General features: G+C 36.1%; 56 protein-coding genes, 1 other RNA gene, 2 riboswitches and 1 other annotated feature (2 of these 60 cut by a window edge). Of the genes, 14 read left to right on the plus strand and 43 right to left on the minus strand.

Annotation, left to right across the window (positions count from 1 at the left end; genetic code table 11):
- A protein-coding gene (locus tag IGI43_RS02530; protein ID WP_438756235.1) for a hypothetical protein crosses the window boundary here: on the plus strand, positions 1 to 109 show its 3' end. Its footprint begins 278 nt before the window's first position; 109 of the gene's 387 nt are visible here — the last part of the coding sequence; its start codon lies beyond the left edge, outside the window; the stop codon is at positions 107 to 109.
- A 78-nt stretch (positions 110 to 187) separates the two neighbouring features.
- Here IGI43_RS02530 and purD read toward each other — a convergent pair whose 3' ends face one another.
- Genes purD through purC form a run of 9 tightly spaced genes read right to left on the minus strand, consistent with a single transcriptional unit; the run spans position 188 to position 10,001 of the window.
- Positions 188 to 1,453, minus strand: coding sequence for a phosphoribosylamine--glycine ligase (purD, locus tag IGI43_RS02535; RefSeq protein ID WP_438756236.1), 1,266 nt, complete (start codon positions 1,451 to 1,453; stop codon positions 188 to 190).
- Positions 1,454 to 1,465: 12 nt separating this feature from the next.
- Positions 1,466 to 3,007, minus strand: a complete 1,542-nt coding sequence (purH, locus tag IGI43_RS02540; protein ID WP_438756237.1) for a bifunctional phosphoribosylaminoimidazolecarboxamide formyltransferase/IMP cyclohydrolase — start codon at positions 3,005 to 3,007, stop codon at positions 1,466 to 1,468.
- On the minus strand, positions 3,004 to 3,588 hold the full coding sequence (gene purN / locus IGI43_RS02545; RefSeq protein ID WP_438756239.1) for a phosphoribosylglycinamide formyltransferase: 585 nt from the start codon (positions 3,586 to 3,588) through the stop codon (positions 3,004 to 3,006). Before purN ends, purH begins: the two co-directional genes overlap by 4 nt.
- 2 nt (positions 3,589 to 3,590) lie before the next feature.
- Positions 3,591 to 4,631: a phosphoribosylformylglycinamidine cyclo-ligase gene (purM, locus tag IGI43_RS02550; RefSeq protein ID WP_438756240.1), complete on the minus strand. Its 1,041-nt coding sequence runs from the start codon at positions 4,629 to 4,631 to the stop codon at positions 3,591 to 3,593.
- Positions 4,632 to 4,676: 45 nt separating this feature from the next.
- Positions 4,677 to 6,125: an amidophosphoribosyltransferase gene (purF, locus tag IGI43_RS02555; RefSeq protein ID WP_438756242.1), complete on the minus strand. Its 1,449-nt coding sequence runs from the start codon at positions 6,123 to 6,125 to the stop codon at positions 4,677 to 4,679.
- The gene (gene purL, locus IGI43_RS02560; RefSeq protein WP_438756244.1) at positions 6,110 to 8,332 is read right to left on the minus strand and encodes a phosphoribosylformylglycinamidine synthase subunit PurL; all 2,223 of its coding nucleotides are present in this window, start codon (positions 8,330 to 8,332) and stop codon (positions 6,110 to 6,112) included. The genes purF and purL overlap by 16 nt, the downstream gene beginning before the upstream one ends.
- Positions 8,329 to 9,012 carry a phosphoribosylformylglycinamidine synthase subunit PurQ gene (gene purQ, locus IGI43_RS02565; protein WP_438756246.1) on the minus strand — a complete coding sequence of 228 codons (684 nt, stop codon included), beginning with the start codon at positions 9,010 to 9,012 and terminating at the stop codon, positions 8,329 to 8,331. Before purQ ends, purL begins: the two co-directional genes overlap by 4 nt.
- 1 nt (position 9,013) lies before the next feature.
- Positions 9,014 to 9,262: a phosphoribosylformylglycinamidine synthase subunit PurS gene (purS, locus tag IGI43_RS02570; protein ID WP_438756248.1), complete on the minus strand. Its 249-nt coding sequence runs from the start codon at positions 9,260 to 9,262 to the stop codon at positions 9,014 to 9,016.
- A 22-nt stretch (positions 9,263 to 9,284) separates the two neighbouring features.
- On the minus strand, positions 9,285 to 10,001 hold the full coding sequence (gene purC, locus IGI43_RS02575) for a phosphoribosylaminoimidazolesuccinocarboxamide synthase (RefSeq protein ID WP_438756250.1): 717 nt from the start codon (positions 9,999 to 10,001) through the stop codon (positions 9,285 to 9,287).
- A 292-nt stretch (positions 10,002 to 10,293) separates the two neighbouring features.
- Between purC and IGI43_RS02580 the strand changes: the two genes are divergently transcribed.
- Both IGI43_RS02580 and IGI43_RS02585 read left to right on the plus strand, forming a co-directional pair.
- A complete protein-coding gene (locus IGI43_RS02580; RefSeq protein ID WP_438756251.1) occupies positions 10,294 to 10,680 on the plus strand; it encodes a hypothetical protein in 387 nt (128 codons plus the stop codon).
- Between the two features lie 72 nt (positions 10,681 to 10,752).
- Positions 10,753 to 11,076 carry an inorganic diphosphatase gene (locus IGI43_RS02585; protein WP_438756252.1) on the plus strand — a complete coding sequence of 108 codons (324 nt, stop codon included), beginning with the start codon at positions 10,753 to 10,755 and terminating at the stop codon, positions 11,074 to 11,076.
- Between the two features lie 91 nt (positions 11,077 to 11,167).
- Here the strand turns inward: IGI43_RS02585 and purB are convergent, their stop codons facing one another.
- From purB to IGI43_RS02635, 10 genes are all read right to left on the minus strand, one after another.
- Positions 11,168 to 12,463, minus strand: a complete 1,296-nt coding sequence (gene purB / locus IGI43_RS02590) for an adenylosuccinate lyase (RefSeq protein ID WP_438756254.1) — start codon at positions 12,461 to 12,463, stop codon at positions 11,168 to 11,170.
- A gap of 18 nt (positions 12,464 to 12,481) precedes the next feature.
- Entirely contained in the window at positions 12,482 to 13,612 is a 1,131-nt protein-coding gene (gene purK / locus IGI43_RS02595; protein WP_438756255.1) for a 5-(carboxyamino)imidazole ribonucleotide synthase, read from the minus strand.
- On the minus strand, positions 13,596 to 14,084 hold the full coding sequence (gene purE, locus IGI43_RS02600; RefSeq protein WP_438756257.1) for a 5-(carboxyamino)imidazole ribonucleotide mutase: 489 nt from the start codon (positions 14,082 to 14,084) through the stop codon (positions 13,596 to 13,598). Before purE ends, purK begins: the two co-directional genes overlap by 17 nt.
- Positions 14,085 to 14,247: 163 nt before the next feature.
- Positions 14,248 to 15,567 carry a nucleobase:cation symporter-2 family protein gene (locus IGI43_RS02605; RefSeq protein WP_438756259.1) on the minus strand — a complete coding sequence of 440 codons (1,320 nt, stop codon included), beginning with the start codon at positions 15,565 to 15,567 and terminating at the stop codon, positions 14,248 to 14,250.
- A gap of 1 nt (position 15,568) precedes the next feature.
- Positions 15,569 to 16,150, minus strand: a complete 582-nt coding sequence (locus IGI43_RS02610) for a xanthine phosphoribosyltransferase (protein ID WP_438756261.1) — start codon at positions 16,148 to 16,150, stop codon at positions 15,569 to 15,571.
- Positions 16,151 to 16,233: 83 nt separating this feature from the next.
- Positions 16,234 to 16,331: riboswitch (purine riboswitch) on the minus strand.
- 116 nt (positions 16,332 to 16,447) lie between these two features.
- Entirely contained in the window at positions 16,448 to 17,509 is a 1,062-nt protein-coding gene (locus IGI43_RS02615; RefSeq protein ID WP_438756263.1) for an NlpC/P60 family protein, read from the minus strand.
- A 231-nt stretch (positions 17,510 to 17,740) separates the two neighbouring features.
- Positions 17,741 to 18,424: a hydrolase gene (locus IGI43_RS02620; RefSeq protein WP_438756265.1), complete on the minus strand. Its 684-nt coding sequence runs from the start codon at positions 18,422 to 18,424 to the stop codon at positions 17,741 to 17,743.
- Positions 18,425 to 18,452: 28 nt separating this feature from the next.
- Positions 18,453 to 19,076 carry a glycoside hydrolase family 73 protein gene (locus IGI43_RS02625; protein ID WP_438756267.1) on the minus strand — a complete coding sequence of 208 codons (624 nt, stop codon included), beginning with the start codon at positions 19,074 to 19,076 and terminating at the stop codon, positions 18,453 to 18,455.
- A gap of 91 nt (positions 19,077 to 19,167) precedes the next feature.
- Entirely contained in the window at positions 19,168 to 19,368 is a 201-nt protein-coding gene (locus IGI43_RS02630; protein WP_438756269.1) for a hypothetical protein, read from the minus strand.
- 19 nt (positions 19,369 to 19,387) lie between these two features.
- Positions 19,388 to 19,909, minus strand: coding sequence for a hypothetical protein (locus tag IGI43_RS02635; RefSeq protein ID WP_438756271.1), 522 nt, complete (start codon positions 19,907 to 19,909; stop codon positions 19,388 to 19,390).
- A gap of 159 nt (positions 19,910 to 20,068) precedes the next feature.
- On the opposite strand from IGI43_RS02635, the gene IGI43_RS02640 reads away from it, so the two are divergent.
- Positions 20,069 to 21,061, plus strand: coding sequence for a Gfo/Idh/MocA family protein (locus tag IGI43_RS02640; RefSeq protein WP_438756272.1), 993 nt, complete (start codon positions 20,069 to 20,071; stop codon positions 21,059 to 21,061).
- 43 nt (positions 21,062 to 21,104) lie between these two features.
- On the opposite strand, the gene argS is transcribed toward IGI43_RS02640, so the two are convergent.
- The 6 genes from argS to pbp4 form a co-directional block, all read right to left on the minus strand.
- On the minus strand, positions 21,105 to 22,793 hold the full coding sequence (gene argS, locus IGI43_RS02645) for an arginine--tRNA ligase (RefSeq protein WP_438756273.1): 1,689 nt from the start codon (positions 22,791 to 22,793) through the stop codon (positions 21,105 to 21,107).
- Between the two features lie 287 nt (positions 22,794 to 23,080).
- Positions 23,081 to 23,282 (minus strand) — a binding site (T-box leader).
- 66 nt (positions 23,283 to 23,348) lie between these two features.
- Positions 23,349 to 24,383 carry a tRNA (adenosine(37)-N6)-threonylcarbamoyltransferase complex transferase subunit TsaD gene (gene tsaD / locus IGI43_RS02650; protein ID WP_438756274.1) on the minus strand — a complete coding sequence of 345 codons (1,035 nt, stop codon included), beginning with the start codon at positions 24,381 to 24,383 and terminating at the stop codon, positions 23,349 to 23,351.
- Positions 24,380 to 24,844 (minus strand): ribosomal protein S18-alanine N-acetyltransferase, encoded by a 465-nt coding sequence (gene rimI, locus IGI43_RS02655; RefSeq protein ID WP_438756275.1) that lies wholly within the window; start codon positions 24,842 to 24,844, stop codon positions 24,380 to 24,382. Before rimI (IGI43_RS02655) ends, tsaD begins: the two co-directional genes overlap by 4 nt.
- A gap of 4 nt (positions 24,845 to 24,848) precedes the next feature.
- Positions 24,849 to 25,397: a ribosomal protein S18-alanine N-acetyltransferase gene (gene rimI / locus IGI43_RS02660; protein ID WP_438756277.1), complete on the minus strand. Its 549-nt coding sequence runs from the start codon at positions 25,395 to 25,397 to the stop codon at positions 24,849 to 24,851.
- The gene (gene tsaB, locus IGI43_RS02665; protein ID WP_438756278.1) at positions 25,381 to 26,100 is read right to left on the minus strand and encodes a tRNA (adenosine(37)-N6)-threonylcarbamoyltransferase complex dimerization subunit type 1 TsaB; all 720 of its coding nucleotides are present in this window, start codon (positions 26,098 to 26,100) and stop codon (positions 25,381 to 25,383) included. The genes rimI (IGI43_RS02660) and tsaB overlap by 17 nt, the downstream gene beginning before the upstream one ends.
- Positions 26,101 to 26,225: 125 nt before the next feature.
- Positions 26,226 to 28,262 (minus strand): penicillin-binding protein PBP4(5), encoded by a 2,037-nt coding sequence (pbp4, locus tag IGI43_RS02670; RefSeq protein ID WP_438756279.1) that lies wholly within the window; start codon positions 28,260 to 28,262, stop codon positions 26,226 to 26,228.
- Positions 28,263 to 28,591: 329 nt separating this feature from the next.
- Here pbp4 and IGI43_RS02675 point away from each other — a divergent pair, with 329 nt between their 5' ends.
- The 4 genes from IGI43_RS02675 (at position 28,592) to IGI43_RS02690 (ending at position 32,890) form a co-directional block, all read left to right on the plus strand.
- Entirely contained in the window at positions 28,592 to 29,824 is a 1,233-nt protein-coding gene (locus tag IGI43_RS02675) for an SPFH domain-containing protein (RefSeq protein ID WP_438756280.1), read from the plus strand.
- A gap of 120 nt (positions 29,825 to 29,944) precedes the next feature.
- A complete protein-coding gene (locus IGI43_RS02680; protein WP_438756281.1) occupies positions 29,945 to 31,117 on the plus strand; it encodes a TFIIB-type zinc ribbon-containing protein in 1,173 nt (390 codons plus the stop codon).
- Positions 31,114 to 31,914, plus strand: a complete 801-nt coding sequence (locus tag IGI43_RS02685; RefSeq protein WP_438756283.1) for a TPM domain-containing protein — start codon at positions 31,114 to 31,116, stop codon at positions 31,912 to 31,914. The genes IGI43_RS02680 and IGI43_RS02685 overlap by 4 nt, the downstream gene beginning before the upstream one ends.
- A gap of 439 nt (positions 31,915 to 32,353) precedes the next feature.
- Positions 32,354 to 32,890, plus strand: a complete 537-nt coding sequence (locus IGI43_RS02690; protein WP_438756284.1) for a DUF5067 domain-containing protein — start codon at positions 32,354 to 32,356, stop codon at positions 32,888 to 32,890.
- 218 nt (positions 32,891 to 33,108) lie between these two features.
- On the opposite strand, the gene IGI43_RS02695 is transcribed toward IGI43_RS02690, so the two are convergent.
- The 3 genes from IGI43_RS02695 to tadA all read right to left on the minus strand — a co-directional run bounded on the left by IGI43_RS02695 (position 33,109) and on the right by tadA (position 34,383).
- Entirely contained in the window at positions 33,109 to 33,498 is a 390-nt protein-coding gene (locus IGI43_RS02695) for a pyridoxamine 5'-phosphate oxidase family protein (protein WP_438756286.1), read from the minus strand.
- A 289-nt stretch (positions 33,499 to 33,787) separates the two neighbouring features.
- Positions 33,788 to 33,872: signal recognition particle sRNA small type (gene ffs, locus IGI43_RS02700), an RNA gene on the minus strand.
- Between the two features lie 40 nt (positions 33,873 to 33,912).
- On the minus strand, positions 33,913 to 34,383 hold the full coding sequence (gene tadA, locus IGI43_RS02705; protein ID WP_438758799.1) for a tRNA adenosine(34) deaminase TadA: 471 nt from the start codon (positions 34,381 to 34,383) through the stop codon (positions 33,913 to 33,915).
- Between the two features lie 111 nt (positions 34,384 to 34,494).
- Between tadA and IGI43_RS02710 the strand changes: the two genes are divergently transcribed.
- Positions 34,495 to 35,349 carry a helix-turn-helix domain-containing protein gene (locus IGI43_RS02710; RefSeq protein WP_438756287.1) on the plus strand — a complete coding sequence of 285 codons (855 nt, stop codon included), beginning with the start codon at positions 34,495 to 34,497 and terminating at the stop codon, positions 35,347 to 35,349.
- A gap of 48 nt (positions 35,350 to 35,397) precedes the next feature.
- Here IGI43_RS02710 and IGI43_RS02715 read toward each other — a convergent pair whose 3' ends face one another.
- Entirely contained in the window at positions 35,398 to 35,733 is a 336-nt protein-coding gene (locus tag IGI43_RS02715) for a hypothetical protein (RefSeq protein ID WP_438756288.1), read from the minus strand.
- Between the two features lie 83 nt (positions 35,734 to 35,816).
- Positions 35,817 to 36,521, minus strand: coding sequence for a zinc metallopeptidase (locus IGI43_RS02720; protein WP_438756290.1), 705 nt, complete (start codon positions 36,519 to 36,521; stop codon positions 35,817 to 35,819).
- Positions 36,522 to 36,702: 181 nt separating this feature from the next.
- On the opposite strand from IGI43_RS02720, the gene IGI43_RS02725 reads away from it, so the two are divergent.
- Positions 36,703 to 37,059, plus strand: a complete 357-nt coding sequence (locus IGI43_RS02725) for a YxeA family protein (RefSeq protein WP_438756291.1) — start codon at positions 36,703 to 36,705, stop codon at positions 37,057 to 37,059.
- Positions 37,060 to 37,176: 117 nt separating this feature from the next.
- On the opposite strand, the gene IGI43_RS02730 is transcribed toward IGI43_RS02725, so the two are convergent.
- The 4 genes from IGI43_RS02730 to lepA form a co-directional block, all read right to left on the minus strand.
- On the minus strand, positions 37,177 to 38,181 hold the full coding sequence (locus IGI43_RS02730; protein ID WP_438756292.1) for a nucleoid-associated protein: 1,005 nt from the start codon (positions 38,179 to 38,181) through the stop codon (positions 37,177 to 37,179).
- 171 nt (positions 38,182 to 38,352) lie between these two features.
- On the minus strand, positions 38,353 to 39,822 hold the full coding sequence (gene treP / locus IGI43_RS02735) for a PTS system trehalose-specific EIIBC component (RefSeq protein ID WP_438756293.1): 1,470 nt from the start codon (positions 39,820 to 39,822) through the stop codon (positions 38,353 to 38,355).
- Between the two features lie 950 nt (positions 39,823 to 40,772).
- Positions 40,773 to 40,973: a cold-shock protein gene (locus IGI43_RS02740; protein WP_010772775.1), complete on the minus strand. Its 201-nt coding sequence runs from the start codon at positions 40,971 to 40,973 to the stop codon at positions 40,773 to 40,775.
- A 494-nt stretch (positions 40,974 to 41,467) separates the two neighbouring features.
- On the minus strand, positions 41,468 to 43,303 hold the full coding sequence (gene lepA, locus IGI43_RS02745) for a translation elongation factor 4 (protein ID WP_438756294.1): 1,836 nt from the start codon (positions 43,301 to 43,303) through the stop codon (positions 41,468 to 41,470).
- Between the two features lie 378 nt (positions 43,304 to 43,681).
- On the opposite strand from lepA, the gene IGI43_RS02750 reads away from it, so the two are divergent.
- From IGI43_RS02750 to IGI43_RS02765, 4 genes are read left to right on the plus strand one after another with little or no spacing between them, the layout of a single operon-like run.
- Positions 43,682 to 44,902: a GNAT family N-acetyltransferase gene (locus tag IGI43_RS02750; RefSeq protein ID WP_438756295.1), complete on the plus strand. Its 1,221-nt coding sequence runs from the start codon at positions 43,682 to 43,684 to the stop codon at positions 44,900 to 44,902.
- Positions 44,903 to 44,937: 35 nt separating this feature from the next.
- Positions 44,938 to 45,180 carry a DUF7662 domain-containing protein gene (locus IGI43_RS02755; protein ID WP_438756296.1) on the plus strand — a complete coding sequence of 81 codons (243 nt, stop codon included), beginning with the start codon at positions 44,938 to 44,940 and terminating at the stop codon, positions 45,178 to 45,180.
- A gap of 25 nt (positions 45,181 to 45,205) precedes the next feature.
- Positions 45,206 to 45,685 (plus strand): nucleoside 2-deoxyribosyltransferase, encoded by a 480-nt coding sequence (locus IGI43_RS02760; RefSeq protein WP_438756297.1) that lies wholly within the window; start codon positions 45,206 to 45,208, stop codon positions 45,683 to 45,685.
- A 39-nt stretch (positions 45,686 to 45,724) separates the two neighbouring features.
- Complete coding sequence (locus IGI43_RS02765) at positions 45,725 to 46,402, plus strand: hypothetical protein (protein ID WP_438756298.1); 678 nt, start codon at positions 45,725 to 45,727, stop codon at positions 46,400 to 46,402.
- A gap of 163 nt (positions 46,403 to 46,565) precedes the next feature.
- Here the strand turns inward: IGI43_RS02765 and IGI43_RS02770 are convergent, their stop codons facing one another.
- From IGI43_RS02770 to IGI43_RS02810, 9 genes are all read right to left on the minus strand, one after another.
- Positions 46,566 to 46,970 (minus strand): organic hydroperoxide resistance protein, encoded by a 405-nt coding sequence (locus tag IGI43_RS02770; RefSeq protein ID WP_438756299.1) that lies wholly within the window; start codon positions 46,968 to 46,970, stop codon positions 46,566 to 46,568.
- A gap of 151 nt (positions 46,971 to 47,121) precedes the next feature.
- Positions 47,122 to 47,562 (minus strand): MarR family winged helix-turn-helix transcriptional regulator, encoded by a 441-nt coding sequence (locus tag IGI43_RS02775; RefSeq protein ID WP_438756300.1) that lies wholly within the window; start codon positions 47,560 to 47,562, stop codon positions 47,122 to 47,124.
- Positions 47,563 to 47,774: 212 nt separating this feature from the next.
- Entirely contained in the window at positions 47,775 to 50,378 is a 2,604-nt protein-coding gene (clpB, locus tag IGI43_RS02780; RefSeq protein WP_438756301.1) for an ATP-dependent chaperone ClpB, read from the minus strand.
- Positions 50,379 to 50,833: 455 nt separating this feature from the next.
- A complete protein-coding gene (gene mgtA / locus IGI43_RS02785) occupies positions 50,834 to 53,494 on the minus strand; it encodes a magnesium-translocating P-type ATPase (protein ID WP_438756302.1) in 2,661 nt (886 codons plus the stop codon).
- Between the two features lie 232 nt (positions 53,495 to 53,726).
- Complete coding sequence (locus IGI43_RS02790; protein WP_438756303.1) at positions 53,727 to 54,227, minus strand: GNAT family N-acetyltransferase; 501 nt, start codon at positions 54,225 to 54,227, stop codon at positions 53,727 to 53,729.
- Positions 54,228 to 54,256: 29 nt separating this feature from the next.
- The gene (locus IGI43_RS02795) at positions 54,257 to 54,922 is read right to left on the minus strand and encodes an MgtC/SapB family protein (RefSeq protein WP_438758800.1); all 666 of its coding nucleotides are present in this window, start codon (positions 54,920 to 54,922) and stop codon (positions 54,257 to 54,259) included.
- Positions 54,923 to 55,111: 189 nt separating this feature from the next.
- Positions 55,112 to 55,282: riboswitch (M-box (ykoK) riboswitch) on the minus strand.
- A gap of 143 nt (positions 55,283 to 55,425) precedes the next feature.
- A complete protein-coding gene (locus IGI43_RS02800; protein ID WP_438756304.1) occupies positions 55,426 to 55,896 on the minus strand; it encodes a hypothetical protein in 471 nt (156 codons plus the stop codon).
- A gap of 247 nt (positions 55,897 to 56,143) precedes the next feature.
- A complete protein-coding gene (gene dnaI / locus IGI43_RS02805; protein WP_438756305.1) occupies positions 56,144 to 57,073 on the minus strand; it encodes a primosomal protein DnaI in 930 nt (309 codons plus the stop codon).
- On the minus strand, positions 57,073 to 57,671 hold the 3' end of the coding sequence (locus IGI43_RS02810) for a replication initiation and membrane attachment family protein (RefSeq protein ID WP_438756306.1). The gene runs 808 nt beyond the window's last position; the window shows 599 of its 1,407 coding nt (coding positions 809-1,407); its start codon lies beyond the right edge, outside the window — the gene reads right to left on this strand; its stop codon occupies positions 57,073 to 57,075. The genes dnaI and IGI43_RS02810 overlap by 1 nt, the downstream gene beginning before the upstream one ends.

Below are 57,671 nucleotides of genomic sequence, written 5' to 3' on the forward strand. Positions count from 1 at the left end.
GTCACTTTATAAATCAGATATTGAATCCTATGGTTTATTTTTATCAGATTTTTTTATTGCGTATGAAAATGGAAGCATCCATTCCTCTATTTTACCTAAAACTGAATAATCTAAAAAATCCATCCTATAACATAGACAGTTATAGGATGGATTTTTTTAAATAGTACGATTTATAAGTCTCACTTTTTTATTTTAATCCTTTAACCCCAATATCATTACGATAAAACGTTCCTTTTGTATCTACTTTTTTCAACACTCTATAAACGGCTTCTTGTGCTTCAGCTAATGATTTGCCACTTGCTTGGACAAGGTAGATACGCCCACCATCAGAGACTAATTGTTCCCCTTGTTGCTTTACTCCTGCATAATAGATTTGCTCAGTTAAAAAATCAGAAAAATCTGGAAGCTGACTTCCTTTCTCATAAACATTTGGATAACCCTCTGCTGCAACAACTACGCCTAAACTATAACCATCTTGCTTCCAGCGAATAATTGGTTGATTACCTTTTAATAGGTCATCAATAATTTGAGCGAAATCAGTTTCTAACCGTTGAAGTACGACTTGTGTTTCTGGATCACCAAAACGAGCGTTAAATTCGATTACTTTTGGTCCATCCGCTGTTGCAATCAATCCAGTGTACAAAATACCTGTAAAAGCCCTACCTTCTGTCATCATCCCTTGAACTGTAGGTTTTACAATTGTTTCAAGAGCTTCTTTGACCAATTCATCAGAAATTTGCGGAACAGGGCTATAGGCTCCCATACCACCTGTATTTGGTCCAAGGTCATTATCATAGGCGCATTTATGATCTTGCGCAATCACCATCGGATAAACTTCTTCATTACGAACGAATGCCAGTAAAGAAAATTCTTCACCGACAAGAAATTCTTCAACCACAACTTTGGTTCCACTTACCCCAAACTTATGGTCCTCAAGCAACTCTTTCAATGCATCAATTGCCTCTTTTACGGTCTTTGCTACGACTACTCCTTTACCAGCAGCTACACCATCAGCTTTAATAACGATCGGCGCTCCCTTTTCAATAACATAAGCTCGGGCTGTAGCAAAATCAGAGAAGGTTTTGTGATCTGCTGTGGGTATTTCATATTTCTTCATGATTTTTTTTGCAAAGTCTTTAGAACCTTCAATAACTGCAGCATTTCTGAGCGGTCCAAAAGCAAACAAGCCAGCATCAGCGAAATCATCTATAATTCCATTTAACAATGGGATTTCAGGACCAATAAAAGTCCAATCGATACCATTTTCCTTGGCAAATTTAATTAAGTTAGGATGATCATCCTCTGCAATATCTACCAAACGAATGCCATCTTTTTTCATCCCTGGATTCCCTTTGGCACAAAAAACAGTTTTTACTTTAGGGCTCTGAATCAGTTTTTGCGCAATCGCATGCTCTCTTCCGCCGCTTCCAATGACTAAAATCGTTAATCCCATTAAATTCTCCTTTTAATGTCTAAAATGTCTGATATCAGTAAATACCATAGCGATTCCATATTTGTCTGCCATTTCGATCGACTCTTGGTCTTTAATGCTGCCACCAGGTTGAATAATCGCCTTGATACCCTGTTTTCCAGCATATTCTACACTATCACCCATTGGAAAGAAGGCATCACTGGCTAAAACTGCTTCATTATCACGTTTTCCGGCTTGTTCAATTGCGATTTGAACTGAGCCGATACGATTCATTTGCCCTGCACCAATACCTAATGTTTGATGGCTATTCGCTACAACAATGGCATTACTTTTTACGTGCTTGACCGTCTTCCAAGCAAATTCTAGTGCATTCAATTCATCAAGCGTTGGTTGTCTTTTAGTGACAACTTGCCAATTTTCGGTTTTTTCTTTACTATTATCTTGATTTTGAATTAATAATCCGCCTAAAATCGACACTTTTTCGTCCTCTATCGCCTGGTCTTTCTTAGAAAAGTCGAGTGTCATTAGGCGAAGATTTTTTTTACTACTTAAAATAGTGAAGGCTTCTTCTGAAAAACTAGGTGCAATGATAATTTCAAGAAATAATTGGTGCATTTTTTCGGCAATTTGCCTGTCGACTTCACGGTTTAACACAATGATTCCACCGAAAATCGAGACTGGATCTGCTTCATAAGCATATTGATATGCTTCATTGATCGTCTCACCAACGCCAACTCCACAAGGATTCATATGTTTGACTGCAACAACAGCTGGTTGATCAAATTCTCTAGAAATTCGAATCGCCGCATCTGCATCTTTGATATTATTATATGATAGTTCTTTGCCGTGAAGTTGGTCAGCACTAGCGATTGAAAAAGAAATTGGTAAGGCATTTTGATAAAAAGCTGCTTTTTGATGGCTATTTTCTCCGTAGCGTAATTCTTGTTTTAACTCATATGTCAATGTTACTATTTCAGACTCTTTTTCTCCTACTGCATTTGTCAGATATTCTGCAATCAACGCATCATATGCGGCGGTGTGTCGAAAAACTTTAGCTGCTAATTTTTTTCTTGTTGCTAGCGTTGTTGCTCCTTTTTGTGAAACCTCTATCAACACTTGTTCATAATCTTTAGGATCAACCACAACCGTAACAAATTGATGATTTTTTGCAGCACTCCTTAACATACTTGGCCCACCGATATCAATATTTTCTATTGCTTCGTCTTCTGTTACATCCTCCTTCATGATCGTTTCTTTAAAAGGATAGAGATTGACACAAACAAAATCGATTGGTTGAATGTCGTACGCTTCCATGGCCTCCATATGACTCGCTAAATCACGTCGTCCAAGCAATCCACCATGAATCTTAGGATGTAATGTCTTCACCCGACCATCCATCATCTCTGGAAAATGGGTTACTTCTTCGATAGAAATCGTCGGGATTCCTTCTTTTTCAAGGGCTTTTTTCGTTCCACCTGTCGAAATAATTTCTACCCCTTGTTCTACTAATCCTTTCGCAAAAGCGACTACACCTGTTTTATCTGAAACACTTATTAAGGCTCTTTTTTTTGTCATGATCGACCCTCTCCTTGCTGATTTTTTATAAGTTTCGCTAAGACAGTTGGAAACAGTTTATGCTCTACATTATGGATTTTTTTCTCCAATGAATCAAGTGTATCAAGCATGTCTATCACTACTTTTTCTTGCGCAATGATTGGTCCAGTATCAACACCGTCATCCACATAATGAATCGTTACACCTGTTTCAGGTACATTTGCGTAAAAAGCATCTTTGATACCATGTAGACCAGGAAAATCAGGTAACAATGAGGGATGGATATTGATCATGCGCTTGGAAAAGACTTCTAATAAAGTCGGTCCGATGATCCTCATATATCCTGCTAAAACAATCAAATCGATTTGCTCTTCTTCAAGTAAATGAAGAATTTCTGCTTCATACATTGCTTTTGATTCAAAATCGTTTGGTGAAAAGGAAATAACTGGAATCGACATTGAACGTGCACGTTTGATCACATAGGCATCCTTTTTATCACAAAATAATAACGTAAGCTGCGCCTCTATTGCTCCGATTGCTACAGCTTCAGCTATGGCTTGGAAGTTACTGCCGTTTCCTGAGGCAAATATGGCTAATTTCATTCTCACACCTCGTTAAAAACAACAGCTTGCTCATCTTTTTCAGTGATATTTCCAATAATATAGCTCGTTTCGTTGAGCTCACTTAAAATGGTTCGAACATTCTCTATTTTTTTAGGTGAAACAGCCAAAACCATCCCAATGCCCATATTGAAAATCTCATACATTTCCATTTTTGGAATTTGTCCATATTTCTCAAGCGTTGTAAAAATCGGCAATATCGGCCAAGTCCCAAGCGTTATTTCTGCTGCTAAATGCTCTGGAAGCATTCTAGGAATATTTTCTACAAAACCGCCACCTGTTATATGTGCAATACCGTTCACTAATTCCTGTTTTATTAGTGGTAATATCGTCTTTACATAAATTTTTGTCGGGGTCAAAAGTTCATCACCTAATTGTTTTTCATTTAATTCTGACATAATCCTTTTTCCAGTAAAATGATGCGTCTCAAAAAAAATCTTTCGTACGAGAGAATAGCCGTTTGAATGAAGGCCACTTGATGGTAACCCAAGAAGAATATCTCCTTCTTGGATTTTTTGCCCTGTAACTAGCTGACTTTTTTCCGCAATCCCTACAGCAAAACCTGCTAAATCGTAATCATTATCGCTATACATTCCTGGCATTTCTGCTGTCTCACCGCCAATCAGAGCAGCTCCTGCTTGAAGACAACCTTCAGCCACACCAGCTACCACTTTTTCCAATCGTTCTGGCTTATTTTTCCCCGTCGCAATATAGTCAAGAAAATAAAGCGGTTCTGCACCTTGAGCAACGATATCATTCACACACATAGCGACACAATCAATCCCGATTGTCTCGTGTTTGTTTTCTTGAATTGCAATCATTAACTTTGTTCCGACTCCATCTGTCCCCGATATCAATACAGGTTCCTTCACTTCCACCTTACTTAAATCAAAACATCCACCGAAACCACCAAGTGTATCGATCACACCAATACGTTCCGTTCGTTTAACATGTTTTTTGATTCTTTCTACTACTTCATACCCGGCTTCAACGTCAACGCCCGCTTTGGTATAAGCATTTCCCATTATGATTTCCTCCTAAAGATTCATTAACGATAGTTTCTGTTTTTTTTAATTTGTTGATACGAAACTGATTTTATCCTTTAATGACGCTTGGTATTTCTCTTCATAATCATATAATGGCGTTGGATAATCCCCATTAAAATAGGCCATGCAAAGTCCAGAATAAGGGGCATCATAGTTTAATCCAATTGCATCAATCAATCCTCGCTCACTTAAAAATCCTAATGAATCTGCTTTGATCAGTTGCTCGATTTCAGAGATTGAATGATTAGCAGCAATCAATTCTTTCCTTGTTTGAATATCAATCCCATAAAAACAAGGGAATTTTAGCGGAGGCGATGCAATACGTACGTGGACTTCTTTAGCACCCGCATCTTTAAGTAGCTGGACGATTCGACGACTCGTTGTTCCTCTTACGATCGAGTCATCCACCATGATCACACGTTTCCCCTCTACTACACCTCTTACAGCAGAGAGCTTCATTCGAACGCCTTGTTCTCTCAATTCTTGAGTAGGTTGAATAAAGGTTCTTGCGATATACTGATTTTTTACTAATCCCATTTCATAAGGAATGCCGCTTGCTTCTGCATATCCACTAGCAGCTGAAAGAGAAGAATTGGGTACACCGACGACCATATCTGCTTCAATCGGCGCTTCTTTTGCCAATTGTTTCCCCATATTTTTTCGAGCGGTATGCACATTAACCCCAGCAATATTTGAATCTGGTCTGGCAAAATAAATGTATTCCATCGAACAAATCGCGTATTGTGTATCTTTCGTATACTGTTCTACTTTAAAGCCGGTCTCATCAATAATAATGACTTCACCCGGTCCTACATCACGTACAAATACAGCCCCAACAACTTCCAGTGCGCACGTTTCACTCGCAATCACATATGCCCCATTTTTCATCTGACCGATAGATAGTGGGCGAAAAGCGTTAGGGTCAAGAGCGGCGATCATCGCTGTTTCCGTAATCAAAAGATAGGCAAAACCACCTTTGACTGTCTGTAAACTTTCTTTTAATTGCTCGACAAATGTTGTTTTTTTACTACGACGTATCAGATGCATCAAAATTTCGGTATCTGAGTTAGAATGAAATATTGCGCCATCTTGCTCTAGTTCTTTTCGTAAGCTTTTGGCATTCGTCAGATTCCCATTATGGGCCAATCCACAAGCACCATCATAAAACTTAAATAGAAACGGCTGAATATTGTCCACACTACCATTTCCAGCAGTGGCATAACGCACATGACCAATCGCAGCATTTCCACGCAAAGAAGTTAAAGATTGGTCCTCTTTAAATACTTCAGAAAGTAACCCCAATCCCCGATATCCATTTAATTTTCCTTCGTTATTTGAGACGATTCCTGCACCTTCTTGGCCTCGGTGCTGCAGACTATGAAGTCCAAAATAAGTCACACGAGCAGCATCCGGATGTCCCCAAATACCAAAAACACCACATTCTTCATTTAAACTTTTCACTTCATAAGACATGGAATCGCTTCCTCCCACAGCTTTTTGGCTGTTTGCGTCATTACCTCGATTTTTTGATCGTACGTTTGAATGCTGATCAATCCGCTATCTGTTACTTTTCCAACAAACTCAGCGTTCCCATCCATCATGTCTTCAAACATTGTTTGATTTTCTGGTTTGATTGAAACAACAAATCTTGACTGGGTTTCAGAAAAAAGCCATGAAACTGGCATAGCTAATTCAACCTCTAGACCAAACTTGTTTTTAAATACAGACTCCGATAAAGCAATACCTAAACCCCCTTCAGAACAATCATGGGCGCTTTTCACTACTCCTGCTTGGATTGCTTTTAATAGTAATTGCTGGATGTTTTTTTCAACCGTTAAATCAAAATCCATTAATTTTCCTTCGATAATGCCCAAGGTCATTTTTTGTAATTCGCTGCCATTAAAATCGGCGTTTGTTTTTCCTACTACGTAAATCAAATCATCTACTGCTTTAAATTCTTGCGTAGTAATATCTTTTAAGTCCTCTACTAGACCAACCATTCCAATCACTGGTGTTGGATAAATCGCCTGACCATTCGTTTCATTGTACAAAGAAACGTTTCCTGAAATCACAGGCGTTTCTAAAACTTCACAAGCTTTGGCAATTCCATCTGCTGACGTCCAAAGCTCCCAAAATCCTTCAGGTTTATCTGGTGATCCATAATTTAAACAATCTGTGATTGCTAATGGTTGACCGCCACTTGCAATAATATTTCTTGCGGCTTCTGCTACTGCAATTTGACCGCCGATTTCTGGGTTTAAAAACAGATAACGTCCATTACAGTCGGTCGTCATCGCTAACGCTTTTTTAGTGCCACGAATACGTAAAACGGCTGCATCACTTCCTGGTAAAACAACTGTATTGGTTCGAACTTGAGCATCGTATCTTTCATAAATCATTTTTTTAGACGCAATTGTTGGCTGTTGTAGTAATTGTAATAATGTCTCTGTTCCATCCACAATTTTAGGATCAAAATTCCCTAATGATTCAAACTTTTTGATTCTTTTTGGCTCTTGGCGTTCCTTCGTATAAACAGGCGCATCCTCAGCTAAAGCGTCAACAGGTAAGTTTGCCACTTCCACCCCATGATGATTTAAGCGATACAACCCATCATCCGTTACTTTGCCAATCGTCACTGCCTCTAATTCGTATTTTTGAAAAAGTTCAATCACCTCATCTTCATGTCCTTTTTCGACACAAATCAACATCCGCTCCTGAGACTCCGACAACATCATTTCATAAGGTGTCATTCCAGTTTCACGTTGAGGTACATCATCTAAATCTAAAATCAAACCAGATCCCGCTTTAGAAGCCATTTCTGCACTTGACGACACTAAACCTGCCGCGCCCATATCTTGAATTCCTACTAAAATATCTGAATGCTTTAAAATCAGCTCTAAACACGCTTCAAGTAATAATTTCTCCATAAAAGGATCGCCCACTTGTACGGCTGAACGCTGTTGTTCTTGTCCTTCAACAAACTCTTCAGAAGCAAATGTTGCACCATGGATCCCATCGCGTCCTGTTTTCGCACCGACATACATGATTGCATTACCTCCCCCTTTTGCTTGACCTTTTTGAATATCTTTATGATCGATCAACCCTACACACATTGCATTTACTAGCGGATTTCCTTCATAACATGGATCAAACGCCACTTCTCCGCCTACAGTGGGGATGCCTATACAATTGCCATACCCACTAATACCAGCAACGACCTCTTCTAAAAGATATTTAGTTCGCTCATTCGTTAATTCACCAAAACGCAATGAATCCAAAATTGCAATTGGTCTGGCCCCCATACTAAAAATATCTCTGATGATTCCACCAACACCGGTCGCCGCCCCTTCATATGGCTCAACAGCTGATGGATGATTATGACTTTCTGCTTTAAACACAACAGCCTGGCCATCGCCGATATCTACGATCCCGGCACCTTCACCTGGTCCCTGTAAAACTTGAGGTCCTTTTGTCGGAAATTTTTTTAATACAGATTTTGAATTTTTATAAGAACAGTGTTCACTCCACATTACAGAAAAAAGTCCTGTTTCCGTATAATTTGGCATACGTTCTAAGATATCCTCTTCAATCATTCGATATTCTTCATCCGTTAAGCCCCATTCAGAATAGATACGTTGTTGTTTAATCTCTTGTGCTGAAGGTTCGTTCATTTTCATCATGCATTTGTCCTGACCTCTCCATAGTTTTTAACGATGGATTTGAAAAAACGTAATCCATCTTCTGAGCCTAGTAAACTTTCTACAGCACGTTCTGGATGCGGCATCATACCTAGAACATTTCCTTTTTCATTGATGATTCCTGCTATATTTTCTAAACTGCCATTTGGATTTTTATCCGCATAGGTAAAGACAATTTGATGATTTTCTTTTAGCTTCTTTAGCGTTGATTCATCACAGTAATAATTGCCTTCCCCATGCGCTACAGGCAATTGGATCACTTCATCTTTCTGATATTCTGAAGTAAATGCTGTCTGATTGTTTACAACTGTTAAATCAACCGTTTTACACACAAAATGCAGGGATTCATTTTTAAGCAAAACACCAGGTAAAAGACCTGCTTCTGTCAATATTTGGAACCCATTACATGTACCAAAAACAGGCTTACCTTCATCTGCCAAACGAATCACTTCACTTATAATTTTAGAAAAACGAGCAATTGCACCGCACCTTAGATAATCACCATACGAAAATCCTCCAGGAATCAAAACACCATCAAATCCAGCTAAACTTTCTGCATCATGGCGCACGTACTCAGCTTCCTCACCCAATATCTCTTTGACTGCCCATAATAGGTCCATATCGCAATTTGAGCCTGGAAAAACAATCACTGCAAATTTCATTTCAAGCTTCCTCCTCGATTTCATATCGATACGTTTCCATATTAACGTTAGCTAATAATTTGTCACAAATCTCTTCAATCACCATTTCGATTGGCCGCTCTGATCCTTTGACCTTGATTTCAAAATATTTTCCAATCCGGACATCATCGATTTCTCCATAGCCAAGACGATGAACGGCACCTTTGACTACTTCACCTTGCGGATCTAAAACGGAATCTTTGTACGTAACATATACTTTTACATCATACATATTAATCAATTCTCCTTCATTTTTAGTAGAATGTATTCTCCAAACGATCCAAAACTTCTTGGTAGACAGGTACAATCTCACCAATATTTTTACGGTAAACATCTTTATCTAAATGAGCATTTGTTTTTTCATCCCATAAGCGGCACGTATCTGGTGTGATTTCGTCAGCTAGTAAAATAGAGCCATCTTTTCTACGCCCAAATTCTACTTTGAAATCAATCAAACGAATACCAATTTCTTTAAACAATGTAATCAATGCTTGATTTATAATGTGTCCCTCTCGTTTTATAGTCGCGATCTCTTGTTCTGTTGCGATTTTTAAAATTTTGACATGATCATCATTAATAATTGGATCATTAAGAGAATCATCCTTGTAATAAAATTCCAAAACGGGAAATTCAAGAGGCTGTCCTTCTAAAACAGCCAATCGCTTCGCAAAACTGCCTGCTGAACTATTTCTAATGACAACTTCTAAAGGAATAATTTCGAGCTTTTCTACCAATTGTTCGTTCTTTGATATTTTTTTGATAAAATGAGTTTGAATATTTTTTTGTTTAAATTGTTCAAAAATAAAGGCTGTTATCTGATTATTTAAAATTGCTTTACCTGTTGTAATATCTTTCCGAGCGCCATTCAAGGCAGTTACTTGATCTAAATATTCTACTCTCAACACATTGGGATCATCTGTTTCAAACATTTTTTTAGCTTTTCCTTCGTATAGCAAACCACTATTTGTCATTATCTCGAACGCTCCTTTTTACGTACGTTTTTTAAATATAATTAATATTTGTTCGTCTATTTACTGTTTACAGTTTAACAACATGATAAATAAGAGTCAATTAATTATTAACAATAAATACAAAAATAGTATTGAATGTTCGTTTTTTATCCATTTTTCATGTAAATATTAAGAAAACATTGTAAGCATTTACAAAAATTAAGAAAAGTGGTATGCTAATCAAAACCACATCTTTAGAAAAATTACTTTTCTTTTTTTTGATCAGTGACGATTTTTAGGAGGGAACAACAGGATGATTAGCGATTATGACAGTTTAGCCCAGGATTTTTTGGCAGGATTAATCCCTGAGGAAAGAACAAAATTGTATAATGATTTACTCGCATTAGAAGAAGTCCACAAATTGAATCAACACAGTTCTTACTACACGTTTAAAAATTTAAAACGAGCGGTTCATCGGCACTCTGAAAGACGCAAACGAACATTTCGTTATAAAAATAGTTGTAACAATGAATTAGTTATAAATCAACTACATGAGCAACACTTTTTCAAAAACAAATACTGTATACATGTTTATTTTAATTCACAAGAATGTAGTTATCTTTTTATTGATCATTTACTTTCTATGTTGGGTGCTCCAGTAGCCTCACCCATACGTACTTTCCAAGAAATTACGATTTAAATACATTAATTTTCGACTAAAACTTACAAAGTTTTAGTCTTTTTATTATTAAAGAAAGGAATGGATCTATCCATGAAAAAATTGAAAGTAAAAGTGACTGTTGATCGACCACTAGGCTATCAAGATTCTTTCGGTAACATCTATCCAGTCAATTACGGATATATTGCTGGAGTGATCGGAGGCGACGAGGAGGAACAAGACGCATATATTTTAGCCGTTCCATCAGTAAAAATAAGTACATTTATTGGTATTGTAGTAGCCGTTATCCATAGAAAAGATGACAATGAGACAAAATGGATCGTGATTCCCGAAAAATCATCGATTTCCGAGAACGAAATCAGTCATCAAACACAGTTCATCGAACAATATTTTGATCATTATATAGAAATGCTTTAATAAAAAAATAAGGCTAGAACATAACTCGTAGAGTTATGTTCTAGCCTTAAGTTATCTGAATAAACGGTAGAATCAACCTCATTTTAATAGATCAAACTAAACCTACACGTTCAAAAATAATGTCAACATTTTTCAAATGATAATTATAATCAAACGCATCATCTAATTCTTCTTTAGATAAAATCGAAGTTATTTTTTCGTCTGCGTCAAGTAATGGTCTAAACGCAGTTTGATGATCCCAAGCGTATGCCGTTTTGGGTTGTACTAAATCATAAGCCGCTTCTCTTGCCATGCCGTGATCAATCAATTTCAGCAACACACGTTGACTGTAAATCAGACCGTATGTTGCATCCATATTTCGTTTCATATTTTCAGGAAATACTGTTAAATTTTTAACTATAGTAGAAAAACGATTCAACATATAATCCAGTAAAATTGTTGTATCTGGAATAATAATTCGTTCTGCTGAAGAATGAGAAATATCACGTTCATGCCATAAAGTCACATTTTCATAAGCCGTCACCATATGCCCACGAATGACACGAGCAAGTCCTGTCATATTTTCAGAACCGATCGGGTTTCGTTTATGCGGCATTGCGGAAGAGCCTTTTTGACCTTTTGCAAAAAACTCTTCAACTTCACGTGTCTCTGATTTTTGTAACCCACGAATTTCAGTCGCGAATTTTTCAATACTCGTTGCAATCAAAGCCATCGCTGATAGATATTCTGCATGCAAATCACGAGGTAAAACTTGAGTAGAAATTTCTTGCGCTCGAATCCCTAGATGTTTACAAACATATTCTTCAACAAAAGGAGAAATATTCGCAAATGTTCCAACCGCTCCACTGATTTTTCCTGCCTCTACGCCTTTTGCGGCATGTTCAAAACGCTCAACATTTCGTTTCATCTCGGAATACCACAAAGCCAGCTTCAATCCAAATGTCGTTGGTTCAGCATGAACACCGTGCGTTCGTCCCATCATGACTGTATGTTTATGTTCCTTCGCTTTTTCACCAATTATTGTCGTAAATTTCTTTAAATCCTCCCGCAAAATATCATTGGCTTGTTTTAGTAAATAACCGTAGGCTGTATCGACCACATCCGTACTTGTCAAGCCGTAGTGTACCCACTTGCGCTCTTCTCCTAATGTTTCGGATACTGCACGTGTAAACGCCACTACATCATGTCTTGTTTCAGCTTCGATTTCTAAAATACGCTCAACGTCAAAAGAGGCATTGTCACGGATTTTTTGTACATCTTCTTTTGGGATATCTCCTAATTCAGCCCAAGCTTCATCGGCTAAAATCTCTACTTCTAACCAAGCACTGTATCGATTCTCATCTGTCCAAATAGCACCCATTTCAGGTCGTGTATAACGATCAATCATTCGTTTATTAACTCCTTTTTAATCCCAAATATTGGTTTGATAAATATCTTCTAGTGTCTCAAACACATCTTCTGTTAAAATAGTGATATGCCCCATTTTTCGATCTTTTTTCGCTTCTGCTTTACCGTAATAATGAAAATGCCAATTAGGTTTTTCTGAAATAACATCCATTGTCTCATAGATCTCATTTCCTAATATATTGATCATTACAGCTTCTGATAAAAGATCAACTTCAGGCAATGGCCAACCGCAAATACCACGAATGTGGGCATCAAATTGACTCATTGAACACGCTTCGATCGAGTAGTGGCCCGAATTATGCGGTCTTGGCGCCAATTCATTCACATAAATACCACCATCATTTGTCAAGAACATCTCCACAGCTAAAGTTCCTGCAAGATCCACTGCTTCTGCTATAACACGAGCAATACGTTGCGCTTCTTCTACTACTTCTTCAGACACTCTAGCTGGTGCAATCGTTTCATGTAAAATATTATTTCGATGGATATTTTCGACCACAGGAAAAACTGTGAACTTTCCTTGACCATTTCCACTTACTAATACTGAGATTTCTTTTTCGTAGGGAATCCAAGCTTCTAGTACGCAAGTCCCTTCTCTAAGAATATTCATTGATGGTGCTAAATCTGATGTACTATACAACACAAATTGCCCTTTACCATCGTAGCCGCCACGCGTTGTTTTTAAAACACAAGGATAACCAATTCCATCGATGGCATCTTGGATATCTGTTGGACTTACGATTGTTGCAAATGGGGCAATAACTATATTATTTGCTTCTAAAAAAGATTTTTCCAATAAACGATCTTGCGTAATTGCTAAGAGATCTGTTCCTTGAGGAATACTTACTAAATCTTCAACTTGCATCAATGCTCCGACATCGACATTTTCAAATTCATATGTTAATACTTGAGAACGTTTTGCCAGTTCTTCTAACGCTTCTATGTCATCATAATCAGCTAATAAATGCCAATCAGCGACTTGAGCAGCTGGACAATCAACTGTTGGATCTAACACACCCACACGAAAACCCATTTCTCGTGCACTAAGTGCCATCATTCTGCCTAATTGTCCGCCACCAATAATACCGATCATTTGTCCCGGTAATAAAGGTCTATTCAAGTTCATCACTACTTTCCATCACAGTTTCTTCAAGAAATCGACGCTTTGCTTCTAATTTCCCTGCTAACTCTACATCATACATGGAAAGCATCTGAACTGCAAGTAGTCCGGCGTTCTTCGCACCAGATTCTCCAATTGCAGTTGTCGCAACGGGAACTCCACCGGGCATTTGAACAATGGATAATAATGAATCCAATCCATTCAATGCTTTTGATTGAACCGGAACACCAATTACTGGCAACGTTGTTTTTGCTGCAATCATGCCTGGTAAATGAGCTGCTCCGCCTGCACCTGCGATAATGACTTTGATGCCACGATCTCGTGCTTGTTCAGAAAATTTAAACATATAATCAGGTGTACGGTGAGCGGATATCACTTTTTTTTCATAAGAAATGTTGAATTCTTCTAAACTATCACAAGCATGTTTCATTGTAGCCCAATCAGATGTACTTCCCATAACCACAGAAACCACGACAGACATAACATTCCTCTTTTCTTCCTTATTCTCTTTTTATTTTATCAATGGAAATCTTGAGTGTCAAAATAAAATCGAATATTATAGTTATTTTTAATATTAATGTTCGCATTAAACGATGATAAAAAGAAAAACCGAAAAATCATCCGGTTTTTCTATCTCTTACACTCTAAGATTTCTCTTCACTTTTAAGACCATTAAACAATAAATTCAAAATAATCGCTGTCAAACTGCTCATAACAATACCATTTCCGGTAAACATTCTCAGTGTTTCCGGCATTTGCTGAAACAGCGTCGGAAGCATATTAAATCCTAATCCAAAACCAATTGAAATCGCAATAATCAATAAATTTTTATCATTATTGTAATCAACTTTTGACAACATACGCATGCCTTGTACCGCGACCATCCCAAACATCACTAACATTCCGCCCCCTAACACAGGTTCTGGAATGATTTGAGCAACCGCGCCAACTTTCGGTAACAAGCCTAGTGCAATCAAGAAAAAAGCAGAATAATAAATCGGTTTTCTTGTTTTGATACCTGAAAGCTGGACCAATCCAACATTTTGAGAAAAACCAGTATAAGGGAATGTATTGAAAATACCACCTAAAATAACGGCTAAACCTTCTGCACGATAGCCTTTCTTCAATTCCTCTTCACCGATACGCTTACCTGTAATATCACCCAGAGCAAAATAAACACCTGTCGATTCAACCATACTAACAATCGAAATAATGATCATCAATACAATTGAAGAAACATCAAAGGTTGGCGTACCAAAGTAAAAAGGCTGAGGAAAATGAAACCACGTCGCCTCACCAACTGGCGCTAAATTTACTTGTCCTAAAATAGCTGCAAGAATAGTGCCGCCGACTAAACCAACTAACACAGCAATCGATTTGATGAATCCTCTACCCCATACTTGAATAATAATGATAAGTCCAATCGTTACAAATGCCAGAAGTAAATTTGTGCCATCACCAAAGTTAGGATCACTTGCTAGTCCCCCACCCATCTTTTCAACCGCAACTGGTATCAGCGTTAAGCCAATCACAGTAATAACCGTTCCAGTGACTAGTGGAGGAAATAATTTTTTGATTTTGGAAAATATTCCCGAGATCAATACAACAAAAATCCCTGAAGCAATGATTGAGCCATAAATCGCACCGACACCTTTATCACTACCAATCATAATCAATGGTGCAACTGCTTGAATCGCACAACCAAGAACCACAGGTAAGCCTATTCCGAAAAATTTATTCACAGTCAACTGCAGTAAAGTTGCAATTCCACACATAAAAATATCGATCGAAATCAAATACGTCATTTGTTCTGAATTAAAATTCAACCCCGTTCCGATCAGCAATGGTACAGCAACTGCTCCAGCATACATCGCCAATAAATGTTGGAGACCTAAGACTGCTGCCTTACCATTTTCAGTCTCTGGTCGATCGATCTGTTTGGTTTGCTTTCTTTCACTTTCCAAGTTATGCATCCCCCTCAAGAAACTCGACTGCTCCATTTTTCAAAGAAGCAATACGGGCTAATGATACAACACGCATCCCCATTTCTTCTAATAATTCTCGTCCATCTTGGAAAGACTTTTCAATAACAATACCGATTCCGTCAACTTCAGCACCTGCTTGTTGGCATAATTCAACTAATCCTTTTGCTGCTTGGCCATTTGCTAAAAAGTCATCAATGATCAATACTTTATCTTCGTTAGATAAAAATTTTCTTGAAATGGAGATTTGACTTGTGACTTGTTTAGTAAACGAATAAACAGAAGTTGTCAGTAATTCTTCATCCATAGTCAAACTTTTTGCTTTACGTGCAAAAATCATCGGTACATCTAATTTTTTAGCTGCAAAAAGAGCCGGCGCAATCCCTGAAGCTTCGATTGTAACAACCTTTGTGATACCAGCTTTTGCAAATACTTCAGCAAAACGATTGCCGATAGCCTCCATTAAATCAGGAGCTACTTGATGGGTAACAAAACTATCTACTTTTAAAACCCCTTCACCCAAAACATGCCCATCCTCTTTGATTCGTTGCACTAATTCTTCCATTTCATCTGACTCCTTCACCATTTTTTCTATGTGACATTTTCTATAAAAACAAAAAAACCTTTTCTGCATAAGCAAAAAAGGGTCTAAGACGCTTCTTCACTTATAGACCAACATTTACGGTGTTGGGTAGAAACGATCATCCTTATTATGATCATATATAAGCTTTTAGTTATTAGTATACAATAGTATAGAATTCTGAAAATTTCAATAAAAAAAGATTTTTTTCATTGAAATTTTACAGAGTCTCTCATTAATTCTAAAAATCAGCTCGCTCTATCAGTATTGATCGCAACGAATTTATTTTTTGATAAAAGCAGGATTTCCGCCAGTGGGTAACGCAGTATTTTTAGGCACTAATTTTATTTCGATTGCTTCTAAACGTTTTGATAGACCTTGTGTCCCAGCCGATTGACCGTTTTTAGTCCACGCTTGCCAACCATAAGTTTGAGAATGAACACGATAATGGATATCATAATTAGTTGCTACCCCACCGTTTAGTTGAATTTGGATTGCTTCTAATCTTTTTTTCATGCCCGTTGTCCCACTTAATCCATCGTTTGATTTCCAATCTTGCCAACCAATACTTTGGATATGTGTCTTATACTGGATATTCCCATTAACAGAAGGATCAAGTTTAATTTGAATACCTTCTAAGCGTTTTGATTTTCCGACAGATCCACTTGTTTGACCAGACTCAACGTAATCCCCCCAGCCGAAAGATTCCAGATGAGTTCTATAACTTAGAGCTTTCAAATTAGTATCATTGTCATTTTTTTTAATGACTCTCACAGCAAAACTTGGGTTAAAGTAAGCAGTTGAATTGATTTTTACTACTTCTTTTTCATTTGGTGCATGGATATATTGCCCATTACCGATCGCAATCGCTACATGGTATGTATTTCCTTTAGCACCCCAAAAGTACAAATCACCAGGTTCCGCTTGTGCAACACTGATTTGTTCCCCAGCTTTTTCTTGAGGTATGGTATAATCACCAATATTTTTTCCTGTTACCTGTAAATAGACATAACGTGTTAATCCTGAGCAATCAAATACATTAGGTCCTTTGCCGCCCCACGCATAGGGTTTGCCTAAATGTCTCTTCGCTTCAGTGACCACTTGGTTTTTCTGAGTAGTTGAAGATGGCATCATACTTCTAGCTGCTGGTTCTTCTTGAATATTTTCTAAAGAAAAATCAGGCATTTCTTGAATTTGCTGAATTTGTTCCGCGGTAAATCCTGATTCAAGCGCTGCTTGGTAATCTTCCTCATTCATTGTTTCTGTCGCTTCAGTTGCTAAAGATGCTCCACTTGCAGCAAATAACAATAGCGCCGCACCCATCACATAACAATATTTTTTCATATTTTCCCCACTCCTAAAATCATTTTCCTTAATCATAACATAAAACAAATTAATTTTCGGTTAGTAAAACTATTTTTTTATTTATACTATTTTCGAAATGTCGTTTTCAAGACAAATTGTAACCAGTTATAACAAGATCAAAAGAATCAACGAGCCCTAGACACTAATAAAATAGTTTAGTCTTGGCTCATTGATTCTCAGTTGTTACATTACAAATTTAATTTATTCTATTTAAGCATCATTTTCTTTTTCTAGATTTCTATATTTATTCATTTTTTGACTAAAAAGCTCACCATTACTTGGCGGTGTATACGTGATTGCATTGGCTCCAGCGTCAATCGTTTCTGTGATTGATTCATCCGTCGGTCCACCAGTCGCAATAATTGGTAATTCCGGATACTTCTCTCTGAAAAATTTAACAGTCTTAGCTGTATCCTTTCCCGCACTGATATTGATCATCGTAACACCTGCCGCTATTTTTTCATCGATTGGCGTGTGAATTGAGGTGACCGTACTAACTACAGGAATATCAACAACTTCACAAACCATTTCAACTGTTTCGACAGGGGTCGGTCCATTTAGAACAACGCCGATCGAACCTTGTGCTTCAGCAAAAAGACTCATATAAGCAGAACGCTGTCCTTGTGTCAATCCACCTCCAACACCTGAAAAAACAGGGATATCGGCTGCTTCAATGATACTTTTAGTAATTGCCGGGTGCGGCGTGAATGGATAAACTGCAATCACTGCATTTGCATCTGTATTTCTAATAATTGCGATATCTGTCGTAAAAATAATTGATTTTATTTTTTTACCAAAAATTCGAATTCCGCTAGCCTGGGCAATCACTTTTGGAACTTGAACGATATCTTGTTTTAAAGGTGTCACAATCTCTGGTACAAACTTTTCATTCATTCCATCCACTCCTTTTTCCTCCATTTGATTAATGATCATATTGATCGAGATCATAACTCTCAATTACATGAATGACTTTGTCTGCATAAGTTGGATCTGTTGCATAACCTGCATCTTGTAAAGCACGTGCAGCTTCTTTGTAATCTTTTGCCAAAAGAACATTTTCATACAAACGTGGATCCCATGTTACACCATTAACAAATAAACGTGTGTGATCGTCCATGGATTCTTCCCACGTATCATATACCCTAAAGTCCCCTTGAATAACGATCCATTCTTCATTGATATATTCACGAGTCTCAAGGTTGATCTTATTTTGTTCTCCGTATGCTTTGATCCCAAACAAATTATTGTACTTTGACGCAAGCGTGCTTTGTCCCCAATTCGATTCTAAAATCCCTTGACCAATGATGATACTGGGTAAAACGCCATAAGAATCTTGTAGCTCTTTTGCATGCGGACTTATTCTGTCAATAAATTGCTCTTTTGAGACTTCTTCTTTTTGTTGAATAGACTTTTCTTCTTTTTTTGAACTGTCTGATAATACATTGATTGAAAAGATAAACGCTAGACCAACGATCAACAAACCGGCAAAAAGTGCTGGTAAATTCGATTTTCTATTTTTTTTCTTCTTATACCTTGGACTTTTCATACATTCCCTACTTTGTTTTGTATTCATCCCTACACTAATTTTTCAGTTTAGGACAATCGCTGACTGATTATATCAGTTTTTTTCCTGACAATCAATCAACAGCTGTTGTAGTCGTGGTTGTCGATGTTTTCGTTTGTATCTCAGATGAAGTTGATGGAACAATTGTACTTGTCGTTTTTGTCTCATCGCTGCTCGTTTTTGTTTTCTCTTTTGGTGTAGTATGACCGAAAAGAACAAAAATAACAGCACCTAATACTATGATAACGGATATAATTCCTAAAATTTGTTTCACAATAATACTCCTTACTTACTTATTCACCAACGTAAGTACCCATCAAGTTTTCATTTACCCAATCAAGTAATTCAACTTTTGACCCTTTCAACTGTGCTTGTAATGTTGCTGGTAATCGAAAAGTTACAATATCGTCAAATCCCCATTCACCATACGAAACTGTTACTTTCAACTCAATAAAAGCTTGTTCTTTTTCTTCACTATTTGCTTTTGACGGTATCAACTCGGCAAGTCCTACTCCAGACTGCAACCATTTTTTAGCAATCAACGTTTTTAAACGTTTGTATTCTGAAACGGCAATATTTCTTTTTTCAGGAAATAAAATCGTTTGGCGTAGTATTTTTTGTGTCAACATCCATTCATAATCAGAAAATAAGTTTTTTACTTTTTGCATTTCTTCTCTTGTTAAATTAATTCTACCTTTTTTCCAATTTTCCCAATTTTCTTTCGTCGTTTGAAGATACTCCGTGTAAAAGTGTTCTTCTGTTTCAAATTGCTCTATAATTGCATCGATAAGAATATCTATATACATTTGGTGCATGATATTCGCCTCCTTTATTTATTTTACTGAAAATAGCAAAAAAATGCATTACTTTGAATCATTTATTTCCATATTTTTAAGAAACATTTCATTCTCTCACCTAAATAATAAGACAATTCTGTAGTTCTGTCCAAAATAAGCCACGATTTTGAGCTTCTCATGTATAATAGTAATATAAAAAGTAAATTAGGGGGATCATTCATGAACAATTACAACTGGGGCATCATTGGACTTGGGGATATCGCAACTAGTTTCGCTGAAAGTTTTCAGCAAAAAAACAGCAAAATCACAGCGGTTGCCTCTAGAACATTAGCTAAAGCTGAACTATTTGCTAAAAAATATGATATCGCCAGAGCTTACGGCTCTTTTGAAGAGTTATTAGCAGACGAAGCGATTGATATCATCTACATTGCAGTCCCAAATCGTCAACATATCGATCATATTTTAAAAGCCTTAGTCGCAGGTAAACATGTCCTTTGCGAAAAAGCGATTACGATGAATAGCGAAGAATTGGCTGAAGCAATGAAAGTAGCAGAAGAAAAAGGCTTAGTGTTAGCTGAAGCGATGACTATTTTCAACATGCCTTTATATCAAGAACTAAGAAGCCAAATTGATTCTAAACGATTTGGAAAATTAAAAATGATCCAAGCACCTTTTGGTAGTTATAAAGAACCTGATCCGACAAACCGTTTTTTTAATCCTGATTTAGCTGGTGGAGCTCTCTTAGACATCGGTACTTATGCTGTCTCTTTTGCTCGTTGGTTTCTTACATCTCAACCTAAAGTTATTTCTTCTGTTATGCAGCCATTTTCAACTGGTGTAGACGAACAATCGGCCACTATTTTACAAAATGAAGCAGAAATGGCTACTGTGTCATTAAGTTTCCAAGCAAAAATGCCTAAACAAGGTATTGTCGCTTTTGAAGATGCTTATATTGTGATCAACGAGTATCCACGGGCAGATGAAGCAAAAATCTTTTTTAATGATGGTACTGTAGAGACGATCATTTCAGGTGATAGCAGTCAGGCTTTGAATTATGAAATCGAAAATATGGTCAAAATGATCGAAGGAAAAAAATCGAAGCGTTCGCTCTTTTTAACAAAGGACGTTATCGACCTTCTGGATCAAATGCAACAACACTGGACCAACTAAAAAATACCCGCTTTTGCGGGTATTTTTTTGACTGATTTACTTATTACATTTCATTCGGTGCATGTAGACCCAACAAACGTAGATCTTCTTTAATAATAGTCGCCATCCCATAAACTAACGCTAAACGTGATTCTTTTTGCTCATCTTCAGTCAAGATTTTGACATGTGCATAATATTTATTAAATGCTTGAGCAACTTGAATCGCATGTTTGGCAATAACTGAAGGTTCATATTTCTCAGCTGCTTGCATAACAACTTCAGGGAATTTTTGCAATAGTTTAACGACTTCCCAGCTCTCTTTATCATCTAGTGCATAGACTTTGGTCTCATCGATAGTGAAATCAGCTTTTCTTAAAATGCTCATTGCACGAGCATGCGTGTATTGGACATAAGGTCCCGTTTCTCCTTCAAAGCGGACAACTTCTTCTAAAACAAAGTCAAAATTATTCAAACGATCATTTTTTAGGTCGTGAAAAATAACAGAACCGATTCCAACCTGTCTAGCCACTTCTTCACGATTAGGTAAATCAGGATTTTTCTCCATAATTTGCTTATTCGCTAATTCAACTGCTTCATTCAATACTTCTTCTAGTAAAACAATTTTTCCTTTACGCGTCGATAATTTTTTACCACCTTGTGTGATCAAACCAAATGGTACATGTTGCATGTCTTTAGACCAATCAAAGCCAAGCTCTTTTAAAACAGCCTTTAATTGCTTGAAGTGATTACTTTGCTCATTTCCGACAACATAGATTGATTTTGCAAAGTCATAAGTACGTTTGCGGTAAACAGCTGCGGCTAAATCACGTGTAATGTACAGCGTTGCACCATCTGATTTTTTAATCAACGCAGGATTTAGATCATAGGCTGACAAATCGACAATTTCAGCCCCTTGGTTTTCTTGCAACAGATGCTCTTCTTCTAACATCGTGACAATTTCAGCCATTTTATCGTTGTAGAATGCTTCTCCATTATATGAATCAAAAGAAACTTCCAGCATAGAATAAATTTTATCAAATTCTTTTAATGACTCTGTACGGAACCATTGCCACAATTCAGTGGCTACAGGGTCCCCTTCTTCTAGTTTTTTAAACCAAGCACGCGCTTGTTCATCTAGTTCAGGTTGTGTTTCAGCCTCTTCATGAAACTGTACATATAGACGCAATAATTCGGTGATCGGTGCTGTTTTAACGGATTCTTCTGATCCCCATTTTTTGTATGCCACAATCAGTTTACCAAATTGTGTCCCCCAATCGCCTAAATGGTTGATACGAACAGGTGAATAACCAATTTTTTCAAGGATAAACGCAATCGAATTTCCGATTACTGTAGAGCGAAGATGTCCCATCGAAATTGGTTTGGCAATATTAGGTGAAGACATGTCGATCGGTACATTACCTTCACCAATCGAACTGTCTCCATAATGCCCTTTTTGTTTGGCAATCTGACCAATCACTGTCTGACTGACCATTTTTTTATTCATGAAAAAGTTTAAATAGGGGCCAATTACTTCGATTTTTTCAAAATCAGTGCCTGTGATTTTTTCTGCTAATTCAGCTGCGATTTGTTGAGGTGCTTTGCGGTAAACTTTTGCCAATGAAAATGCTGGAAAAGCGACATCTCCATGGTCGACAGATTTTGGATTTTCCAATAATTGTGTAACTGTTTCTAAGGAAAGGTCCTCTTTTACTACGTCATAAATGGCTTTCGCTACGATTTCTTTGTTATTCATGGATATCCTCCTATATGATTGATTTTCTATTGTTTGATAGAGATTGATCAACAATTAATTATCACTTTTGTTCAAAAATTCTTCTTTTTGAGCAATCGACAACATCATTTTGTCTGTGTGTGATTTAGATGATTGATGGTTTCTGGTATGGCAACGTGTCTTTCTGATACCTTGGATCGTGCATCATAAAATCACTTCGTCCTTTTAGTCGCCAAGTATTGTTCAAAATCTACTTTGACTAAGTCAGTCGTAGTGATTCACAACAAAAAGTCCCTAGTGTTAAAAACACCAGAGACGAGATTTTCCCGCGGTACCACTCTAATTGTCCGTTCGTTTGCCGGACCCACTTAATCTAATAACGGTAGACTGCCGTCTGCATAAGCAGATTCTCGAAAGTGCGTTTCCTTCATTTAACTATTTTCGGCTTCCACCTTCCCGAAATCGCTTGGACAATTTTTAATGAAGTACTCTCTTTTTCAACGAATCATTATTAAACTGGGTTCATTATAGCAAATATTTTTCTCTATGCCTAGTCTTGTCTGTTGATTTTTAAGTTTAAATGTTCATAAAGGACAAACTAGGATCTGCATTTAAATGATAATCTGCGTAATGTCCTTTTTCGGCTTCTATGAATGCTGCTGCACCTATCATTGCCGCATTATCCCCACATAATCTAAGCGGTGGAACAATGAAGGTCACGTCTTGAAGTTCACTAGCTACTTCTTTACTAAAACGATCACGTAATCCTTTATTCGCCGCAACGCCGCCTGCCATCACTAATTGTTTGACTGGGTATTCTTTACAGGCTCGAATTGTTTTAGCTGCCAATACATCGATGACGCTTGCTTGAAAACTCGCAGCTAAATCTTTAACTATCAATTTTTCACCACGTTGTTCAGCATTATGAACTGTATTGATAAATGAACTTTTCAACCCACTAAAACTAAAATCATAATTGTCCTCTTTGATCATTGCCCGAGGAAAATGATACGTATCTTGCCCAAGATGAGCCAACTCGTCGATCTCTTTACCACTTGGATAAGTTAAACCTAACACTCTACCTACTTTATCATATGCTTCACCAGCAGCATCATCTCTTGTTTCACCAATTATTTCAAATGAACCCGTTTCTTTCATATACACTAATTCTGTATGACCACCACTGACTAATAAAGCCATCAACGGAAACTGCAATGGTTCCACAAACTGAGCAGCATAAATATGTCCAGCCATATGATTGACCGGAATCAATGGCAAATCATGTGCCCACGCAAATGCCTTAGCCGCAGAGATGCCAATCAACAAAGCTCCAACTAAACCAGGCCCATATGTAACAGCTACTCCACTCAAATCCTTTGGTTTTACCTCTGCTGCTGCTAAAGCGTCATCAATACATAAAGTAATTTCTTCTACATGATGACGACTAGCAACTTCTGGCACAACACCACCAAAACGTTGATGACTTTTTACCTGAGAAGCCACGATATTCGACAAAATTTCAGCACCATCTTCAATAACTGCAACGCTTGTTTCATCACAACTACTTTCAATAGCTAATAGTAATTTTCTTTCTTTATTAAAAAAAGTCATTGATTCACTTCCTTAACTTTTAAACACATAACGATTCCGTCTTCTTTTGGGCGACTATAATAGCCTTTCCGATGATCGATCGTTTTGAATCCTTTTTTTTCATATAATTTTTTTGCGCTTGTATTAGAGACTCGAACCTCTAAAAAGACCTGACAAATTTCTTGCTCAACTAATTTTTGAATCAGTTGATCTATCAGTTTGTTCCCGTATCCTTTATGCTGAAATTCTTTATGAATCACAACATGGGTAATCTCGGCTTCATCTAAAACAAAATGATAGCTAACAAAACCGATCCAGCAACCTTCTTTAATCAATACAAGGTATTCGCTCGTTTTTTGAGCTAAGTCAACGCAAAATTGTTCCGTCGACCATGGGGAGCCGTTGCTATAGGAGCCTTCACTTATCGACCAAAGATTTTCGGCAAGTTTTTGTGTTGGTAATTGTTTTTTGGAATAATACATCGCTTCACTCTTCATTTAAATACAGAATCATTTCCAAGGCGTCTTCTTTATTCTCTGTATAATAGTTCGGTTTAATTGTATTTGAGACAAAATCAAGTTGGCGATAAACGCGCTGGGCATTTTTATTACTGATTCTGACTTCCAAAGAGACCTTTTCACACTCATTGACTCTTGCAAAATCAAGGACTTCTCTAATCAAAAAGCTTCCGATTCCGCAGCCTTGGTTTTGAGTCAAAACGGCAACGTTCGTAATATGAGCATCTTTTCCAAAAATACGACAGCCTATAAAACCTATCGTTTTTCCTTCCTTTTGAATGAGTAAGTACAGGTGCGGATCTGAAGATTGGAGCTCAACTAAAAAAGCTGTTTTAGTCCAAGGTAATTCTCCAGCGTACACTTCTCTTTCGATTGAAAGCAGATCTTTGATATCATCAAGATTGATGCCGCGAACAAAATACTCTTGATTGGCTATTTCTACAGTCTTCTCGTCATAAGGACGATTTTTAAAAAAGATTCCTAAAATATTATGAAAAAGATTAAATTTTTTCAACATAGTTTTCTACCTCAGATGTATGTTCTTTTAGCCAGTTTTCTTCAGCTTCTACTCGTTTTAAATAGTTGGGTAAAAAGTGATGGCTATCAATTTCAGGTTCAGCTAATCTACCAAGCTCTGCTAAGACTGCGCCATTTGGAATTTGCCATTCAGAAATTGTACAGATTTTTGCATGAGGTACTACTGATTCGATTTGCAAACGGAATTTTTCAACATCTTCCCCGACAAAGTATAGCTGGTCAACTGTTTTTAATTGTTCTAGCCATTCTTCCATCGCAATGTGTCGATCAGCGATCCTCATTGTCAAAATACCATCGACATATTCATAAGCTCCAGTGTATACATTATTTCTTCTAGCATCAAAAACCGGAACGATCGTCCCTTTTACCATAACACAATTTGCAGCTAATGTTTTTAAGCTAGAGATGCCTACTAATTCTTTTTTCAATGTATATGCTAATGTTTTTGCCGTTGTTACACCTATTCGCAACCCTGTATATGATCCTGGTCCTTGAGCCACAACAATGCGGTCAAAATCATTTGGTGTTAATCCAACCTCTTTCACCAGTTGGGTAATTGCTGGCATCAAGGTCAAGCTGTGGTTTCTTTTGACTGTGATTGTGTATTGTCCTATTATCTTCTTCTCTTCACAAACAGCAACTGTCAATGTCTGATTCGAGGTATCAATTGCTAAAATTCGCACAAAAAAGTTCCTTTCTTTCATCTAATTGGTTAATTGTAGCATATTTTTATTCGTTCGTAAAAAAACGAGTGGTTAAAAGTAAAGAAGGACAAAAACGCCCGTCACGCTTTGTCCTAGCTTTGTTATTACTTGATATTTGCCTCTAAATAATCGATCAATGGTTTACTGATATTTGTTGCCGTATCATTTTTTCTAGAATCTTCCACCATGATCATAGCTGAAAAATGATTATTACTTCGATCCATCGCTAATAGAAAACTATTTTCTTTCCCAACCGTATCTTGTTTGTCTTTGATTTCAGCTGTTCCTGTTTTTGCTGCTAAAGAGAACTCTGGATTATACATATTGTGGACATAACCGGTCTCATCTTCTACACTGCCTAGTAAATCAGTTACGATCGTATTTGCTGCGTTTGAACTGATGACATTTTCTTTTGTTTTTGTTTCTTTGTTCAACTCTATTTTTGGATAAACCAGTTTCCCTTCATTTTGAAACACCGTATACATTGTTGCTTGCTGTATTGGTGTAACCAACAACTGTCCTTGCCCGTAACCTGTATCAGCTAACAAAATCTCTGAATTGAATTTGTCTTCATTAGAAATTTGTGCAGGATTCATTGGAATTGATAAATCTAATTTCTCACCAAAGATAAATTTGTCTAATCCTTTTCTAAATGTGTCTTCTCCCATCCGCAATGTTTGCTGCGCAAAATAAATATTGTCAGAATTCACTAGAGCGGTTCTTAGATTTACAGGGCTAGCTTCTTTCACGCGAGTGACAAAATAATCACCCCATGAAGCATCTTTTTGCCATTTTAAGCCATTGATCGCAATTTCTTCATCAGGCTTCAAGGTGCCAGCATCTAAGCCAATCGCACCAGTAATTGTTTTAAATGTCGAACCCGGAGCATAACCTGTCGCAAATCTAGCTGTAAATGGTAAATTTTCATTATTTGCATAGCCATCATAATCGGCTTGGGAAATTCCATTTGCCATCTTATTTGGATCAAACGATGGAGAACTAGCAGCCGCTAATAGATCACCTTGTTGTGGATTCATAATAACTGCACTACCCGGGCGATTATTAAAAATATCATAGGCTTGTGATTGCACATTTTTATCAATCGTCAATTGGATTTTTTCGCCGTCTTTTTTGTCCGTTTTTTGCAAGATACTTTTCTCATTGCCGTTTTCATCCGTAATAGTTATGTTACCGCCATCTTGTCCGCGCAATTGCTTGTCATAAGCTTGCTCCAATCCGACTTTTCCAATTACACCAGTACTACTCAACGTTGGATCTTTTTCGATATCTTCTGCTGTGATCTTACCGACATATCCGACCAATTGAGCAGCTGATTCCTTTAATGGGTAATAACGAACAATTGTATCTTGAGAAGCGGCTCCTTTTGGCAAGGTTGTTATTGGATCAAAAGAAATTGACAAAGGAACAAACGCATCTGGCTTGACCCAATCTTGTTTGAGCATTTGCTCGATGTCCTCGACAGAAATTTTGAATTGATCACTGAACGCTTTGATATTCTCTGTTTTTTCCTGACCTTCCCCAAGTTTGCCCGGTACGATCCCAACCTGATCAAAAGCCTGATTAACGGCTAATCCTTCACCATTGCGATCGACAATTTCTCCTCTTGTTGCAGTATCAATACCAATTGAGATTTTATCTTGACCAGCCATTTCTGGAAAAATCAGATTAGGTGCCCAATTGATTTTATAACGTTCTCCTTCTTTTTTGATCGTCGTTTTATAGGATAGGTCTTTTAAATTTCCTAAAGGTGTCGTCATCTCTAATTTATAGGTAAACGTATACTGTCCCTCTTTATCTTGTGCTACGTTGATCTCTTTACTTTTAATTCCTTCCGCTTGGATACCTGAAAAAACTGTTTGGTATTTTTCTACGACTTTATCGTTGTCATAGCCGCTTTCTTTTACAGAAATTTCATTTAATAGCTCAGGAAATTTCTCAAATTCTTGTTTTGAAAGATGGTCTAAAAACGTCTTAGCAGATTTTTCTGCTTTACTTAGTTCTTGTGCCTTTTGCCATGAGCTATAGGCAAAATAGCCTCCCACTACGGCCGCAGCTAAAACGACTCCGCTAACAGCTAAAATCACTGTTTTGTTTGATTTTTTTTTGCTTCTTTTCTCCATTTTTTCAATCCCCCAAGTCCATGATTCTATTTCTTCTTGTTTATTATACCTCATCTTGCAAAGTCTACGGAAGAAAAATGAGACTTTTTCAAATATTTAGGTCATTTAACTTGGTTCATTTTCTATTTTGCCATTAGCTTCTAATGGTATTTATATTGCGCTTACTTGTGGTATACTATTTTTACTTAGTACTTTTTACATAGCTTTATGGGCTAGTCCTTTGCTTTTAGATCTCATCAATTCTTAATTCCTACAGCTTTAAGAGGTGAAGATATCAGGAAATGAGCAGGATGAGTCCATTACGCTTTTAAATTTAGGAGGACATTCGAATGGGAATTATTAAAGCAGCAACAAGTGCTATCGGCGGCGGATTGGCTGATCAATGGATCGAAGTTATTGAGCCTGATAATATGGGCGACACAACGGTTATGACGAAAGGCGTTTTTGTTCGAAAAAATGATAAACGAGGATCAAATCGCAAAGGAACCGAAGATGTTTTGACAGATGGCTCGGTTATTCACGTCTATCCAAATATGATGATGATTCTAGTCGATGGTGGAAAAATAATCGATTATACTGCAGAAGAAGGCTATTACACAGTTAAAAATGATTTAGCCCCTTCTGCGTTTAACGGATCATTAAAAGATGCCGTCTCGGAAACGTTTGATCGTTTTAAGTTTGGTGGTGTGACACCACAAAAACAACAAGTTTTTTATATCAACTTACAAGAAGTCAAAGGAATCAAGTTTGGTACATCGTCACCAATCAATTATTTCGATAATTTTTATAATGCTGAACTATTTTTACGAGCGCATGGGAACTATTCTATTAAAATCACTGATCCTTTATTATTTTTCTCAAATGCAATCCCAAGAAATAAATCACAAGTAGACATCAATGATATCAACGAACAATACTTAGCTGAATTTTTAGCGGCACTCCAATCTGCTATCAATAAAATGTCAGCAGACGGTGAACGGATTTCTTATGTTCCATCTAAAAGCCTAGAATTAAGTAAATATATGGGGCAAGCACTAGATGACGAATGGCGCGAACTTCGTGGGATGGAGATTGTTTCTGTTGCAGTTGCTAGTATTTCTTATACCGATGATTCAACTAAATTGATCAACATGCGTAACCAAGGTGCTATGCTTAGTGATGCTGGAGTTCGTGAAGGCTATGTGCAAGGCGCGATGGCTCGTGGCATGGAAGCGGCTGGAAATAATGAAGGTGGCGCAATGAACGGGTTTATGGGTGTTGGTATGGGAATGAATACAAGTGGTAATTATTTTGCTCAAGCCTCTCAAACCAATCAACAACAAATGCAAGAAAAACAAAATCAACAAAATGCACAAGGATCTACAGATACTTGGACGTGTCCACAATGTGGAACCGAAAACAATGGCAAATTCTGCTCAAATTGCGGTACGCCTAAACCAACCAATGAGCAACCAAAATTGGAAATGAAATGTAGCGAATGTAGTGAAATCGTTGATTTGGCTAATGGCATTCCAAAGTTCTGTCCACATTGTGGCAAACCATTTCAAGGGATTCCATTATAAACCAAGGAAATTGGGCTGGGCGACCGTGTCTTGCCCTTTTTCTTTCTAATTTAAAGGAATAAAACAATCTAAGCATCACCAATGACTCTTTTAATTTATTATCCAAAGAAAGGAATAATCATGACGGATACGTTTACACACAAATGCCCAAACTGCGGGGGCCCTTTATTATTTGATCCCAAAGATCAAAAGTTTCATTGCGAATACTGTTTAAGCGTTTACACGGAAGCTGAAGTCACCGCTTATGAAGCTTCACAACGAGACGCACATTTAGAAAAAAACACTGATCAGACTTATGAATCAGATTTAACTTTTACTGCTGATTCACAGGTAGATGAAATGACCGTTGAAGAAAAATCAGCTTTTAAAGAAGCTAGTGGAACAGATACTATGGATGAAGATACCCTGGAAGGTGCCATGGAATTATTCGATTGTCCAAGTTGCGGTGCTCAAATCGTCACGGAAGCAACGACTGCGGCCACCTATTGTTATTATTGTCATAATCCTGTTGTCTTATCTGGACGTTTAAGTGGAAAGTTCCTTCCAGAAAAAGTTTTACCTTTTGCTATCGAAAAAGAAGAAGCGGTTGAAAAGTTTTTAGCTTGGGCAAAAAAGAAATGGTTTATTCCTAAAGACTTTTTCAACAAAGAACAAATTGATAAAATGACAGGCGTTTATTTTCCATACTGGGTTGTAGATGCCCAAATCGACGGTCAGATGAGTGGTTTGGGAACAACTATCCGTATTTGGCGTATCGGTGACATTGAATATACTGAAACAAAGCAATTTGATGTGCAAAGGCAAGGCAAAATTTCTTTTAAAGAATTGATCAAGAATGCTCTTTCTAAAAATGTCCAACAAAAAATGGTTGAAGCAGTCCAGCCTTTTTTATTAGATAAAGCTGTTTCATTTAAAAGTCAATATTTAGCAGGATTTCAAGCAGAAAAACGAGATATTGAATACGAAGCAATCCAACAATCTATTCAAAATGAACTAAAAGAGTATTCTGAATCCATACTAAGAGATACAGCTTCTGGCTATACCACCTTGACAAAACTGCGCACAGATATTTCTTTAGACAACGAAAAAAATCACTATATGCTTTTACCGATTTGGGTCGTTACTTATCGTAGCAATGATCAGTCAAAAAAAGTTTATTACTATGCTATGAACGGACAAACAGGAAAAGTCAGTGGTATTTTACCGATCAGTTACAAACGATTAGGACTGTTTACATTTGGCATTTTTGCTACAATCTTAGCTATTTTTCTGATCGGAGGTTGGTTTATATGAGAAAGGTTTTTCCTGCACTATTTATTCTCATTTTTTTAGTATTCGGTTTTTCTTCCACTGTTCAAGCTGCAGAAGATCCAATTGATGATCAGGCTTCTCTTTTTACAGCAGAACAGATCGTTCAGCTAAAAGGAGCAATTGCACCAATCGAAGCTAAAACCAAAGCCCGCGTTTTTATCGTGACAAATACTGATAACGAAATGGATTCAAAAAGATTCGCGGATTATTATATGCTTGATCGTATTGGAAAAAATCAAAATGGCATCACGTTTTATATTGATATGAGCCAGAGTAAATTTATTATTTCTACTTCTGGTAATATGATTGATTATTTAACCGATAAGCGAATAGACCAAACCTTAGATGCTATTGAACCAAGTATGAAAAGCGGCAACTATTTTGAGGCAGCTCAAAGTTTTCTAGATAAGACCAGTTATTACTTCGATCAAGGCGTGCCTGGTGGTCATTACCGCGTCGATACTGAAACAGGTAAAGTCACTCGTTATAAAACTTTGACCAAAACAGAAATCATGATTGCTTTTGTAGCAGCAATCGTTTTAAGTAGTATTTTCTTTGCTATCAATATTTCAAAATACCAACTAAAATTTGGGACTTACAAATACCCATTTAAAGAAAAATCTAGTCTTGATTTAACATTACGCAATGATGTTCTGGTTAATTCATTTGTTACTACTCGCCGTATTCCTAGAAATAATTCTAGCGGTGGTGGTGGCGGTGGAAGCAGCACAAATTCAACTGGTGGCGGAACATTTGGCGGCGGCGGTCGTAGTTTTTAATAGATAGTTAAAGATCCTCATTCAAATGAGACGAGTTGCGACTCATTTGAATGAGGATTTTTTTGCAACAATGTACATATCCTATATTTGCTGACAATTTTTAGCATTTAATCCTTCAAAAATCATCATTATTTTCCTTTCGATTCAAAAAAATATTTTTATTCTAGTCAGCTATTTAGTAATAATATAACACTAATGATAATAGAAAAACTCTCATTTACTCCATTAAAACTATATAAATTTTTAATAAAAAATAGAAATAACTTTATTTTTTTTTATTTCTAAAAATAATTTAATTACTCGCTAAAGTAATCTTGTTATTTAGCAAAATACAAGGTAGTATAGAGTTAAATAGCCATATAAATAAAATAAATTAAATCGACCTATATTATATTGGGAATTTTTATAAACATTATTTTTGAAAAGTGAGGATTTATTAATGAAAAAATTATTAAGTTTCGGCCTATTAATAGTGTGTAGCATAACATTGGTTGCGTGTGGCGGCAACAATAAATCGAGCAAATCTGAACCTACTTCAAATTCTCAAAAAAAATCAGAAAGAGCGTACTTTAAAAACAATACGTTAAAAATCGATGTGGCTAAACTTACTATAATTTCGACTGAAGTTTTGCCTGCAAATGAAAATTTATTGAGAGAAAAACCACAGTTGGCCATTACTTACGAAGTGACAAATGATAGTAATGAGCCAATTTCTGCCGCCACTGTTTGGATCGCCTGTATGGGACTCTCTCAAGAAGATGCACGCACAACTAATAAATTAACGATTGGTATGACGCCCCAAGATGAAAAGTTTGCTGAGTTCAAAGAACATAAATTAGATGATATCAAACCTGGTGACACAATGAAAGCACTCATCTCTTATGATTTAGATGATACTAAGACACCCGTACTTTTAAAAGTAAATCAAGGGATGGCTGGAAAAGTCCTCGGAGAAAAAACGATCAACTTAAATTGATTTGACACAACATAACGAAAGGAGATGAAGTCCCATTTTGCTGGACTGCATCCCTTATTGTGATATTTACGGTTATTTTAGACCGATTCATGTTGATAGGCTATTTCTTTGCACAGTAAATACTATTTTCATTCTTCTAAAGCGATGTCCGCTTTAATTATCCAAAACACCGTTTTTTTATGAAAGAAGCTTACACCTCTTTCGTTAAAAATTACAATCTAAATCAACTTATTAACTACCTCAAATTCATAGTGCATTGTTTCAAAAACCACAATCACCGCTTCTTTGTATTTAAGTTTCTTTTTCGCATCTTCCACACTTTCTCGTATCTCATGCAATTTCCAGTCACCTTCTATAGTAAAGGTCCCTTTCAAATTTAATGTTTCTATTCGATCAGAATACTCCATGAAACAAGAGACACTGCCTCTTGGTGTTCTTTTCATATTTTTAACTGAATTTGAGTGCTTGTCAAAATAAAAGAATAGTGTTGCGTACCCCGTTCTCTCTAATATTTTAGTCAACGTTACATTTACAGGGAAGTTATTGTCATCCATTGTCGAAACGACGCAAGAAGATACCTCACGCAATATTTTTTCTGTCTTATCCAATTTTTCTACCTCTTTATTTGTATTTTTGTATAGTCATGATCACACCAAAATGATTTTTAAAAATAGAGGAAAATTAAAAAAATCACCACCTACGCGACGATTTAAAATCAATCTATTTTGACATCTGCATAGTTCATTTTTAACATGTAAGACAGAACGATGAAACTATATAAAACGATTGACACAAACCTGATAAAACGCTCGATTCAATAGAGTTATAAAGTATGATAATTGCTATTCTTACAGATTTAAGATAAAAAAAAAGACCTTACAGTCAATTAATGAATCATTTTATTTAGACACATGGCGGCACCTACTTAGTGCTGCTTCCTTCCAGATCTGACACGCTTCGTAAGCCCACCATTGTCCTAGCCTTTCGGCAAGATTTAGTATACCGCATTTTTTGACGCTTGGCTAGTCTTTCTTTTGATTTTTTAAAAGTTTCTTTTTTTCCCTTAAATTTCTAAAGAAATTTGTGAGTAAATCACCACATTTTTGTGTCAAAATTCCAGCTTCTACATACGCCACATGGTTAAAACGTTCATCTTCTAATAAATTCATTAAAGTTCCAGCCGTTCCGCCTTTTGGATCCTTGGCCCCGTAGTATACTTCATTGACTCTAGAAAGAATCATTGCTCCACTACACATTGGACAAGGTTCTAACGTAACAAATAACTGCGCACGCTCTAAGCGCCAATTTTCAATTGCTTCGCAGGCTTGTTTGATTGCGTACATTTCTGCGTGGGCCGTAGCATCTTGGCTTTCTTCTCTAAGATTATGTCCACGTCCTATGATTTGTCCATCTAATACGACCACTGCCCCAATCGGCACTTCTTTGATTGCTTCTGCTTTCTTGGCTTCTTTGATTGCTTCTAACATAAACATTTCTTTTTCTTCCAGTGTTAGAGAACTTATTTTTTCATTCAAACGATTTCCACCTCTCGCCCTTTATACTTTTGTCTTATTCATGGTACAATAAATTAGTGAGGTGTGTCTATGACTATTGAAGAATTAGTTAAATTGTATCCTGCTGGGAAAATCCAACAAACAAAAGCTACAAGTGAAGCTCTTTCACTACCAATTGATGGTAATTATTTTATCATTGACAAGGAAGCGTTACAAGAAACAGAAATCCGTTTATTGGAAACGATCTTTCCTGAAAGAGAATATTTTGTTGATCAAAAAAAGCATCACTGGTTTAGGTATCTTTTTACACAAACAACCATGGATATTGAAGGAACTTTTCGTATTCTACAATTTGAACTCAAAAAGCCAAAAGCCTTTTTGCAATCAGAATGGGAAAATAGTATAACAGAAATCTTTCCAAATTTAGATGATTTCTTTTTTATCAGTGAAAATGATGGCGCTTTAATTGAAAAATATGAAAAAAATCACTATGGCTTAGAAGAACTTCAAAGTATCTTTTTAACGTTGGATGCCGACTTCGATTCATCCACAACCGTCTTTGTCGGTAATTTTTTCCCTGTAAACGACCATTTTCCAGCATTATTTAAAGAAGAACAGCAGATTTTTAAAGCAGAAGCAGAAAATATTCGCGGGAAAGCCACCTTCTCCTTATCTGATGTTGCTTTGCATTATTTTACTAACAAGGCGATGAAAGAAAGTATAATCGTTCAGACATTTGTAAAAAACCTTGTTTTGACAAGCGAAATTCAGGAGATCATCCTTGCTCTTTGGTCTAATCAAGGAAATATCAGTTCAGCTGCGAAAGCTTTGTACATGCATCGTAATACACTCCATTATCGTTTAGAAAGATTTTACGAACAAACAGGTCTATCTTTAAAAAAAATGGATGACCTTGTCTTTTGCTATTTATTGATTACAAAATAAAACATACTAGGACTAGAGGGTATTTACCCTCTAATCTTAGTATGTTTTTTACATCATCTCTTCAACAAAACTAACTAAACGATCTTTTATGTTTTCAGTATTGTCTTTTAAAGATTCTCCGTATGCAGAGATTTTTTTTCTACCATCTTTGACTTTACCTAAAATATTCATCATAGAATCAAGCTCATCATCTGATAAATCATCTACAATCCCTAGTAATTTTTCGTTGCCGCCAAATTTATCATTCACAAATTTTTTCGCTTTAAAGCGATTCGATACATGGTAAACTTTTTTGACGATTTTCTCAGAAGCAATCACCGCAACTGACACACCTGCTACTGCAGCAAGACTTAAACCAATACTGATTTTTGTTGATGTTTTCATTCTTTTCAGCTCCTTCTTACTATCTATTCTTATGATAACATATTCTTAAAAATTGAGGTAATAAAACAGAATATCAACTATTTTTAGTTCCGACGGTTATTCCCGCCAAATAAGATGATGAGACGAAGTAATTGTAAAAATGTAGCTAAAGCTGCGGCGACATAGGTCAGTGCTGCGGCAAATAGAACTTTTCTTGCCATCGGTACTTCTTCTTCTGTTAAAATATTACCATCTGACAAGATTTTTAATGCTCTACGTGATGCATTAAATTCCACTGGTAAAGTAACCAATTGAAAAATTAAAGCCAATGAAAAAGCGAGTATACCAATATTGATCAAAGTTTGATTCCAACTAAACAGTATACCAACTAAAATGATTGGAAATGACAACGCAGAACCGAAATTAGCCACTGGAACGATCGCCGCACGAATTTTAAGCGGACTATATCCTGTATGGTCCTGCACTGCATGTCCGCATTCATGTGCCGCTACACCAATAGCCGCAACAGAAGTTGACTGGGCAGTTGCTTCAGACAAACTTAGCATCTTATTGCCAGAATTATAGTTATCCGTCAAGTCGCCAGCAATTTGTTGAACACCTACATCATTGATTTGTTCTTTCTGCAAAATAAATTGCGCTGCTTTTGTCCCTGTTACATTATTTCGACTTTGAATTTTATCATATTTTTTAAACGTACTATTTACATAAGCTGATGCAGCCATCGATATTAATAATCCTACAATGACTAAGATGTATGTCGGATCAAATATTGCATAAAAAGGCATCATTTTTTATTCCTCCTATTCTTTTCTTTATTGTAGCATGAGTTTCTCAAAAAAGTATAACTATACCTTGATGAATTTATGAACTCTTAAATTGAAATTCTAACAATACTGTCACATTATTTTAAGACCTTTCAATGGTACCATTCCTAAAAAAAAGGCATACTACATTTAAGAGGTGATCACATTGAAAAAAAATTTACTTTTAATCGTGCCATTCGTATTTTTAACCGCAGGAGTTTGGTTTGGTTATAACTATTACTTTGGCGGTCAGGATTATTATACTCGTGTAGGAGAACCAGTTGAAATAAAGTCTGGTAAGTTTTCAAACGGTGAAAAATACACGGAATATGATTATACGCATACTGCATTTAATAAAAAAGGTGAAAAGACAGTCCAAAAGACATTCGAAATTAGAGATAAACCATTACGAATCAATGCCTACTTAAAGTTAAAAGTTAATCCGAGAAAAGGTGTTCTCAGCTGGGAAGAAGTTCCAGAAACTACTGTTCCAAAAAAAGCTTTTGCAAAATTAACGAAATAATAGTAAACGAGGCTAGGACATAACTCTACGAGTTATATTCTAGCCTTAAGAAGTCCGAATAAACGGCGGGAGCAAAAACAGCTCCTTCAGAAATAAATGCTTCTGTTCCAACCTCATTTACAATTGATTGCTTATCTTTTCGATATTTTTCAAAACAATCGATACTGTTCCATCTGGATTATTAACAAATTCGATCAAATCACCATTTCGATAAACCTCAAGTGGAACAATCAATTCAATCCCATTGCTCATTTTTAATTTTTGTTTCCCAAATTTTTTCTCTGAAATTTCTCTAGCTTCACGAACTGGCGGTGTCTTATCAACAAATTTTGATTCATTGACTTCATCTTGATACGCCATTCGTGCCGAAATATTTTCTTTAAAAACCAATTCGGCAACTTGATCATTATCAATTGTTCCAGTTTCCTCAATACTTTCATATACTGCTTCTTTTACAGATGCAATCAATTCAAATTCATCTTCATTAAACTTTTTACCGATTCGTTTTACAGCTTTTTTGATTTCTTTCATATTTTCTTCTATAGAAGGTGCTGGCTGTGATTCAATTACTTTCTCAGAAAAATACCACACTTTATCTCCTGAAAACTCATACCGCTTTTCTAACAATTCATAAGCCAAAGTATCCAGATTAACCGTCATTCCTTCATCAGGCTTTTGTGATTTTGAAGGTAAAATAGCTCGGTTGATAATCAATTTATTGTAAACTGCTTCATCTTCATAATCCACATAATGCGTGTAGCTTTCTTTGTAATTTAATTTGATCATCGCTAAATGCATCACCGTATCCAATTCATATAAGATGAAAAGAACATCCGCACTTGGCGCATCTTCACTACCTGAATAAACATCATACCAATGTTGAGCCAAATCCTGACTTTTTTGGATAAAATCATTCGGAATCCCCCGCATTTTATCTACAAAAGAGCTTTCTTCTGCTAAAATACCCGTTTTTGTCTGAGCCGTCGAAAGTTTTGTTATTTTGCTCGTTAGATAAACACGAATGTATTCCGTAGTTAAATCCAACTCCTTCGCTGAAAATACTGGAGTTCCAGTTTCGCGATCAATAATGTGTAAAATTGCACTTTTTAAATAAATGTCCATCTGTCATTCTCCCCTTTATTTAGCCTTATTTAGTCTACCTGAAACAACAAAAAAAGCCAACTACTTTATGAGAAAAGCGAAATAAATCATTTAGTTTTGAAGAAACAAAAAAGTAAAGCAATAATTTCTTGCCTTACTTCTTTGTAAAAACTATTTTTTCTTTTAAAATCCTTATTGATTTTCTTCTACAAACAATTTTCCAGTCGCTTCGTCCACCGGATCAAGTTTATTGAAAATTCCCTTCGTTCTGAAAATATACGTTAATATAAAGGGTACGATCACTGCAATCACCATTGCTCCGAAAAATGCTAGATAATACTGAGGAACGATAGACAAGATACCAGGTAACCCACCTACACCAATACTGATTGCTTTAACATCGAATAACGTTGCGAATAGCCCAGCACAAGCTGAACCGATCATTCCAGCTACGAATGGATAAACATACTTCAAATTAATCCCAAACATTGCTGGTTCTGTAACGCCAAGATAACAAGAAATCATTGCTGGAATTGACACTTGTTCTTCATCTTTATTGCCTCTGTGCATGAAGACAACAGCTAAAACGGCAGATCCTTGCGCAATATTAGACAACGCGATCATCGGCCACAGGTTGGTTGAATGGAAATCAGCAATCAACTGTAAATCAATTGCATTTGTCATATGATGCAACCCAGTTATAACTAAAGGTGCATACATAAAACCAAATACAGCTCCAAATAACCAGTTAAATGACGATGTCAAGCCAGCATTTACGATATCTGAAATCCAGCTTCCGATTGCCCAACCAATTGGGCCTAAGATCACGTGAGCCGCTATCACAGTTGGTACTAAAGCAAATAACGGTACAAAAATCATCGAAACTGCTTGTGGTATGACTTTTCTGAAAAATATTTCTAAATAAGCAAGTAAAAAACCTGCTAACATGGCTGGAATAACTTGAGCTTGATACCCAATCATATTTACTTGAGCGAAACCAAAATCCCAAAAAGGAATATCAGCTGCGGCTGTACTCGCAACGGAATAAGCATTTAATAATTGCGGTGATACTAATGTAATCCCTAAAACAATCCCTAGAATTTGTGTTGTACCCATTTTCTTCGTAATACTCCATGTGATCCCTACTGGTAAGAATTGGAAAATTGCTTCACCAATTAGCCATAAAAATGAGTTCACACCACTCCAAAATTGCGATACTTCAACAATTTTCTGTCCATCTAAAAATCCAAACGGGATTCCTTCCAATACATTTCGAAATCCTAAAATCAATCCACCAATAACTAAAGCTGGAATCAGCGGTGTGAAAATTTCTGCTAAAACAGAAATAGCGCGTTGAACTGGATTAAGATTTTGTTTTGCTGCTGCTTTTCCTTGTTCTTTGGAAACGCCTTCAAGTCCTGAAATAGCGGAAAATTCATTATAAAATTGCGGTACCTCATTACCAATAATAACTTGAAATTGTCCAGCATTTGTAAAAGTCCCTTTAACAGCTGCTATTTTTTCAATTGCTTGTGTATCAGCTTTACTTGGATCATTTAAAACAAATCGCATTCGTGTCGCACAATGTGAAACAGCTGCTATGTTCTCTTTTCCCCCTACATCTTCTAACAGTTTTTTTGCATCCTCTTGAAACTTACCCATTTTCTTTGCTCCTCTCTTTAACTTGTATATACAATTTAGCTGTATTTGTATAATACTTTATTATTTAATTTTTTACAAGCGTTTTCTTTTCAAATAAGAAGTTTTTTGATTCCAATTCATATCGAATGAATGATCTATCTAAAGAACAAAAAATACTGGAAATTATTTTGTATAATAGTACACATGGGTTGCTCTAATAAAAACGAAACATATTGTACTATCTATTTTTTCAAACTGAGGAGGAGATAGAAAAATGAACTTGCTACTAAAATAAGAATATCTTGGTCAGCAGTTCAAACTTCAACTTTAAATTTTATTGTATTACTTTTTGTTGATGGTACTCTATTGCCTTTCACCATATTTTAACGCAGTGGCAATTAAACTTTTTTGATACTTTACTTAAAGCTGCTTCTCCGATTTGTATGACTGATTGAACCACTCTTAATTCGAGCTTAAATCGGAATGTTTACATATACATACTGAATGTCAAAGAAAAACCCCTTAAGTCATTAACCTATATTAGATGAGTTCATATTTATACAATTGACTTCTCACTATTATCAAGAAGCCAAAAACAACAAATTAAATTTAAATAGCCAGTGAGAACCCTATTATTAGATAAAAAAAAGAAACACAAAGCATCTAACTTTTTATGTTTCTTTTTTTTAACACATTTTTTTATTTATCATTTTTTATTTATCAAAAAATCCCACCTTCAAAAGAAGGTGGGAAAAGGAGTTTTACTCTAAAAGAGTAAAATGAAAAAATAAAAAGGGTTGTTGTTGGTATAACTGTATATTACTAGGCTTTAAATAATTTTGCAAACAATACACTCTTAAAAAAATATATTTATTAATTAGTTTTTATTATTATTATCAAATTGGAGTGATTTTAATTTTTTAAATAAAAAAACGATCCAGTAATGACTGAATCGTTTTGAAAATCTTTAATTAGTTTTTAACGATGTTAGTTGCTTGGGGTCCACGTTGACCTTCTTCAATATCAAAAGATACGCTTTGACCTTCGTCTAAAGATTTAAATCCGTCACCTTGGATTGCTGAAAAGTGAGCGAATAAATCTGTTCCGTTATCTTGAGTAATGAATCCAAAACCTTTATCTGCATTAAACCATTTCACTGTACCTGTATTCATAAATGTGTTCCTCCTAGTGCTTTTAGCACGATTAATTTTTGCAATACCTTTGTGATAAAAAAAGAGGAATTAAGACACCCTTACGAATGAAATGACCTATTAATTTAAATTACAATTATACTACATTTCCTATTATACGATTACATTATATGAAAGTAAACAATTTTATTCAATTATGAGAGAACCCTAATTTAATTTAGTCTAATATATTTCAATTAAACTAAAATCCCACCTCGTTTGAGATGGGATAAGGATAGTTATTTGTTAAGGTATTGATTTTTCAGACCTTTTCATTCTACTACATAATGCACGTACATGCAATCATCTATTCTCTCTTTGTCTGCGTAGCGAACATAAAACAGGTGTGAAAAAGGTAGGATTCACATTTATTTTACACTCTTAATACGAATAAACTGTCAAAGCATAAGCATCCTTTTCTTATTTCCAAAGATAAATGCTATTGATGTTTCTTAACAAAAAGAGTCAACCCTCAATTATTTCTTTGGTTCGTCCTCATCCATTTTCAAAACAGCCATGAAGGCTTCTTGAGGTACTTCAACAGAACCAACTTGTTTCATTCGCTTTTTACCATCTTTTTGTTTTTCTAACAACTTACGTTTACGTGAGATGTCCCCACCATAACATTTGGCCAAAACATTTTTGCGTAATGCTTTGATTGTTGAACGTGCCGTGATTTTTTGCCCAATTGCTGCTTGAATCGGCACCTCAAATTGTTGTCTAGGAATTAGTTTCTTCAATTTCTCAACAATTACTTTTCCACGTTCAAATGCAAAATCTTTATGGACGATAAAGCTTAGTGCATCGACCTTTTCAGAGTTCAACAAAATATCCATCTTAGATAGATTGCTCTTACGGTAACCAATCATTTCATAATCTAATGAAGCATATCCTTTTGTACCTGATTTTAAGCGATCAAAGAAATCGTATACGATCTCTGACAATGGCATATCGTAAATAACGTTTACTCGGTATTCATCCAAGTAATCCATCGTGACAAATTCACCACGTTTACGTTGAGAAATTTCCATAACAGCCCCAACATATTCATTTGGTACCATGATCGTCGCTTTAACGTATGGCTCTTCAACAAAGTCAACAGTACTTTGGTCTGGAAATTCTGCTGGATTATCGACTACGATTTTCGTGCCATCCGTCTTTGTTACATGATAAATTACAGACGGAGCCGTTGTAATCAAGTCAAGATTAAATTCTCGCTCCAACCGTTCTTGAATGACATCCATATGCAGCAAGCCTAAAAATCCGCAACGATATCCGAAGCCTAATGCTTGAGAAGATTCTGCTTCAAATTGCAGAGCTGCATCATTTAATTGTAATTTTTCCAATGCTTCACGTAATTCAACATAACGTGAATTATCAATTGGATATAGCCCACAGTAAACCATTGGATTCATTTTACGATATCCTGCTAATGCTTCTTTGGCAGGATTATTGGCTAAAGTAACAGTATCCCCTACTTGCGTATCACGAACTGTTTTGATTGCTGCAGTAATATAGCCCACATCACCGACCATTAGGAAATCACGACTGATTGGTTTTGGTGAGAAAATACCGACTTCAGTTACTTCAAATGTTTTATTATTATTCATCATCATGATCTTATCACCCGGTTTAACGACACCATCCATGATTCGGACATTTAATATGACCCCACGATAACTGTCGTAAACTGAATCAAAAATCAAGGCTTTTAACGGTGCATCAAGATTACCCGTTGGCGCTGGAACTAAATCAACAATTTGTTCTAAAATATCTTCGATGCCAATTCCTGCTTTTGCACTTGCCAAAACAGCATCACTGGCATCGATCCCGATCACATCTTCGATTTCTGTCCGAACACGTTCTGGATCTGCTGCTGGTAAATCAATTTTATTGATAACCGGAATAATTTCCAAATCATTATCTAACGCTAAATAAACATTTGCTAACGTCTGTGCCTCGATTCCTTGAGCCGCATCAACAACTAAAATAGCTCCTTCACAGGCTGCTAAACTTCTTGATACTTCATATGTGAAATCCACATGTCCTGGCGTGTCGATCAAATGAAAGATATAATCTTCGCCATTTTTTGCTGTATACGTTAATTCAACTGCATTCAGCTTGATCGTAATTCCTCGTTCACGCTCTAAATCCATAGCATCCAGTAATTGATCTTGCATTTCACGATCTGAAACTGTCTCAGTTTTTTGTAGAATTCGATCAGCAAGTGTTGATTTTCCATGGTCAATATGAGCAATAATGGAAAAGTTACGAATTTTTTCTTGTCTTTGCTTCATTTCATTTATATTCATTAATAGTCCTCATTTCTTTTATGAAAAGCTGAATAAGCTTGTGATTTCGTTAAATCAAATCGTACTGGCTCATCGCTCAGATCATTTTCAATCAGCACTTTCCATTATAGCAAGATTTCTACCAGAATTAAAGAACTTTCCCATGTTTCCTTACATTGGAGTGCTAATTATCAATCTCTCATAACACAACATCCTCATTTCTATTCAACTTGCTTTTGAACCCATACTCTTCTATTTATTTGTTTACGCTTACTGGAATCTTGACTACGCATTATTTTATAATAAAAAAACATTTTTATCATTTCTTAGTAAGTAATACTCTATTTATTACTATTTTTTTGATATACTGAAGATAGAAAAATAATTGGAGATGGAAAAATGGACCAAAAAGAGTTCAAAGATAGTTTAGAATTAAAAGCCGTGGAAGAGAAATATGTTGATCAGTTCAACGAATTATTAAGTTACGTTTTTCAGTTTACGGAAGCAGATTTAGAGGAAAGCGGTTATGAAAGTAAAAAAGAATTGATCAAATCAAAACAACCGATTTTAGAACAATCTAAAGTTTTTGGCTGGTTTCATGAAGACCAGTTGATTTCTCAAATTGCGATTTATCCTTGCGAAGTCAATATTCACGGAACGCTTTTTAAAATGGGGGGCATCACAGGAGTTGGAACTTATCCTGAATATGCCAATCATGGGTTGATGCAAGATTTGATTCATCTTGCTCTTAAAAACATGCGCAAAGATCAACAATGGATTTCATATCTTTATCCCTATAGTATCCCATACTATAGAAGAAAAGGCTGGGAAATCATGTCAGACAAGTTATCTTTTAAAATCCGCGATACTCAGTTGCCTAAGCAAGTTACAGTCCCTGGTATGGTGGAACGTGTGAGTGTAGATCATGAAGATGTTTTCACGGTTTATGCAAAATTTGCTCGTCAAAATCACGGTGCTTTGATTCGTAGTGAATTTAACTGGGAAGAATATTGGCGCTTTGAAAATGAAGATGAACGAACAGCTGCTATTTATTACGGAGCAAACCAAGAACCTCTTGGCGTATTATTTTATTGGGTGGCTGAAGATGTCTTCCATATTAAAGAAATGTTTTATATTAATCAAGAAGCACGAAATGCATTATGGAATTTTATTTCAGCACATTTTTCAATGATCGATTGGGCTGAAGGTGATATTTATAAAAATGAACCTCTCGCTTTTTTATTGGATGATAGCCAAATCAAAGAGACGATTGAACCTTATTACATGGCTAGAATCGTGGATGTAAAAGAAATGTTGCTGGCTTATCCTTATACCAGCACCGCTAAACCCTTTCATTTTGTGGTGAGTGATCCTGTTGCAGAATGGAACAATGGTGTATTTAGTTTGTTGTGGGATGAAGATGATCAGGTTTCTGTAACAGATGAGCCATTAGGACAACCCGTTCATATCGATATTCAGACCTTAACGTGTTTATTAATGAATTATCGCCGACCGACTTATCTACATCGAATCGAACGGATAGAAACAGATAAAGAAACGTTGAATTCATTAGAACGAATTTTACCTGATCAAGAAGCTTACTTTAGTGATTATTTTTAAAAGCTACAAAAGTAATTATAGCAAAGGATGATTTTATGGATGATTTTCTCGTTATTCCAACTCTATTAGGTAAATCAACAGGCACTCAATTATCTTTTGCCGAAATAGAGTCAAAAATGGCCTCAAATCATACACTGCCAGAATCGGCAAAAACGTATAGCGCTTGGTGGACGAAAAAAGAACATTCTTTTTCTTTTGCTTGGTCTGCTTATGGTTATCAAGTTGAAAAAGTAGATTTGGTAAATCAAATCGTCTTTTTTTCTAAAAAATTGAAATGATAAAACAAATCCTAGAGGTGAAAAAATGAATATTTATTTTGCAGGACCAATGTTTGCTAAAGCAGATTTACGTTACAATGAATACTTAGTGAAAAAAATTCGAGAATTGGATCGTTCAATTGACGTTTATTTACCACAAGAAAATGGTGCAATCAACGATAAAACTGCATATGCTGATAGTAAAATGATTGCACTGGCGGATACTGAAAAGGTACTTGAGAGTGACTTGTTGGTAGCTGTTTTAGATGGTATTACTATTGACGCTGGTGTAGCTTCTGAAATTGGTGTAGCATATGCTAAACAGATTCCCATGATTGCACTATATACAGATACTCGTCAACAAGGAGCCGATAATCAAAAAAAATTAGCTGCATTGGGTGAAACTGCTGAGAATCAATTTCATTATTTAAACTTATATACAGTTGGTTTAGTGAAATTGAATGGATCGATAGTCAGCGATGAGGACGATTTTTTAGCATTAATCAAAAAACATCTAAACAAGTAATTTAGTTGTTCATAAAATATGAATATTGGAGGTTTTTATATGAAGTTAGAATTTGAAGATAAACAAGAAAAAAATGCCTTTTATTTTTTACTTGTTTTTGGTGTCATTACATTGATCGTCAATATTGTGAAAACTTTTATGGTCCAACCAACAGAGCAATATGTATTATTGTCATTTGAAATGATTGCAGGGATTGCCGTCATTTTTGTACCATTTATTTTCACAAAATTCACTGGATTGATTTTCCCTAAAATGGTACGCCTTTATTATTGGTTTTTCATTTGGATCGCGGTTTTTCTTGGTACTGGTTTACGCTTGATCATTGTTGTATCGTTTTGGGATAAAATTCTTCATGCTGTTAGTCCAATTTTATTAGTGGCTGTTGGATATGCAATTATTGGCTATTGTTTACGAGAGTCAGACTTTTCTAAAATTAGCCCTTGGTTATTTATCATTATGGGGTTTGCATTCGCTGGATTATGTGGCGTTTTCTGGGAGTTTTGGGAATTTCTTTGTGACTCTCTTGGTAATATGAATCTGCAGCGTTATATGACCGAAGCAGGACAACCTTATGTTGGACGAGCTGCTTTAATGGATACGATGGGTGATTTATTAACGAATACGATCGGGGCATTGATATTAACGGTTTACAGCTTTACACAAAGACGTAACCCTGATTATTTTAAAGCCTATGCGTTTAGAAAAGTAACTAAATAAACAAAGAAGGCTAGGATATAACTCGTAGAGTTATATCCTAGCCTTAAAAAATCCAACTAAACGGTGAGAGTAGAAGCAAATCCCTCTTATTTCTCGGTATCAAACGCTTCTGTCCCATCCTATTTTTAACTTTATTTCCTGCTACTTTTTAACTCTCTTTGATCTATTCCACTTCTAACTCAACTGAGATATTTCCTCTTGTTGCTTTTGAATATGGACATACTTCATGTGCAGCTTTTACTAATTCTTCTGCTGTTTCACGATCAACATCATCAATTTTCACAGATAAGACAACACCCACTTGAAAACCAGATTGTTCATCACTGAATAGTGATACAGTCGCTTTTACAGTGCTTTTTGATGTGATTTTTTTATTTGCCATCACAAGTTCTAACGCACTATTGAAACAAGAGCTATAAGCTGCCGCAAATAGTTGTTCCGGATTCGTTTTATTTTCTTGATGTGGACCAGGAGATGTCACTTGATAACTAAATGATTTATCGGGTGAAAAAACTTCTCCCTCTCTTCCGCCTGTATTGATAATGGTCGTTGAATAGATTTTTTTCATAATTAATTCCTCCCTTTCAAATTGTCATAGCTATATCGTACAATTAAATTGTACACAATATTAATTCGAATGTACACTAGTTTGCTTTAAGAAATTTTATAAGAAAAAAGACCTCAAAATGGCGATTTTTGAAGTCTCGTTTCTACATCATCTAATAATCAATTTCATTAATTTTTTGACTCAAAGTATTGATCTGTTCCATCAAAGAGAAATAGTTTTTTTCATTAAAATCAAGTTGCGTCAAACACCCTTCTACTTGATCATAAATCTTCTTCTCTAGCTGAATCGCTTTTTCAGAAAGTGAAATAATCACGATTCGTTCATCTTCTGGCAATCTATTTCGATTGATATATCCATTTTTTTCCATTCTTTTCAGCATGGGTGTCAATGTTCCTGTATCAAGTGCCAGTTTTTCTCCAATGTCGGAAATTCGCTGATCTGAGTGTTCCCATAAAACAAGTAACACCAAATATTGAGGATAGGTTAAATGAAATGGCTTTAAAGCCTTCGCATACATTCTATTAAATTGTTTTGAGGCTGTCTGTAAAGAAAAACATAATTGTTCTTCTAATCGTCTAATTTTCTTATCCACTTAATCCCTCTTTTTAATTGCTAGTATAGTGTAGTTAGATTTTACACAATATAGTTTTTAAAATCAATATTTTTTTATTAAAAAGAGTATGATTAAACGACGACATAGAAGCAGCCCGTTTAAAGATAAGCAGAAATTCACAAAAATTTTAAACGTCATTTTTGTGAATTTCTGCTTATTTTTTCGGGGATAAACGCTTCTGTTCCAGCCCCTTATTCTTCTATCGGTTCATTTTCAAACACCAATTGTTCGTTCAATAAACTGATTGTTACTTTTGTTTTCGGCATTATGCGCCCTGAAACGATTTCTTTCGCTAATGGTGTCTCCACTTCTTTTGTAATAAACCTTTTCAATGGACGAGCACCATAAGCTGGGTCATAACCACTTTCAGCAATCCATGTTTTCGCCTCATCCGAAATCACTAATTCAATTTCTTGCTGTTCCAAACGTTTTGCTAATTGAGCTGTCATTTTTCCGATGATACCTTTCACATTAGCTAAGCTTAGCGGCGTAAATAGGATCGTATCGTCAATTCTATTTAAGAACTCTGGTTTGAAATTCCCTTGTAAAATTGTCATGACTTGTTCTTCTACATTTTCTGGAATCGTTCCTTCTGGTGTTACACCTTCAAGCAATAGTTGGGAACCAATATTACTGGTCATGATCATCACAGTGTTTTTAAAATCCACGACTCGCCCTTTAGAATCAGTTAATCGGCCATCATCCAAAACTTGCAATAAAATATTAAATACATCGGGATGTGCTTTTTCAATTTCATCTAGTAAAACAATCGTATATGGATTACGTCGAACGGCTTCGGTCAATTGACCACCCTCTTCGTAACCAACGTAGCCTGGAGGCGCACCAACTAACCGAGAGACACTATGTTTTTCCATATATTCACTCATATCGATTCGTACCATATGGTCTTCTGAATCGAATAAATCCTCAGCCAACGCTTTTGCTAATTCTGTCTTACCAACACCTGTTGGTCCTAAAAATAGGAAAGAACCTAAGGGACGGTTTGGATCTTGCAGACCTGCTCGAGAACGAATGACCGCATCACTAACTGCATCAACGGCTTCTTCTTGACCAATGACCCGTTTATGAAGAGTTTCATTCAATTTCATTAGTTTTTCCCGTTCCCCTTCAACCAGTTTGGTTACAGGAATTCCTGTCAAACGGCCGACAACTTGGGCAATTTCATTTTCAGTTACGGCTTCTTGTACCATTCGTACATTGTCTTTGTCATTTTTTGCTTCAAGTTCTTTTAATTCTTCCTCTAATTGTGGAATCGTACCATGACGAAGTACGGCAGCTCTTTCTAGATCGTAATTATTTTCTGCATCTTCTAATTCGTGTTTCGCCTTATCGATTTCTCCACGCTTATTGCTGACAGCATTGACTTCTTCTTTTTCTGTTTCCCATTGCATCTTCATTGCGTTGGCTTCTTCACGAAGGTCTGCTAATTCTTCTTGTAATGCATTCAAACGTTTCTTACTAGCATCATCTGACTCTTTTTTTAGTGCGGCTTCTTCAATTTCTAATTGCATCAAACGTCGTGTCACTTGATCAAGTTCAGTCGGCATGGAATTCATTTCCACTCGAATTGTTGCACTAGCTTCATCCACTAAATCAATTGCCTTATCTGGCAAGAAACGATCTGTGATATAACGATCAGATAAAGTTGCTGCAGCGACCAATGCATTATCATGTATATTAACACTATGGTGAATTTCAAAACGTTCTTTTAACCCACGTAAGATACTGATTGTATCTTCAACTGTCGGTTCTTTAACTAAAACTTTTTGGAAACGGCGCTCTAAGGCTTTGTCTTTTTCCATATATTGACGATATTCGTCTAATGTTGTTGCACCAATCAAATGCAGTTCACCACGAGCCAACATTGGTTTTAATAAGTTTCCAGCATCCATACTACCTTCTGTTTTTCCTGCACCAACGATATTGTGTATTTCATCGATGAATAAAATAATTCGTCCTTCACTTTTCTTTACTTCTTTTAAAACTGCTTTTAATCTTTCTTCAAATTCACCGCGGAATTTTGCTCCTGCAATCAATGCACCCATATCTAGTGAAAAAATTGTTTTATCTTTTAGATTTTCCGGCACATCTTTACGAACGATACGTTGTGCTAATCCTTCAATGATGGCCGTTTTACCAACACCTGGTTCACCAATCAAAACAGGATTATTTTTTGTTTTACGTGAAAGAATTCGAATCACATCACGGATTTCTTCATCACGACCGATAATAGGATCTTGATTGCCACTTTTTACTTGCTGTACTAAATCTACCCCATATTTTTCTAATGCTTTGTATTGTTCTTCTTGATTTTTAGAAGTCACACGATCTCCCCCTCTCATGTCTTCAATATTTTTACGTAGTTCTTTTTCTGTGATACCCTGACTCGTTAAATATTTCGTTAATCGATAATTTTTTAATTTCATCAACGCTAAAATCACGATTTCAGTTGCTAGAAACTCATCTTGAAATGATTCTCTAAGTTTGTCCGCTTCACCTAATAAGTTAAACAGATTTTGACTCATGCTTTGACCATATTGGATGTTGCTGCCTTGGATGCTTGGATATTCATCAATTGCTTGATCGATTTCACGTTCAAAAGCTTCTACGTCAACTCCAGCGTCTGTATAAAAGTTACGTCCAAAATGATTTGGCTGCAAAAAAATCTTCCATAGATGTGCAATATCGATTTCTTGATGATGACGAGTAACTGCGACCTGTTGCGCCTCTGCGATTGCTTCTTGTAATGTCGTTGTCATTTTTTCGATGTTCATAGAATTACCTCCTAAATTTAAAAGCTGTGTAGATCCAATCAGTTCCGACTGGAAAATAGAAAACTGTACCGTTTTTATTCACGTTGTATTTTTATCTTTTTTCTGAGGAACTAGCCTACAGAGCTAAATATTGTGAAAGAATTACGACTTCATTTGATTTTGATTTAAAAACAGCTCGTAAATCTCACTTATATAAATAGTATCGTTAATTTATCAAAAAAACAGTACGTCTTTTGTACTATTTTTTTAAGGTCTAAAGTTTGATCATTATTGACCTTATAAATTTATTATACTCCTTTGGTCAGTAAAGGTCAATAAATAAACGCATTTTTTTGACGAAATTTCTCATCTAATTTTATGATAACGCAATGAGCTATTTAAGCAAAAGATAAGCTGTTAGATAGACAAAAAAGATTGAGCGCCACTTTTAGTGAGACTCAATCTTTTAATTGATTTTATAGTAATTCTCCAAATCGTTTTACATAGAATTTTTTTACGATCATTACCAAGAATAAATATAAAAATACTGTCAATCCTAACCAAGCAAAATAGTTTAGAGGTAGTTCAGCCAAACCTAAGCTTTGACCAAAACTTGTAAATGGTAAAACTGTACCAACTGCGATCCCTAACGATGTGATGGTCGTCAAAATAAAGGATGCTCGACTTTGTAAAAATGGAATTTTAGGCGTCCGCAACGTATGAATCACCAAAGTTTGTGACCAAAGTGATTCTATAAACCAGCCTGCGTGAAAAATCGCAATGAAAGCAGCTTGTTGTTCCGGTCCCAGATCATGATAATTTCCGCCTACCAATTGAGGACAAATAACAAAGTACATTAATAAATAGGTGGTAATATCAAAGACTGAACTAGTCGGTCCTAACCACTTCATAAACGAACCTATTTTTGAAGCATCCCATTTCTTGGGCTGTTCCAAATACTCATCATCTACATGATCCCACGGTATCGACATACATGAAATATCATAAATCAAATTCAAAAAGAGTAATTGCAGTGGTAACATTGGCAAAAACGGTAAAAAGATACTCGCAACAACAACTGAAAACATATTACCAAAATTAGAACTTGCCGTCATTTTGACATACTTCATGACATTTCCAAAAGTCGTTCTACCAGCTAATAATCCACGCTCCAACACCATTAAGTCTTTTTCTAATAAAATAACATCGGCAGATTCTTTTGCGATATCGACTGCTGTATCAACAGAAATACCAACATCGGCTTCTTTCATTGCTGGTGCATCATTGATTCCGTCTCCCATAAACCCAACAGTATGCCCAGCCTCTCTTAAAACTTGAACGATGCGCGTTTTTTGTTGAGGAGTCAGCTTCACGAAAATATTGTATTTTTCTGCAATGATCTTCAGTTCAAAATCATTCATTCGCGCGATTTCATTTCCTGTGATCAATTCTTCATTCGCTAATCCTACTTGTTTGCAAACTGATTTTGTCACTAAAGCATTATCTCCTGTCAATACTTTGACATCCACACCATGATTTTTTAATGCTTCTAACGCCGCTTTGGTTGTCTCTTTTGGTGGATCAAGAAACGCAAGATACCCAATCAAAACCATTTCATTTTCATCTGAAACAGAAAACTCATCAATTGTAGCCGGATTTGTTTTTTGAGATACAGCTAATACACGTAAACCATCTTCGTTTAATTCTTCAACGGTTTTCAAAATTTCTTTTTTAAGGTTTTCCGTTAAGAGGGTAACTGTTCCTTGATAGTCGACATACTTGGAAATTTCCAACATCTCTTCTACCGCACCTTTTGTGATCATTTGCGTTTTACCAGATTCGTCTTCAATCACAACACTCATGCGACGTCGCTTAAAATCAAAAGGAATTTCATCTACTTTTGTGTACTTAGAAGGATCAATCGACAATTCCGATTTTGCTGCATCAATAATCGCTACATCCATTAAATTTTTCAGGCCCGTTTGATAATAACTATTGAAAAAGGCATGGCGCAATACTCGGCGATCTTCTTTGCCATCGCAGTCTAAATGATACTCTAGGATAATTTTGTCTTGCGTCAATGTTCCTGTCTTATCTGTACATAAAATATCGATTGCACCAAAATTTTGAATTGCATTTAAATTTTTGATGATCGTTCCTTTTTTGGCCATGCTTGAAGCACCTTTGACAAGATTTGTCGTTACGATCATCGGAAGCATTTCAGGCGTCAAGCCAACAGCGACAGATAAACCGAAAAGAAATGCTTCAAACCAGTCACCTTTCGTCAAACCATTGATCAAAAATACTGCTGGCGCCATTACCAACATAAATCGAATCAACAACCAAGACGTTTTGCTGATGCCGACATCAAAATTTGTTTGAGGATTTTTATCAGATACATCTTGGGCTACTTTTCCAAAAAGTGTATCATCCCCCACAGAAATAACGATTCCTTCTGCACTACCACTGATTACATTACTACCCATGAACACAATATTTTCGTATTCAGTTTCTGCACTATTCGTATTCAATTTATAGTCAGCTCTTTTTTCAACTGGGTAACTTTCACCTGTCATGGCAGATTGAGAAACAAACAAATCTTTTGTTTTAGTTAAACGAATATCAGCTGGAATCATATCACCTGCAGATAATTTTATAATATCTCCACAAACCACTTCTTCGATTGGAAGTTCAAGTTGTTTTTTTCTACGAACAACAGTAGCTGTTATTTGCACCATGTTATTTAATTTTTCTGCTGCTTGATTTGATTTGACTGATTGAAATAACGTCATGGTGCCACTGATCAAAACCATTGCTATAATGATCATTACACCGACAAGGTCACGATCAGCAGGTGGGGCAATGACATAATCTGTTACAAACGAGATAATAGCTAAAGCAATCAAAACAATTGTAAATGGTGTAAAATAAGCTTTTATTATTTCAACGAATAACGGTGTTTTTTTACCGTAAGTGATGGTATTTTCGCCAAATGTCTCTCTTGATAATACTGCTTGCTGATTCGTCAATCCTACTTTTGAGGATTTAAAAAATGTCAATATATTCTCTACCGAGTTTCGTGCAAAATACTCATATGATTGGTTATTTTTTCTATTTAATACTACTTTTTTATCCATATAATTCTCCTTCTTTCCAAAACGCTGATCGAAGAAATTTCAAGTGTTTTATACGAGAATCCGTCATCTGAAATTTCATGATTTTTATCTATTTTAGGAATCGGACTGATGGAAAAAGAGAATCTGTTACAGGAGAATCTTGCTTGTTTGCCTTAGAAACAAATAGACAATAATAAACATATTTTCTTCAACAGATTTCTTTTTGCATAAGTCCTTGAACATCTGACTACTGTCATCCATTTGTTTCCATCTCCTTTAGCATTATATTTTTGATGATTTCAACCCTTAGTCGGTCATTTTGGGTATAAATTATTTTCTCAAATTTTTTCAAGACCACTTGTCCCTCCGAGTATGCATAGCCAATGCTTTGATACCCTAAATGAGTATAAAATCCCCAAGCTTGTTTACGGCCGGTTAAAAATACTGATTGAAAATTCATAAGATCCGCGATTTTTTCTGCAAATTCAAGTAATTGTTTTCCGATACCAAATCCTTGATACTGATCATCTATCGCCACTTGTTTAATTTGCGCTATTGCCTTGCTGCTTTTAAAAAGAAGTAAGGTTCCTACAACTTTTCCATCAATCAATGCAGCCATATGGATATCCTGCTCTTCATTTACAGGTAATTCTTTGATCCATTCTTTCCCCGCGCTCGTTTTGAGGAACTTATTTCTTAATAAAATTCCTTTCCAATATTCTTCACTGTTCCAATCGATAATTTTGACAGTCACTGTTTTACCATGATAATTCCTCCGTTCTTTTAATTGCTCATTTGATTAATTTCTATGACTTCTGATAGTTGGGATAATTCGGAAATAATTGTATTCACTGCGAGCGTCCCATTTCTTGCAGCTTCGATTTCTAAAAATAGCCTTACTTTTTTACCAGCCAAATCAGTACAAGAAAATTTTGTAAAGGTTAGGCAATAATTATCCAATAACTGAATAATTTCTGTTCTAAGCATCACTTCACTTGTATTACTAGTAATCACTGATAGGTAATGAATCGAATCGGCTTGTTCTTCTTGTCTTTGAACAGTTAAGTCATCCATTTTGAATGATAGGTTTCTTAATAAAATATTGACTAACATTAAAACAATAGAACAGATCACCCCTTCGATCACAAATCCCGCGCCAATCAAACTTCCGACTGCTGCGGAACACCATAAAGTTGCTGCAGTATTGATCCCAGTCACACTAAATCCTTCTCGTAAAATCACACCCCCAGCAAGAAAACCTATACCACTTACGACTTGAGCCGCAATTCGCGTCGGACTGCTGTCATCTTGAATTAAACCGGATAATGAAACGAATTGACTTGAGCCAAACGTTACTAACGTCATTGTTCTCATTCCAGCTAGTTTTTTTCGCCACTGTCTTTCTACGCCAATGATCATTCCAGCAAATATACTAGCGATAATATTGATTAAAAATTCATTGGTTTGCTCCTTCCCTAGATTCGTTTATCGGTGATTGGTTTTTCGCGGACATATTGCTTTTTAGCAAGTACCGTTCATCCTCTACTCTGCTTTTCCAACAGTCGTAGTGATTTAAAGCAAAAAACCTTCCGCCAAAAACTCAGCGGAAGGTCATAAATAAGCGCACAAAAAAAAGCCTGTATGATCTAGTCGTTGAGTTTTGGCACTATACAACGTAAAAAGCAGAGCTTTTAGCTACCTTATGAAAAGCCTTGTAATCGACAATCCCTGTTCTACCCATTGGCATCTCTCGATGTTTTTGGGCAGTAGCCTGTGTTTGTATAGGAGCCTCACCTAACAAATCTATTTAATTAACTTACAGATGAAACTATACCACCGTTTTAAAACAAATGTCAATAGCATTTTATTCATTTTTCTAACAAAAATAAAATAACCAATGTTACAAACGTGCAGCTGCACTATTTATCAACATTGATTATTTTTTAAATTTATTATTTTTTTTCGACATTCACGACTGAATTTCCAGCGACTTGAGGTGGAATCGACATCGTCATCGCAGGTAAGCCAGCTAAAGTAAATTGAATAGTATCCCCAGCTTTAAACTCACTTTCTGTGAGGCCATCAGCCAATTGTTCCTTTGGTACATTTAAAATAACGCCATCATTTTTCATCATATTAATTATTTTTTCTGGGTCTTCAACCACTTCGACGTCTTTTAAAACGAATCGAATCGATTTGTCCACCGTTTCATTTTTCGTAGCATCTTCAACTAAAACTGCGGTAAATATTGATTGCGTTTCGTCTTTGTCTTTAGTATTCAGCGTTTCATCAATCACTTGATCTTTTTGGCTGCTCATTGCTGTTTCTTCACTTCCTTTTGACGAATCTTTTTTATTTTGTGCGCAAGCTCCTAAAGAAATCAGCGTAAATACAGTTAAAACTGCTATTGCGATTTTTTTCATGTTACGTCCTCCAAAAATTGATACTTTATTATAAGCGATAGAATCTACAATCGTCCATCCTCATCATGTATACTTAATAAAAATAAAAAAAATGAAAGGCTAGGACATAGCTCTACGAGTTAGGTCCTAGCCTTAAAAAATCTGAATAAACGGTGGGAACAGAAGTAAAAACTTCGGAAATAAGAGTTAAACACTTCTGTTCCAACCTCACTAAAAACCTGGAGAGAGGATAATCAGTAATATTCCTCTATCCATTTCTTCGATCGTTTCCAGACATTGTAATTTCTTGTGCTAAATATCGAATACGTTCCATGATTCGACGCGCTTTTAAAGGTTCTTGCTCACCTCGTTGAGTCACGGATAAATGTTTTTCTAGGTCTTTTAAATCAAGATTTGATGAAAAGAAGGTCACTAATTGCTCTTGCATTCGATATTGTAAAATAACACTTAACACATCATCGCGAATCCATGAAGTCATCGATTCTGCACCAAGATCATCGATCATCAAAACGGGTGATTTCTTGACAGCATCAAGTTTTGGACCAACCATATCTTTCCCAATTGCTTGTTTCATTTCAACTGTAAATGTTGGGAAATGAACGATTGTTGTAATAAAACCACGTTCAGCTAAGCTATTAGCAATCGCACCTAATAGGAATGATTTTCCAACTCCAAAGGTTCCTTGAAGATAAAGTCCTTTGTGAAATTCTTTTGGATTCGACGTGTATTCATTTAAAAATTTCATCGTCTCTGCCATCGCCTGTGCTCGACCTTGAGATGCTGTATCAAATCTATTTAAGCTGGCTTCTCGTACATCTTTTGGCATATCCATAGCACGAACTCGTTTACGAATTTCATCTTCTTTTTGTTTAGCGATAAGCGCTTCTGTCGGTACATAGGTGACATCAATGTAATGAAAATTCAAGGTTAGTTGAGGCTCATATCCAGGCGCAATCATTGTTGGATCATTCAGTTGGTATTTGCGTTTTTCTTGTACAAATTCGTAAAGCTTTGAGTAGCTCTTTTGAATATCTTCATCTGTTAATCGCTCACGATGTTCTTCAATAAACTGTTGAACATCCGTATCCTTCAAGACAACTTCTACCAATTCGTTGTAACGTTCACTCATATCTCTGCTTTGGATGATTTTTGACATTTCTTTTCCTACGTCTTCCATTAATTTCCGCCTCCTTTACTCAAGAAATCTTGAATTTCTTTGTCTAATCGCGCTTGCTCTTCTTTAGATAATTTCTGCTCTTCTACTGGATTATCCACCCAATCCGGTAACGTTTCTTGGCGGATTGGTCGATTATTTTGTCCGTATCGTTGTCTCGTTTGTTTTTGCTCTTTACCCTTTTTAGCTAGTTCCCGGACATGTTCGATGGCTTTCTCTGGCGAAAAAATACCACTTTGTGCCCATTCATTAGCAATTCGATTCACGTAATCGGCCTTTAGTGTAGGTTGTTTTTGTATATTATAAACGTAGTTGATCAAAACATTGATCACACTGTTTGGCAGACCAGATTTACTTACTAAATATTTGACCAACGAACGTTCTTGCGGCGTTGTATAGCCACCACGCTCATTTTTTAATGCTTCTAAGTAATTCAAAGGAAAATTTTTCTCACTATCCATGATCATCTGAATATCTTGGGTTGAAAAACCAATCATTTTTAACGAATTGTAGCGATACGTCTGCTGATCCTCTGCGGATAAATCCACTGAATCATTTTTTTGAAACTCACTTGGTTTTTGTTTTTTATCAGGATCAAATG

Origin of the sequence: Enterococcus sp. AZ126 (assembly GCF_051714545.1) — a bacterium.
In the GTDB taxonomy this organism is placed as follows: Bacteria; Bacillota; Bacilli; order Lactobacillales; family Enterococcaceae; genus Enterococcus_L.

Coding starts and splice junctions, on each gene's coding strand:
- purD (WP_438756236.1), bottom strand. CDS start 1,453: ATGGGATTAACGATTTTAGTCATTGGAAGCGGCGGAAGAGAGCATGCG.
- purH (WP_438756237.1), bottom strand. CDS start 3,007: ATGACAAAAAAAAGAGCCTTAATAAGTGTTTCAGATAAAACAGGTGTA.
- purN (WP_438756239.1), bottom strand. CDS start 3,588: ATGAAATTAGCCATATTTGCCTCAGGAAACGGCAGTAACTTCCAAGCC.
- purM (WP_438756240.1), bottom strand. CDS start 4,631: ATGGGAAATGCTTATACCAAAGCGGGCGTTGACGTTGAAGCCGGGTAT.
- purF (WP_438756242.1), bottom strand. CDS start 6,125: ATGTCTTATGAAGTGAAAAGTTTAAATGAAGAATGTGGTGTTTTTGGT.
- purL (WP_438756244.1), bottom strand. CDS start 8,332: ATGATGAAAATGAACGAACCTTCAGCACAAGAGATTAAACAACAACGT.
- purQ (WP_438756246.1), bottom strand. CDS start 9,012: ATGAAATTTGCAGTGATTGTTTTTCCAGGCTCAAATTGCGATATGGAC.
- purS (WP_438756248.1), bottom strand. CDS start 9,262: ATGTATGATGTAAAAGTATATGTTACGTACAAAGATTCCGTTTTAGAT.
- purC (WP_438756250.1), bottom strand. CDS start 10,001: ATGACAAATAGTGGTTTGCTATACGAAGGAAAAGCTAAAAAAATGTTT.
- IGI43_RS02580 (WP_438756251.1), top strand. CDS start 10,294: ATGATTAGCGATTATGACAGTTTAGCCCAGGATTTTTTGGCAGGATTA.
- IGI43_RS02585 (WP_438756252.1), top strand. CDS start 10,753: ATGAAAAAATTGAAAGTAAAAGTGACTGTTGATCGACCACTAGGCTAT.
- purB (WP_438756254.1), bottom strand. CDS start 12,463: ATGATTGATCGTTATACACGACCTGAAATGGGTGCTATTTGGACAGAT.
- purE (WP_438756257.1), bottom strand. CDS start 14,084: ATGTCTGTCGTGGTTTCTGTGGTTATGGGAAGTACATCTGATTGGGCT.
- IGI43_RS02610 (WP_438756261.1), bottom strand. CDS start 16,150: ATGGAAGAATTAGTGCAACGAATCAAAGAGGATGGGCATGTTTTGGGT.
- IGI43_RS02615 (WP_438756263.1), bottom strand. CDS start 17,509: ATGAAAAAATATTGTTATGTGATGGGTGCGGCGCTATTGTTATTTGCT.
- IGI43_RS02620 (WP_438756265.1), bottom strand. CDS start 18,424: ATGAATGAAAAGTTTGTACCAGAGATTGTGACACCTTTAAAACAAGAT.
- IGI43_RS02625 (WP_438756267.1), bottom strand. CDS start 19,076: ATGAAAAGTCCAAGGTATAAGAAGAAAAAAAATAGAAAATCGAATTTA.
- IGI43_RS02635 (WP_438756271.1), bottom strand. CDS start 19,909: ATGCACCAAATGTATATAGATATTCTTATCGATGCAATTATAGAGCAA.
- IGI43_RS02640 (WP_438756272.1), top strand. CDS start 20,069: ATGTATAATAGTAATATAAAAAGTAAATTAGGGGGATCATTCATGAAC.
- argS (WP_438756273.1), bottom strand. CDS start 22,793: ATGAATAACAAAGAAATCGTAGCGAAAGCCATTTATGACGTAGTAAAA.
- tsaD (WP_438756274.1), bottom strand. CDS start 24,383: ATGACTTTTTTTAATAAAGAAAGAAAATTACTATTAGCTATTGAAAGT.
- rimI (WP_438756275.1), bottom strand. CDS start 24,844: ATGTATTATTCCAAAAAACAATTACCAACACAAAAACTTGCCGAAAAT.
- rimI (WP_438756277.1), bottom strand. CDS start 25,397: ATGTTGAAAAAATTTAATCTTTTTCATAATATTTTAGGAATCTTTTTT.
- pbp4 (WP_438756279.1), bottom strand. CDS start 28,262: ATGGAGAAAAGAAGCAAAAAAAAATCAAACAAAACAGTGATTTTAGCT.
- IGI43_RS02675 (WP_438756280.1), top strand. CDS start 28,592: ATGGGAATTATTAAAGCAGCAACAAGTGCTATCGGCGGCGGATTGGCT.
- IGI43_RS02680 (WP_438756281.1), top strand. CDS start 29,945: ATGACGGATACGTTTACACACAAATGCCCAAACTGCGGGGGCCCTTTA.
- IGI43_RS02685 (WP_438756283.1), top strand. CDS start 31,114: ATGAGAAAGGTTTTTCCTGCACTATTTATTCTCATTTTTTTAGTATTC.
- IGI43_RS02690 (WP_438756284.1), top strand. CDS start 32,354: ATGAAAAAATTATTAAGTTTCGGCCTATTAATAGTGTGTAGCATAACA.
- tadA (WP_438758799.1), bottom strand. CDS start 34,383: ATGTTTATGTTAGAAGCAATCAAAGAAGCCAAGAAAGCAGAAGCAATC.
- IGI43_RS02710 (WP_438756287.1), top strand. CDS start 34,495: ATGACTATTGAAGAATTAGTTAAATTGTATCCTGCTGGGAAAATCCAA.
- IGI43_RS02715 (WP_438756288.1), bottom strand. CDS start 35,733: ATGAAAACATCAACAAAAATCAGTATTGGTTTAAGTCTTGCTGCAGTA.
- IGI43_RS02720 (WP_438756290.1), bottom strand. CDS start 36,521: ATGATGCCTTTTTATGCAATATTTGATCCGACATACATCTTAGTCATT.
- IGI43_RS02730 (WP_438756292.1), bottom strand. CDS start 38,181: ATGGACATTTATTTAAAAAGTGCAATTTTACACATTATTGATCGCGAA.
- treP (WP_438756293.1), bottom strand. CDS start 39,822: ATGGGTAAGTTTCAAGAGGATGCAAAAAAACTGTTAGAAGATGTAGGG.
- IGI43_RS02740 (WP_010772775.1), bottom strand. CDS start 40,973: ATGAATACAGGTACAGTGAAATGGTTTAATGCAGATAAAGGTTTTGGA.
- lepA (WP_438756294.1), bottom strand. CDS start 43,303: ATGAATATAAATGAAATGAAGCAAAGACAAGAAAAAATTCGTAACTTT.
- IGI43_RS02750 (WP_438756295.1), top strand. CDS start 43,682: ATGGACCAAAAAGAGTTCAAAGATAGTTTAGAATTAAAAGCCGTGGAA.
- IGI43_RS02755 (WP_438756296.1), top strand. CDS start 44,938: ATGGATGATTTTCTCGTTATTCCAACTCTATTAGGTAAATCAACAGGC.
- IGI43_RS02760 (WP_438756297.1), top strand. CDS start 45,206: ATGAATATTTATTTTGCAGGACCAATGTTTGCTAAAGCAGATTTACGT.
- IGI43_RS02765 (WP_438756298.1), top strand. CDS start 45,725: ATGAAGTTAGAATTTGAAGATAAACAAGAAAAAAATGCCTTTTATTTT.
- IGI43_RS02770 (WP_438756299.1), bottom strand. CDS start 46,970: ATGAAAAAAATCTATTCAACGACCATTATCAATACAGGCGGAAGAGAG.
- clpB (WP_438756301.1), bottom strand. CDS start 50,378: ATGAACATCGAAAAAATGACAACGACATTACAAGAAGCAATCGCAGAG.
- mgtA (WP_438756302.1), bottom strand. CDS start 53,494: ATGGATAAAAAAGTAGTATTAAATAGAAAAAATAACCAATCATATGAG.
- IGI43_RS02800 (WP_438756304.1), bottom strand. CDS start 55,896: ATGAAAAAAATCGCAATAGCAGTTTTAACTGTATTTACGCTGATTTCT.
- dnaI (WP_438756305.1), bottom strand. CDS start 57,073: ATGGAAGACGTAGGAAAAGAAATGTCAAAAATCATCCAAAGCAGAGAT.